The organism is Bacillus sp. FDAARGOS_527 (assembly GCF_003812125.1).
In the GTDB taxonomy this organism is placed as follows: domain Bacteria; phylum Bacillota; class Bacilli; order Bacillales; family Bacillaceae_G; genus Bacillus_A; species Bacillus_A paranthracis.
Window position 1 is genome coordinate 173,015 of the sequence record NZ_CP033789.1, and the last position, 57,671, is coordinate 230,685.

At 31.8% G+C, this 57,671-nt stretch carries 50 protein-coding genes and 3 pseudogenes (1 of these 53 cut by a window edge); 37 read left to right on the forward strand and 16 right to left on the reverse strand.

All coding sequences use genetic code 11. The features are described 5' to 3' along the window. Positions 1 to 633 precede the first annotated feature (633 nt). A complete protein-coding gene (locus tag EGX95_RS01025; protein WP_042512124.1) occupies positions 634 to 2,343 on the reverse strand; it encodes a hypothetical protein in 1,710 nt (569 codons plus the stop codon). Positions 2,344 to 3,414: 1,071 nt separating this feature from the next. On the opposite strand from EGX95_RS01025, the gene EGX95_RS01030 reads away from it, so the two are divergent. Continuing rightward, entirely contained in the window at positions 3,415 to 5,160 is a 1,746-nt protein-coding gene (locus EGX95_RS01030) for a helix-turn-helix domain-containing protein (protein ID WP_123805322.1), read from the forward strand. 97 nt (positions 5,161 to 5,257) lie between these two features. Here the strand turns inward: EGX95_RS01030 and EGX95_RS30085 are convergent, their stop codons facing one another. Next, positions 5,258 to 5,422, reverse strand: a complete 165-nt coding sequence (locus tag EGX95_RS30085; RefSeq protein ID WP_000912109.1) for a hypothetical protein — start codon at positions 5,420 to 5,422, stop codon at positions 5,258 to 5,260. A 414-nt stretch (positions 5,423 to 5,836) separates the two neighbouring features. Between EGX95_RS30085 and EGX95_RS01035 the strand changes: the two genes are divergently transcribed. From EGX95_RS01035 to EGX95_RS01065, 8 genes are all read left to right on the forward strand, one after another. Then, positions 5,837 to 6,250 carry a DUF6018 family natural product bioysynthesis protein gene (locus EGX95_RS01035; RefSeq protein ID WP_001030573.1) on the forward strand — a complete coding sequence of 138 codons (414 nt, stop codon included), beginning with the start codon at positions 5,837 to 5,839 and terminating at the stop codon, positions 6,248 to 6,250. A 15-nt stretch (positions 6,251 to 6,265) separates the two neighbouring features. Beyond that, a complete protein-coding gene (locus EGX95_RS30090) occupies positions 6,266 to 6,409 on the forward strand; it encodes a hypothetical protein (protein ID WP_014893881.1) in 144 nt (47 codons plus the stop codon). A 102-nt stretch (positions 6,410 to 6,511) separates the two neighbouring features. After that, on the forward strand, positions 6,512 to 7,603 hold the full coding sequence (locus tag EGX95_RS01040) for a DUF6094 domain-containing protein (RefSeq protein WP_042512122.1): 1,092 nt from the start codon (positions 6,512 to 6,514) through the stop codon (positions 7,601 to 7,603). 15 nt (positions 7,604 to 7,618) lie between these two features. Continuing rightward, positions 7,619 to 7,858, forward strand: coding sequence for a hypothetical protein (locus tag EGX95_RS01045; protein WP_042512121.1), 240 nt, complete (start codon positions 7,619 to 7,621; stop codon positions 7,856 to 7,858). A gap of 59 nt (positions 7,859 to 7,917) precedes the next feature. Next, complete coding sequence (locus EGX95_RS01050) at positions 7,918 to 11,208, forward strand: DEAD/DEAH box helicase (protein ID WP_048520062.1); 3,291 nt, start codon at positions 7,918 to 7,920, stop codon at positions 11,206 to 11,208. A gap of 16 nt (positions 11,209 to 11,224) precedes the next feature. Next, positions 11,225 to 11,938: a hypothetical protein gene (locus EGX95_RS01055; RefSeq protein WP_000494367.1), complete on the forward strand. Its 714-nt coding sequence runs from the start codon at positions 11,225 to 11,227 to the stop codon at positions 11,936 to 11,938. A gap of 335 nt (positions 11,939 to 12,273) precedes the next feature. Further along, positions 12,274 to 12,903 carry a hypothetical protein gene (locus EGX95_RS01060; protein WP_001024815.1) on the forward strand — a complete coding sequence of 210 codons (630 nt, stop codon included), beginning with the start codon at positions 12,274 to 12,276 and terminating at the stop codon, positions 12,901 to 12,903. Then, positions 12,903 to 13,538 carry a hypothetical protein gene (locus EGX95_RS01065; RefSeq protein ID WP_000817906.1) on the forward strand — a complete coding sequence of 212 codons (636 nt, stop codon included), beginning with the start codon at positions 12,903 to 12,905 and terminating at the stop codon, positions 13,536 to 13,538. The genes EGX95_RS01060 and EGX95_RS01065 overlap by 1 nt, the downstream gene beginning before the upstream one ends. A gap of 50 nt (positions 13,539 to 13,588) precedes the next feature. Here the strand turns inward: EGX95_RS01065 and EGX95_RS01070 are convergent, their stop codons facing one another. Both EGX95_RS01070 and EGX95_RS01075 read right to left on the reverse strand, forming a co-directional pair. Continuing rightward, complete coding sequence (locus tag EGX95_RS01070) at positions 13,589 to 14,167, reverse strand: hypothetical protein (protein ID WP_002073821.1); 579 nt, start codon at positions 14,165 to 14,167, stop codon at positions 13,589 to 13,591. Between the two features lie 19 nt (positions 14,168 to 14,186). Continuing rightward, positions 14,187 to 14,777 (reverse strand): hypothetical protein, encoded by a 591-nt coding sequence (locus EGX95_RS01075; RefSeq protein ID WP_000916407.1) that lies wholly within the window; start codon positions 14,775 to 14,777, stop codon positions 14,187 to 14,189. A gap of 125 nt (positions 14,778 to 14,902) precedes the next feature. On the opposite strand from EGX95_RS01075, the gene EGX95_RS01080 reads away from it, so the two are divergent. Both EGX95_RS01080 and EGX95_RS01085 read left to right on the forward strand, forming a co-directional pair. Beyond that, positions 14,903 to 15,286: a hypothetical protein gene (locus tag EGX95_RS01080; RefSeq protein ID WP_071713414.1), complete on the forward strand. Its 384-nt coding sequence runs from the start codon at positions 14,903 to 14,905 to the stop codon at positions 15,284 to 15,286. Positions 15,287 to 15,302: 16 nt separating this feature from the next. Then, complete coding sequence (locus tag EGX95_RS01085; protein WP_000866031.1) at positions 15,303 to 15,941, forward strand: nuclease-related domain-containing protein; 639 nt, start codon at positions 15,303 to 15,305, stop codon at positions 15,939 to 15,941. 356 nt (positions 15,942 to 16,297) lie between these two features. Here the strand turns inward: EGX95_RS01085 and EGX95_RS01090 are convergent, their stop codons facing one another. Continuing rightward, positions 16,298 to 18,127: a DUF4365 domain-containing protein gene (locus EGX95_RS01090; RefSeq protein ID WP_000735890.1), complete on the reverse strand. Its 1,830-nt coding sequence runs from the start codon at positions 18,125 to 18,127 to the stop codon at positions 16,298 to 16,300. Positions 18,128 to 18,252: 125 nt separating this feature from the next. Here EGX95_RS01090 and EGX95_RS01095 point away from each other — a divergent pair, with 125 nt between their 5' ends. From EGX95_RS01095 to EGX95_RS01130, 7 genes are all read left to right on the forward strand, one after another. After that, positions 18,253 to 19,614 (forward strand): RNA-guided endonuclease TnpB family protein, encoded by a 1,362-nt coding sequence (locus EGX95_RS01095; RefSeq protein WP_002073819.1) that lies wholly within the window; start codon positions 18,253 to 18,255, stop codon positions 19,612 to 19,614. A gap of 1,230 nt (positions 19,615 to 20,844) precedes the next feature. Beyond that, on the forward strand, positions 20,845 to 23,508 hold the full coding sequence (locus EGX95_RS01100) for a type IA DNA topoisomerase (protein ID WP_042512118.1): 2,664 nt from the start codon (positions 20,845 to 20,847) through the stop codon (positions 23,506 to 23,508). A 428-nt stretch (positions 23,509 to 23,936) separates the two neighbouring features. After that, positions 23,937 to 24,581: a thermonuclease family protein gene (locus tag EGX95_RS01110; RefSeq protein ID WP_042512116.1), complete on the forward strand. Its 645-nt coding sequence runs from the start codon at positions 23,937 to 23,939 to the stop codon at positions 24,579 to 24,581. A gap of 51 nt (positions 24,582 to 24,632) precedes the next feature. Continuing rightward, positions 24,633 to 24,836 (forward strand): hypothetical protein, encoded by a 204-nt coding sequence (locus EGX95_RS01115; RefSeq protein ID WP_042512115.1) that lies wholly within the window; start codon positions 24,633 to 24,635, stop codon positions 24,834 to 24,836. A gap of 73 nt (positions 24,837 to 24,909) precedes the next feature. Further along, positions 24,910 to 25,197 carry a hypothetical protein gene (locus EGX95_RS01120; RefSeq protein WP_000084559.1) on the forward strand — a complete coding sequence of 96 codons (288 nt, stop codon included), beginning with the start codon at positions 24,910 to 24,912 and terminating at the stop codon, positions 25,195 to 25,197. A 43-nt stretch (positions 25,198 to 25,240) separates the two neighbouring features. After that, on the forward strand, positions 25,241 to 25,678 hold the full coding sequence (locus tag EGX95_RS01125) for a disulfide oxidoreductase (RefSeq protein ID WP_042512114.1): 438 nt from the start codon (positions 25,241 to 25,243) through the stop codon (positions 25,676 to 25,678). 72 nt (positions 25,679 to 25,750) lie between these two features. Continuing rightward, entirely contained in the window at positions 25,751 to 26,044 is a 294-nt protein-coding gene (locus tag EGX95_RS01130; protein ID WP_000207868.1) for an ArsR/SmtB family transcription factor, read from the forward strand. A gap of 307 nt (positions 26,045 to 26,351) precedes the next feature. Here EGX95_RS01130 and hfq read toward each other — a convergent pair whose 3' ends face one another. The 3 genes from hfq to EGX95_RS01145 form a co-directional block, all read right to left on the reverse strand. Continuing rightward, positions 26,352 to 26,537, reverse strand: coding sequence for an RNA chaperone Hfq (hfq, locus tag EGX95_RS01135; RefSeq protein WP_042512113.1), 186 nt, complete (start codon positions 26,535 to 26,537; stop codon positions 26,352 to 26,354). Between the two features lie 191 nt (positions 26,538 to 26,728). Then, entirely contained in the window at positions 26,729 to 26,860 is a 132-nt protein-coding gene (locus EGX95_RS01140) for a hypothetical protein (protein WP_000751014.1), read from the reverse strand. Continuing rightward, entirely contained in the window at positions 26,857 to 27,951 is a 1,095-nt protein-coding gene (locus EGX95_RS01145) for a Rap family tetratricopeptide repeat protein (RefSeq protein ID WP_042512112.1), read from the reverse strand. Before EGX95_RS01145 ends, EGX95_RS01140 begins: the two co-directional genes overlap by 4 nt. A gap of 229 nt (positions 27,952 to 28,180) precedes the next feature. Here EGX95_RS01145 and EGX95_RS01150 point away from each other — a divergent pair. From EGX95_RS01150 to EGX95_RS01210, 13 genes and pseudogenes are all read left to right on the forward strand, one after another. Continuing rightward, positions 28,181 to 28,616, forward strand: a pseudogene (locus EGX95_RS01150) (helix-turn-helix domain-containing protein). Between the two features lie 30 nt (positions 28,617 to 28,646). After that, a pseudogene (locus EGX95_RS30985) lies at positions 28,647 to 28,965 on the forward strand (transposase). Further along, positions 28,962 to 29,339 carry a hypothetical protein gene (locus EGX95_RS01160; protein ID WP_042512111.1) on the forward strand — a complete coding sequence of 126 codons (378 nt, stop codon included), beginning with the start codon at positions 28,962 to 28,964 and terminating at the stop codon, positions 29,337 to 29,339. Before EGX95_RS30985 ends, EGX95_RS01160 begins: the two are co-directional and overlap by 4 nt. Positions 29,340 to 29,422: 83 nt before the next feature. Continuing rightward, positions 29,423 to 29,917, forward strand: a complete 495-nt coding sequence (locus EGX95_RS01165; protein ID WP_042512110.1) for a hypothetical protein — start codon at positions 29,423 to 29,425, stop codon at positions 29,915 to 29,917. 811 nt (positions 29,918 to 30,728) lie between these two features. Beyond that, positions 30,729 to 31,937 (forward strand): MFS transporter, encoded by a 1,209-nt coding sequence (locus EGX95_RS01175; protein WP_052494312.1) that lies wholly within the window; start codon positions 30,729 to 30,731, stop codon positions 31,935 to 31,937. A gap of 30 nt (positions 31,938 to 31,967) precedes the next feature. Then, complete coding sequence (locus EGX95_RS30095; protein ID WP_154696215.1) at positions 31,968 to 32,141, forward strand: hypothetical protein; 174 nt, start codon at positions 31,968 to 31,970, stop codon at positions 32,139 to 32,141. Between the two features lie 113 nt (positions 32,142 to 32,254). Beyond that, positions 32,255 to 33,400 (forward strand): radical SAM/SPASM domain-containing protein, encoded by a 1,146-nt coding sequence (locus EGX95_RS01180; protein WP_042512109.1) that lies wholly within the window; start codon positions 32,255 to 32,257, stop codon positions 33,398 to 33,400. Position 33,401: 1 nt separating this feature from the next. Continuing rightward, positions 33,402 to 33,707 (forward strand): hypothetical protein, encoded by a 306-nt coding sequence (locus EGX95_RS01185; protein WP_142995886.1) that lies wholly within the window; start codon positions 33,402 to 33,404, stop codon positions 33,705 to 33,707. Further along, a complete protein-coding gene (locus EGX95_RS01190; protein ID WP_061529248.1) occupies positions 33,682 to 35,205 on the forward strand; it encodes a B12-binding domain-containing radical SAM protein in 1,524 nt (507 codons plus the stop codon). Before EGX95_RS01185 ends, EGX95_RS01190 begins: the two co-directional genes overlap by 26 nt. Next, positions 35,202 to 37,310, forward strand: coding sequence for a carbamoyltransferase C-terminal domain-containing protein (locus EGX95_RS01195; RefSeq protein WP_042512105.1), 2,109 nt, complete (start codon positions 35,202 to 35,204; stop codon positions 37,308 to 37,310). The genes EGX95_RS01190 and EGX95_RS01195 overlap by 4 nt, the downstream gene beginning before the upstream one ends. A 21-nt stretch (positions 37,311 to 37,331) precedes the next feature. After that, entirely contained in the window at positions 37,332 to 38,387 is a 1,056-nt protein-coding gene (locus EGX95_RS01200) for a cytochrome P450 (protein ID WP_042512104.1), read from the forward strand. A 10-nt stretch (positions 38,388 to 38,397) separates the two neighbouring features. Further along, positions 38,398 to 39,543, forward strand: coding sequence for a hypothetical protein (locus tag EGX95_RS01205; RefSeq protein ID WP_042512103.1), 1,146 nt, complete (start codon positions 38,398 to 38,400; stop codon positions 39,541 to 39,543). Further along, the gene (locus tag EGX95_RS01210; RefSeq protein ID WP_123805324.1) at positions 39,540 to 40,532 is read left to right on the forward strand and encodes a metallopeptidase TldD-related protein; all 993 of its coding nucleotides are present in this window, start codon (positions 39,540 to 39,542) and stop codon (positions 40,530 to 40,532) included. The genes EGX95_RS01205 and EGX95_RS01210 overlap by 4 nt, the downstream gene beginning before the upstream one ends. A gap of 19 nt (positions 40,533 to 40,551) precedes the next feature. On the opposite strand, the gene istB is transcribed toward EGX95_RS01210, so the two are convergent. Continuing rightward, positions 40,552 to 41,316 (reverse strand): IS21-like element helper ATPase IstB, encoded by a 765-nt coding sequence (gene istB, locus EGX95_RS01215; RefSeq protein ID WP_000980839.1) that lies wholly within the window; start codon positions 41,314 to 41,316, stop codon positions 40,552 to 40,554. Then, positions 41,313 to 42,575 carry an IS21 family transposase gene (istA, locus tag EGX95_RS01220; protein ID WP_002073783.1) on the reverse strand — a complete coding sequence of 421 codons (1,263 nt, stop codon included), beginning with the start codon at positions 42,573 to 42,575 and terminating at the stop codon, positions 41,313 to 41,315. Before istA ends, istB begins: the two co-directional genes overlap by 4 nt. 272 nt (positions 42,576 to 42,847) lie before the next feature. On the opposite strand from istA, the gene EGX95_RS01225 reads away from it, so the two are divergent. From EGX95_RS01225 to EGX95_RS01245, 5 genes are all read left to right on the forward strand, one after another. Further along, positions 42,848 to 43,495: a pentapeptide repeat-containing protein gene (locus EGX95_RS01225; RefSeq protein ID WP_042512101.1), complete on the forward strand. Its 648-nt coding sequence runs from the start codon at positions 42,848 to 42,850 to the stop codon at positions 43,493 to 43,495. 205 nt (positions 43,496 to 43,700) lie between these two features. After that, positions 43,701 to 44,180 (forward strand): hypothetical protein, encoded by a 480-nt coding sequence (locus tag EGX95_RS01230; RefSeq protein ID WP_048520025.1) that lies wholly within the window; start codon positions 43,701 to 43,703, stop codon positions 44,178 to 44,180. Between the two features lie 69 nt (positions 44,181 to 44,249). After that, entirely contained in the window at positions 44,250 to 45,908 is a 1,659-nt protein-coding gene (locus tag EGX95_RS01235; protein WP_048520045.1) for a hypothetical protein, read from the forward strand. 105 nt (positions 45,909 to 46,013) lie between these two features. Then, positions 46,014 to 47,108, forward strand: coding sequence for a tyrosine recombinase XerS (xerS, locus tag EGX95_RS01240; protein ID WP_042512099.1), 1,095 nt, complete (start codon positions 46,014 to 46,016; stop codon positions 47,106 to 47,108). 370 nt (positions 47,109 to 47,478) lie between these two features. Then, positions 47,479 to 48,213 carry a hypothetical protein gene (locus EGX95_RS01245; protein WP_048520026.1) on the forward strand — a complete coding sequence of 245 codons (735 nt, stop codon included), beginning with the start codon at positions 47,479 to 47,481 and terminating at the stop codon, positions 48,211 to 48,213. Positions 48,214 to 48,644: 431 nt separating this feature from the next. Here EGX95_RS01245 and EGX95_RS30605 read toward each other — a convergent pair whose 3' ends face one another. The 6 genes and pseudogenes from EGX95_RS30605 to EGX95_RS01275 all read right to left on the reverse strand — a co-directional run bounded on the left by EGX95_RS30605 (position 48,645) and on the right by EGX95_RS01275 (position 55,110). Beyond that, entirely contained in the window at positions 48,645 to 48,854 is a 210-nt protein-coding gene (locus EGX95_RS30605) for a hypothetical protein (RefSeq protein ID WP_001021329.1), read from the reverse strand. Positions 48,855 to 49,336: 482 nt separating this feature from the next. Continuing rightward, complete coding sequence (locus tag EGX95_RS01255) at positions 49,337 to 50,347, reverse strand: zinc-ribbon domain-containing protein (protein WP_000609152.1); 1,011 nt, start codon at positions 50,345 to 50,347, stop codon at positions 49,337 to 49,339. A gap of 13 nt (positions 50,348 to 50,360) precedes the next feature. Continuing rightward, positions 50,361 to 50,663 carry a hypothetical protein gene (locus EGX95_RS01260; RefSeq protein WP_000263523.1) on the reverse strand — a complete coding sequence of 101 codons (303 nt, stop codon included), beginning with the start codon at positions 50,661 to 50,663 and terminating at the stop codon, positions 50,361 to 50,363. A 1,080-nt stretch (positions 50,664 to 51,743) separates the two neighbouring features. Then, a pseudogene (locus EGX95_RS30990) lies at positions 51,744 to 53,586 on the reverse strand (ATP-binding protein). Then, complete coding sequence (locus EGX95_RS01270) at positions 53,586 to 54,266, reverse strand: response regulator transcription factor (protein ID WP_000756749.1); 681 nt, start codon at positions 54,264 to 54,266, stop codon at positions 53,586 to 53,588. The pseudogene EGX95_RS30990 and the gene EGX95_RS01270 overlap by 1 nt, the downstream one beginning before the upstream one ends. A gap of 28 nt (positions 54,267 to 54,294) precedes the next feature. Then, entirely contained in the window at positions 54,295 to 55,110 is an 816-nt protein-coding gene (locus EGX95_RS01275) for a C39 family peptidase (protein ID WP_001997354.1), read from the reverse strand. A gap of 2,414 nt (positions 55,111 to 57,524) precedes the next feature. Between EGX95_RS01275 and EGX95_RS01285 the strand changes: the two genes are divergently transcribed. After that, on the forward strand, positions 57,525 to 57,671 hold the beginning of the coding sequence (locus EGX95_RS01285; protein WP_000589748.1) for a cysteine hydrolase family protein. Its footprint extends 384 nt past the window's final position; 147 of the gene's 531 nt are visible here — the first part of the coding sequence; the start codon lies at positions 57,525 to 57,527; its stop codon lies beyond the right edge, outside the window.

Sequence of the window (57,671 nt, forward strand, 5' to 3'; positions counted from 1 at the left end):
AATCATAAATTACATAAAATTTATCCATAGATTCAAGGATTATTAGACTTTTAATTCTACAAAAAAGCAGAAAGAAAATAATACATTTCTACATGAAATCAGAAAGAATTTGATACCAATCACATTATATATATTCAACCTTGTAAATAGAAGTTATTTTACTTATTTTGGTTGTTGAGTTGATATTTATCCTCTAATTATCCACATTTCATTCAGGTTAGGCAGCTATTTGTTAACATTACTCAGTATTTACACATAACTCACATTATTATTGATGATTTTTATTAGATATATACAACGACATTAGTAATTACAATGATTTTAGAAAGATTATATTCACATTGAATCATATTTGTCCGCATATCCACTATTTTTATAATTTTCCTTTTGATTTTTTGTAGGTATTATAAGATAGGTTTTAATACATTAGAAGAATACTCCCTAGTGTTATGTGGAGAGTTATATATTGCTAGAAGCGAATTTGTATAGAATTGCATAAAAAAAGACTCCATTTTACATGAAGTTCTTCTGATTTGGTATGTATAAGTAGAGTAGCAGAAATAGATTACTAATCAAACAAACACGAATAGCCCTCTACTTTCGATTTTTTCAAAAATAGAGAGCTCATTACTATTATTTTATTTCCATTGCGTTTAGCACCTGATCTGGAGCTGTTATTGTTACTCCAGCACGTACTAAACGTTCGAAGGTACGCATAAACTCTAGTAAATTAAACTGCTTTGGTAGTTCAATAACACGAAGTTTTTCTTGTGGCAGCTTATCAATTGCCTCGATAAACCATTCACGTACATCACTTGGAATCGTGCGTTCTTTATGGCCACGAACTTTTAGTTTTTCACGCATTTCAATTTCTAAAGCGATATATGCATGGAGATTAACCCCCTGATCATATGCATATTTTCTAAATAACGTTTCTTCCTGGTATTTTAGATAATTACGGTGATAAGACTCTTCCGTCACTGGTACCGCAAACTTCTGCTTCAGTAGTGCATGCACATTCTTAAACATCTTCTTAATGTTGTGAAGAGAGTACATAGAATAATGTAAACCGAAATTAAAGACAGCTTGCTCACGTTCGCTATCTCTCTCTTTTGGTATATGCTGCGCAATAAGAGGGTAGATACCTTCTTTTGCTGCTGTATCAAGGATTTGATATTGAGATGTTTGATGTAATAGCTTTTTCAATGTATATACAATTTTCGTTGGATATCCTTCTTTTCGATCAATCATGTCACGAAGTCCGCGAATGACGCTGCGGATTTGACGATGACAAGTATGCTTTAATACATGAATAAATTTATTCATGTCTGCAGAAAGTTCACCGATATTCATCTCTTGTAGGACTGATTCAATGAATTTCGCTTTACGCGCATACGTAGCCTTTGGTGTAAATGGATCCCTGTGTTGTTCTTCACCAGATTCTTTCGTACATAAGAAGTCCGAATGGATAGATAGATATAAGGTTGTATATCGTTTTGTATGTTTTACCCCTTTTTGCATTTTGCAAATTTTGAATAGGGGATTCCCCGTACATGGTAATGCAGTTGTTAACTCCTCGATAACCGCACGGATCTGATGCGGATATTTTTTATGTAAGAAACGATACATCCCACCGAAGTGAGTTTTGTTGCCTCTTTCGTCCTGCTTGTCTAAAGAACGCTTTAATGTTGTTTCTGTATGTTGTTGCATGGCGATATCTAAGAATAGTTTCTTAGCCGCTACAGATAGCTTAAAGAAAGCCTTTGTAAATACAACAGGACTAATATATACGTATGGATTTGCTTTTCCTGTTTCCTCATTCATAAAATGAGTCAGCTTGATAGTATATCGGCCATCTACTCCGTTTTCAATGGAGATAATGTTATGTAAGTTTAATTTCTTTAATGCAATATAGAATTGAGAGTGTTGGATATAAGCAAATTCTTCTTTGTATTGCTTGTAATCTTCCCACATCATATGTATTGTTACATTTGGAATAACACCATTAGTAAAGCATTTCTTATGTAGATATAAGAAAACTTCGAGATCAGCATTTGTAATGCCGTATAATTTATGTTTTCTTCCTGTTTTTTCTGCAAGTGCAGACATTGCGCGACGTGAAAAAGATGGTTTGGCTTTTTCGACAAAGCCTTCTACGTCAGCAATACGTTCTTCGTATGTCATGTGCTGCAGAATATCTTCTAAATATGTATCTTTATAGCTGTAGTATTTCTCCTCAAATGTTTCCACAAATTTTTGCCAAGCTTTTAATGTTACTAACACAGCATTGGTTGTTTCCCCATTTAAGCTACGTTGATTACGTATCACAAATGATTTTCCCATCTTTTTCACCTCCGTTCTACAAATTCAGAAATATATGCCAAAATACTATAAAATATACCAATTTTGATTATAGCAAAATGAAAAATGTTGAAAGGTGCCCCTTTAAGAGGAATTTTTAAAACATGAAACACGTTATAAACCCAATGATTATAAGGGATTAGAGAATCTATGGAAAAAAATTTGTGTTAAGGATATGGTAAAAAACGTTTCATGTCCTAATTGTCTAAACACAATAATGAAACACGGGAAGATTGTTGATATATAGAGGGTTAAGGAGAATTGTTTCTAATTTTTAGGTCAAGGATATGGCAAAAGTGTTTCATGTTTTAATCATAGGTCGTTCATTAGGGGAAAATACTGTAAATCCCTTTATATAAAGGGTTATAGGAGAAAATGTAATAGCTATAAGGTCAAGGATATGGTAAAAGGTGTTTCATGTTTTGATTTTTATAAGGTCAAGGATATGGCAAAAGTGTTTCATGTTTAATATAAAATGAAATTATTGGGGGAATAAGGTAAAACATTGGTACATAAGGGTTTATGGCCGTTTCATGTATGTATTTAGGTCAAGGATATGGCAAAAACAATTTGTTAAAATTCAAAGGTTTTATGCATTAAAATAAAGGTGAAATGTTGATATCAATGGGCTTATAAGGTATTGGAAAAAATTTTGTATTACGTATTTAAATTAATTGATGTTTTATGTTTTCGGGTTTAGGTTAAGGGTATGGCAAATTTCTTTCAAATAAATAGTAAAGAATTTAGTGTATATGCGGTATAAATTCTATTCAAATGAACATTTTATGAGAATATGGGACACGATTAGATAAAAATGTTTCATATTTGTAGTGAAGGTTCACTATATGGTAAAAAGTGTTTCATCTCTTAATTTATTAGATTGATTGAAGACCTATTGAAAACTAATGTATAATTAATGTTATTTTATGTTGTAAATAAAGAAAAATCGTGTCAGTACTGCTTGAATATAACTAAAGCTGGAAAAAATAATTGTTTACATATATGTATTAGATTAAATGTTTGTTTGAAAGAAAATACGGAAGGAGTGAAAATGTGGAGAGATTAACACAACTGTTTACGGATGCATTATTAATATCTGAGCCCTTATATGGAAATAATAAAGCTGTTTGGAACAAATGGACTGCCTATAGTTCAGATGTAGAAAAAGATAATACTAAGGTTGTGACGTCTCAATATGTTTCCCCATCTTTTTCGGCATTAGTATCATGGTTGAATAAAAAGAATGAAGAAGGAATTACTTCGTTACAAATTGGTATTAAGTTAAAAGAGTATAAAGATGAAATTCATGCAATTATTGAAAAGGTATTAGAAGACGAGTTTAAGAATGCTAATAAGTTTAATGATGGAACAATCATCCAGGGAGACGTAAATGAGGATGAACCAGATGAACCAGATGAACCAGATGAACCAGATGATAAAGAATATTTTGAAGTTAATAATTCCGCAGTTTATTTTAAATTACGTGATGGAATCTCTAAAAATCACTTTGAAGAAGACGCAGGTATGGGTGTAAAATCTTACCCTATTGAAACAAAGGAAAGTAATGCAATAGCTCAGCTCTCTTCTCACAGAGATGAAGATTTAAAGCTTATTAAAGATGACGAAGCATCTCGTTGGAATACTTTGGTGAATGATGTAATGAGCAATATGGATGATCTGACAGCTGATGTATTGGACTCCATTACCATCCAGTGGCTAGCACAAGCAAAATCCCCAGATGAATTTATAGAATTTTCATATGAGCAAGTATTGGATATGTGCAATGTACCAAAAAAGAAAGTAAGTAAAGGAGAGTACTACAGACCTGAAGATAAAATTAAGGTTGCTAAGCGTATTGCAGCACTAGCAAGTATCTTTATTTATTTAAATGATGATAATGAAGTAGTAGTCTTAAATGAAGAAAATGAACATGACGAAAAATATAAAGTAAAGAGAGAAGTTGTCAAACGGTTATTTGTCTTGGATTCAGTTGTATTATGGAGACACAATACAACAAATGAATATATGGGCATTGAATCTTGCCGTATCAAACCAGGGAGTTTTTTAACAAGTTATTTATATGGTTCAAATAATACCACAGCATTATTATCTAAAAAGGCACTTGAGTATAATAGTTATCGACATAAGTATCATAAACGTTTAATTCGTTATCTAACATGGCAATGGAGAATACGACAAATATATTCAACTTTGAAGCGACCATACTCCATTGGAGGAGATAAAGGCTTATTAGCTGTTATGGCAATCCCGCTTACTTGGAAGCCGAGTCGGATTAGAGAACATCTAGAGAATGTTCTTACTGACTTAGAAAAAGAGAACGTAATTTCTAAGTGGGAGTATACAGTAACATTAGATGAAGAACGTTTTAATAAGAAGAATTGGTTTAAAGATTATTGGGTGAATTTAAATATTACTATACTTCCACCGGAAGAATTAATTAAGTCAATGTATAATTTACCTAAGAAAAAAACACTAGAGTTAGAAAATAATACTGAAGAATCTATAGAATATTTTGAAAAGGCTACGGATGCCGTTAATATGCCTCCGAAAAAAAATAATGAAGAGCTTAATAGATTTGATGAAGAGGCTGTTCGAGAGAAAATCCTTAAACAACGCAAATTTGAAAATAAGTCTATACGAGAATTAGCAAAAGAAATAAGAATATCAGCACCTACATTATCTAGATTTTGTAACAGAGAAACCAAGCGGCTATCTGCAAATGCAGTTGAAAAAATGTCTAAGTGGTATGAGAGACAAGAAATATTAGAAAAAATGTAGTGGCTAACCAGATTATTAAAGAAGAAAAAACATTTTGTAGGATGTTTTTTCTTCTTTTTACTATGTCTGTTTCTAAATAATAATTTATAAATAGTTTTTATGCTCTCTGAGAGAAAAGATCCTTTGCAATAATATTAAATAAGCACGCAGATACGCTAAGTACAGCAGCCCCCTCATTATATAAAAGCATTATAAAAAATAGAGAAAATAGAATCGCCATAAGTAAGATTTCATTTTTAGCCTGTTTGATATGTTTCAACATAGTTAACATCTCCTTATTAATTAGTTAATAGAGTGCTAGGAACTAAAGCTAGACTCTCTATTTGCATATTTTACTTATCGAAGGCTCGTATTTTAATAGTAAAAGAGTAAGATTTTCATATTTTTAAAAAAATCTTGATATAAAAATTTAAATTGTGTAATATATGGGTATATTGTTAGTTTATTTGATTCCGTTTATTCCCACACCTTTTTTTGTGTTGTGGTTGAGTTGTAGAAGCAAGTTGCGTCTTGTTTCAATTGTGAAAGGGCTTCTTTGAGCCGATTAGTGTATATATAGCTTATTTTGCTATGCACATTTTTAATCGACTTGAAGAAGCCCTTTTTGTGTTGTTTTCAAGTTCGCCGGCGGGGTTATTTATAATTAATAAAATAACAAATTAGAGGAGATATGAAAATGAATAAAGATTGTAGACACTTAAAATTAGTACCAACAGTAGAGGAGCATAAAATACGAATGGAAAATAACCAGAAGTCATATGCTGCACCAGAAATGTCATCTGAATCCAGATCGAGAATTAATCAATTGCGAGGTTGTTTAGAGGCAGAAATCATATTACCTGATGGTAAAGTTCAATATTTTAAGCCACATGTTCGTAATGAAAAAGAAGCCATTCAAGAAATCGCATTATATATTGAAGGGATACAGGAAATGAAGGTAGGCTATGTCATCTTATGGCGCTTTGTTGGGCAACGAAGTTTTTATAGTGGTACTAAGATCGTAGCCGAACCGAAGTTTCATAAGATCCTACGTAAGCTGAAAGATTACTTTTTTGATTACGAGGAAGTTGTTTATGAACCTGAAAAATAAGAAGGATAGAGGAGTATGAACATGAAAAAGGATAACATTTGGACAATATTAGACGATCCCAAAGAGAAGGAAACAAACGAGCAATCCAAAGAGTCGGATGATATATTCGCTGGTTTGGATGAGCTATTGGAGATTACAGATGATTTACTACCGTTTTAATAAAGTCGAGGTAGTGTATAGAGGGTAAAAGGAAGAACTAAGTGATGTATTTACTTGGAGCTTCCTTTTTTTATTGTAAAAAAGAACTTGGAGGGAACGATTATGCGGTTAGGAAATGATTTAGCGGCGGGATTTTATCCAACACCACTAACAGAAGGGAAACACTTAGTACAATTATTACAAATGGAATCAGAGCGAGCTTATGCTTGCTTTGATCCATGCTGTGGAGAAGGGACAATTTTACGAAGTTTTGCAGATGAGGTGAGACAGGTTGGCATACAACTTGATACATATGGTGTGGAAGTAGATGCAAATCGATATGGCAAAGCAAAAGAGCAATTAGATGTAGTGGTACGCTCAAGCTTTGAAAGCATGATGATTAGTCATGACTACTTTCCGCTTATATTTTTAAATCCTCCATATAATACGGAGCTTCGTACAGAAAATACAAAATCAGAGAAAATGGAGTTCAGCTTCCTAAAGCGTGCTCACCTTTATTTACAAGAAGGTGGGATTATGGTGTATGTCATTCCATACGATAGATTTGCTAGAGACGACATCAGTTATTTCTTAGCAAAACATTATGAGGAAATAGGATTAATGCGTTTTGGCGATGAAAATGAAGAATTTGAGCAATTTAAGCAATGTGTTTTTATTGGCCGAAAGCGTGCAGCTATGAAGAATGATACATATTTCAATGATCGATTTGCTAATTTTTGTGAAAATATGTCCGATCTTGCTTTCGTAAGAAAACATGTGAATACATTAGCACAAATGGTGAATCGTAAGGACTGGACTATACCTGAATTGCGTCATCAAAACAAACTAATTTTTACATCACGAGTGGACTATAAAAGTGCTTATGAAGGAGTGGGAAAATCGGAAGGTATCTTGACATTCAAAAAGCGTTTAAATAGAGGGAATGGTTACTCACTTCAAGATGAGAAAACAGCAGCTGAAAGAGCAAAAATGCCGATTGCTTCCGGACAATTAGGACTATTGCTGATAACGGGTGTGGCAGATGGTTTGCTTGGTGAAGGTGATACACTCCATGCAGTTCGTGGATCTGAAAATGTGTATTATGAACATTCATTTGAGCAATTGGAAAAAACAACAAAAGAAGTTGTTTTACAAAAACGTCGCGCTAAATTTATCATTGCAACGCCAAAAGGTGAAGTCAAAGAACTTGTCTAGGAAAGGAAGAAGGCTATGTCTGTACTATTAGGAATAGGAGCATTATTTATTGTATGGGAATTTAGTAATCGTATGTTTCGTATTGCTATTGTACTTACAGTCATTTGTTTATGTGCTTCTCAATTAGGTGCAGGTACATATTTGGAAGTATTAGAGCAATTCTCTGTCTTTCAAGGTGCAGGTGATATGCTACATGCGGCTGAACAGTCATTACCAGAGTGGAAACAGTTTATAGATTTTCAGCCAATAAATTGAATGAGTAGGACATGAAACGTATCGAATAAGATGCGTTTTTTATTTTAGGAGGGAAACTTATGTTACAAGAAATGATTCAACAAGATACATTTGATCAGGAACAAACACCAGCGATGTTGCAATTGGAGACGGGAACTGCTTCACATTCAGCCTTCTGCTTTGCTATGGCAGTTAATCAAAACAACCAAATGCAATTTGCAGTGTTAGGTGCGAATGACAGTACATTAAAGTCATTCAGAGCAGCCATATCAATGGGGACTCGTCGTTTGTATTTTGGAGAGGGACAAAAAGAAGAATTACATTATGTATTAGGCAAAAAAATGAATGTAATCTCGACTGGACAATTTGAGTTTATAAATACACAAACAGTAAATAGAAAAAAGGCAATTATTGCGTTTTCTAAAGAATTAGAAGAAAAGTATATTGTTGCAATTGATGAAGCACCAGAAATGCAAGTAAGAGATTTCTTAATGGCTCCTCCATACGGTCTCCCAATCTTAGAAGAATGGGCGAAGCCAATATACGAAGAGATGCTGACTAGAAAGTTATTACAACCATTAGATGTGTATTTTGATAAGAATGAATTTACTTCTCTATCTATTGCGCAGGTAGTGCTAAAAGAAGAGGATTGTAAAGAGTTTTTATCAGAAATGATACGCACTGGAAAATGTAAATTCCCACAAGATGGTACAGGTGAAAAAATCAATGAAATTAATGATTTAAATGAATATCTATTGGAGTATTCACCTGTCATGCTTGATAAGGTAACGAAATTAGATGAGCCTTTACATCAACCGATGAAAGAACAGGCATTATCTCATTTTGATACGTACCAAAGACCATTATTCCCTGTACAGGCACATGTAGCAACAGGTGCAGCAAAAGCGTTACAAGTACAAAAAGGAATCATTATACAGGGGGAAATGTCGAGCGGAAAAAGCGCAATCATGACAGCGACAGTAGATGGATATTTCCATTTAACCGGAAAAAAAGGGTATCGTACCTGCGTATTTGTTCCACCGACTCTTACTGAGAAGTGGGCAAAAGAAGAAATACGACACTTAATACCAGACGCAGACGTACATCTGATTAAACGTACAGAGGATTTAATTCGCATTCATCAATCTTGGATTCAGGCAGGAAGACCAAAACCAGAAAAACCAACCTTCTTTGTCATTAGTTTTACAACGATGCGAGGGGACTCAATTAAACAAATGCCATTACCTTATAAACAAATTGCACTTTCCAAGAAATCGAAGGAAGATGTGCAAAGATATTATAAGAATGGCTACTACTGTCCAGATTGTGGTGCTAAGTTACGTAAAAAAACGTCTTCTATTATGGTTCAACAAGCTAATGGTGATCAGAAAGAAGTCTGCCAGTATAAAGATTTCACAGGAAGTGACTTAGATTCAAAAACAAATAAAAACAGTGTATGTGCTGATTGTAATTCAAACATTTGGAGTCCAAAAGTAAAAACGAAATATGCGAGTTTTAAAGATTGGACCAAATATGAAAATAAATTAGTGCAAGCAATAAAAGAGGGAAATAAACCGTTGCAAAAGCAACTAGAGCTAGAGAATCGTGTCAAGCCATATGAAGCGAAACAATCAGGACGAGCATATCGAAAGGTAGCTACCGTTGAGTATATTCGTCGAAAAATGAAACACTTCTTTGATGCTTTAATTTGTGACGAAGTCCACGAATTAAAAAGTGAAACAGCGCAAGGAACTGCACTAGGAAGTTTAGCAAAGGTTTGTAAGAAAGTTGTAGCTGGAACAGGTACATTATTCGGTGGGCGCGCGAGCGACGTATTCTATACTTTATGGCGTTTATTCCCACAAAAGATGGTGAAAAGGGGCTTTGAATATAGTTCTTTAATGGAGTGGAATGAAACCTACGGAAACATAGAGAGAACGTATTATCATGACGGTGAAGTGGTATCCAACGTTGCTTCACGTGGTGCACAAGGGATGTTAGATAAAACAAAAGTTGTTCCTGGTATTTCACCATATGTGTTTACTCAATTCTTAATGGATACAACCATTAATGTACGCTTAAAAGATGTTTGGCCAAATCCTGTAGAGTTAATTAATGTACCTACGATTCTTGTCGAGATGTCGGAAGAACAAAAAAAGGCTTATGAGCATATGAAAGGGTCTTTTGAGAAGGCGATTGAAGGGGCGAAAGGTACACCAGATGTTGGGAAACTATGGCTCTCTTATATTCGTACAGGAAATTCGTATCCAGATAATATGAACCACTATCCAAACTATCACTTAGATAACGCGGAAAAAGAATTGGTTTGGTCCAACGAGGAATTTAGATTTGATGAGGATTGTATACAGCCGAAGGAGAAGAAGTTACAAGAAATATTGCAAACTGAAATCTCTGAAGGTCGTCCAACCATCATTTATGTATCTGATACAGGATCTACAGTGAAAGAACGAGACATTCAGCCTCGTTTACAGAAGGTTGCAGAGCAAGTACCTGGTGCAAAAGTATCTATTCTTCGCACGAATACAGTTGCTCCGCCAAAGCGCAGTGCATGGTTAAAAGAGCAAGTAAGTAGCGGTGTGAATGTAATCATCTGTTCACAAGAATTAGTTAAGGTAGGATTGGACTTGCTGGCCACGCCAACAATAATTTTCTACCAACTATCATTTAGCTTATTTACGTTAAACCAAGCTGCAAGAAGACACTGGCGTATTGGACAAACTAAGCAATGTAGAACCTTCTATCTGGGCTACAAAGAAACATTCCAAGCTCAGATGGCTCAGTTAATTGCTCAGAAGAATAAAGCTGCTGAAGCAATGAATGGTGATGCAACAAGCGATGGACTGAATGCAATGCTTGGTGATACAGGAGATCTACAGACTCTATTAATTCAAAACATTAAGAGTGGAAATCAATTAAAAGGTTCTACAGAGGAATGGACAAAAGCAGCATCTGATGAATCGAAACGCGTCCTTGCGAACATCGGTAATGTCATTACACCTGTATTTGAATCAATTGAAATTCAATTTACGAATTGGGTGGAGAAATTACCAGAAACGATGGACGTAGCATTTATGAAAGAAGCTCAATTTGTACAAAGTGCCGTTGAATGTATTAAAAAAGAACAAGTACCTGGAGTTCGAGTGAAGCAGAATGTACTTGAAGTAGATGGAGAGATAGAGGATATCATTCGAGCTTTAACAACACTGAATACTGATAAGCGTATGCTTGTACAAAAACAAGATATCACATTCTGGGATTCAGTTATTGTTGAAGTGGATTCCTCAAAAAAGAAAGAAAAACGAAAAAACAAAGTAATCGATGGACAGTATGAGTTTGATTTATTTGGATGATCGAGAGGGGAATATTATGTTTACGAAGATTTTTATTGGTCTATTTTGTTATGTGTTTTTGGTAGTTCGTAATTCAAGGAAAAAATTTCTAATAGAAGAAGCCAAGAAAAAAGAAATGGAAAATAAACCGGTGGAAAGACCCGTTTATTGGTGCCCAAGAGAAAATAGACCTATTGGAAGGGAACAAGAGCGTGTTACTGTTCCAACAAAAGAAATCACCTTAGAAAAGGATGTAGCAAATATTTATGATTTAGTTGCTACATCTGTTCATAAAAATCTGGGTGAGGAAGAGAGTAACAGGTTAAAACATGAGGATATAGAAGAAGTGGAGTATGCTGATGCTTTTCATCATACTCCTACTCCTGAAGTTGTTTATGATATTCCTTTTCCAAGTGATGAGGATATACCAGAAGAATTATTAGAATATGAGGACATGTATTCACAACAAGAATATGTTTCAATTCCACCGGAAACGGAACACGTTTTTCCTGTTCAACAAGGAGTAGCTGATGTTGAAGATATGGATTTTGTGAGGTGGACTGCAAAAGTAATAGAACAAGAACAAGGACTAACACGTGTCATAAATATGTCTAATAAAAAGCGTTATTGGATTCATACAGAGGGAGAGATATTACCGAAAAATCAATTACTGTATATGAAATTAGAGGTCGATTCACCTTATTCTTATACACTAGTTGAATGGAGTAATAGACAACTAGGGAATATATAATTCTATTTCCTAGTTGTATTTTCTTAGTTAAATAGCATGAAACACAGCATTTTCTCACTCATTTGTACAAGAATAAAACATTTTTTTATTTTTGTACAAATGAGTGGGACAGAATGATTCACCATATAAGGATATTCGACTATAATGAGACATTGTACGTCATTGTAATATTGAAATGTTTTGAGATTCAAGTGATTAACAGTCTTAAAACAGGGGAATTGAGAACTCTTCGTAATATTACAATGCTTAAAATAGATTAAATCCATACATGAGGATTAAATGAAGTAAAAAATATTTTGAGTTGAAAAAATAACAATTTTGAAAGGTGAATGTAAATGAATATTAATTCCATAAGTAACAATGTAGTAGAAAAATTAGAACAAACGGTGCGCTATGAAAAGAAACAAGTCCAGGTATTACGTGTAAGTAAAAGTAGTTCTAATATACACGCTTACATGATTTTTCCGGAATTCTCAGAGGTTAAAATTTCAAATACCGAACTGGATGAATATATAGAAAACCTGTCAACAAGCGTGAAGTATGTCATTGATCGCAAGTTGAGTCAACAAGAAATTGAAAAACAAAATCATTCTTTCATTATGACGTGTGAAGTCGAGGAAGATGGTGTGATAGATGATGAAACGATTCATTTTAATACGACGTATGTAAAACCACCAACAATTGCAAATAAAGTATTTAAGTTGGTGTGTGGATTAGGGAATCGCTTAGATAGCTTAAAAGAATTACATATTACAGTATTAAATAATAATATTAATCGAATTGAAATTGAGTTTTACAATGAAAATGAAACATATGTGGCAGTAGAAAAAGAAGAAATTGCAAATGCAATTATGGGGGCATATACAAAAGCAAATATCTATTATGCAGCAGATCTTTTTTATGCTGCAGAAGGAAATGAAATCAAATTAAAGAGCATCAAACCAAAATTAGCGGGTGATGTGTGATGAAGCGAGAAAAAGGAATGATAGGAGTCTTATGCACGCTTGTTCTGATGATTTTATTACTTGTACCCTTACAAGCAGCTCAAGCTTCTGTAAAAATAGATTTTAATGAGTTAAAAGGAAATGATGTTTCATCTTCATTTACAGATGGACTAAATAATCGAACGAAAACAACAGAGAAAGATGATTCATTTGGATCATCAATCATACAAAAGATTGAAGGATTGTATGCGCCGGCTTTTAAAGTAGGAGTCAATATCTTTTCTATTTCATTCGTATTAGGCGTTATTGTCATGGTTATGGCATTAATTACAAAGAATGGTCAATGGATGAAGTGGGCAACCGGAAGTATGATTTTCTCATTTATCAGCATGATGTCGATGAGACTAAGTGTATACTTCCTGTTTAGTTCCGATGTATTTTCATTTATGAACATCTTTACGGATTTTTTAGACCTGTTTAAAGCAACAGCACTTATTTTCACACCATTTATGTTAATCGCAGGTATTCGTTTAAGAAGAATTCATGAGAGTACGAAACAGCCTGAATATTACCGTTGGGCCAACCGTGTCATAACAGGATCTTGTTTGCTGTGTATGTTAGCCGTACTCGCTCCATGGCTATTTGCTAATATGTAAAGAACTATATATAAAAGTAGAAGAGGTACTGAATTTACATTCAGTACCTTTTATCTACCCATTAGGTTCTTTCTTTCATATTCTTCAAATACTTCTTCTGAAATTGGCGATAGTATGCCACTCAAATACACAGCGGTATATAAAAAGTATTGCTCATCCCTTGTTTTAATTGTATGAGTACCGTGTTCCGCATTGTTTAGAATAATTCGTTCAATTTTGAGTTGTTTTTTATCACAAATGATCTCTTGTATTCTATATAAATTATGTATCGGTAAACGATCAATATACAAACAAAGGTACTCTAGTAGAAGTAGAATAACAGTCATTTGTAGAATGAAAGCAATTTTTAATAGAGTTGGTATCGATGCAAAAAACACTAGAAATATAGAGACTAAGAAGATATTTAACTTTGAAAACCATTTTTCGTGTTGATTTAAAGAAATAATACTTTTCTTATTCTGAAACACCTGGAACCTAGTTATAAGAAAAATAATTGTAAAGATTCCTTCATAACTAAACCAGGTTTTCCACTCCGTATCAGTAAGTTCTAGCAATATATATATGATACCAGTAGATAAGATCAATGGTACCAGCTGTACCAAACTAAATAGTATGGTATGTTCTAACATTCTTTTCTTGTAGATACGATTAGTAATTGAATCCAAGTTTCTTAACTCCTTCTGCAATTTTCATGATGACACCACCAATAAGAAGATGGTATTCGCCAATTCCTTTTTCATTTACGTACCAACACATATAGTGCCGGATACCTTCTTTTGCACCATGGTCATGTAAAGGAAAAGGAGATGCGTATTTTTTAGATGACATATTATTATCACCGAAAGGTACCTGTTCTGCAAGTGCAAAACGTTTCTTCGAATCATTTATAATCCAACAACCATAGTTTACTGACCCATACCATATTGCGTCTTTATGGATTGGATCGATAGCAGGTTGTGCTGGATAGCTTTCATCTAGTATTTGTGCTTTTTCTTCACGAAGTCGTTGATGAATATGTGAATTCAATGGATCTTCCGTTCCGATTTCATAGGTTTCCTCAAAATTCCCACACTCATAAGGAATAAGGGGACTATTTGAATCAGCTGCTAATTGTAGACTGCAAGAATCTGATTTTGAAAGATAATATACGCAGTCTTTGCAGGTGAAATAGTTTGAAAAAGCTGAATCTGTTTTTGGTTCTGGTTCTGTTACGGTATTATCTACTACAAGTTTTAACATATCTATCACAATCCTTTATAGGCTATTTCAAAATTTAATATAGACGTATCATATCATGCTTATTTTTAAATGTAAATATTTTCCATTTAAAAATACCCTAATTTATTCTGAAAGGAATGTTTGTTTTGAAAAGAAATCGAGAATATATTGCTTTGCGAAATTCTATATTAATAGGCTGGTTACTGACATGCATCGTAATAGGCCTATCTATCTATTTTTCTTCTGTTGTTTATTTATTAATCGGATGTTTCATTCTATCGTTAAAATACGGATTAATGGGTACCGTGAAAAATGTGGAAAAACGTTTGCCTACCTGGGCTAACTTTGGCGTCATTGAAAAACCAGTAAATAGAAGGGTGACCAGACCTTTTCAGTTTCGAGGTGGGCTCCTTGTTTCATTAGCATTAGGATTCGTAGAGATGGTGATAAAAGGCTTATGTATCTCATATTTTATTTTAGGATTAGAAACGCATGTATATCGTTTAATGCGCAGAAACGCAAGGGTGTAAAAAAGGGGGGGCTATTATGAAAGTATTAATATTTGAATTAGTTCTCATTGCGATTCTGATTCCATTAAATATAGTTGTGAAAAAACATGTACCAAAATGGAAGGGGAAAGCTGGAGAAAAATTAGTGAAACATATATTGAACAAATTGGATTCCGAAAGTTATTGCGTGTTACATGATGTTACGGTTCATACGGAGTATGGTGATACAACGCAAATTGATCATATTGTTATCGCGGAAACCGGTGTATTTGTTATAGAGACGAAGAACTACGAGGGATGGATCTATGGAAATGAGAAATCTGCAAGGTGGACACAGGGTATCTTTAGAAAGAAATCCTCTTTTCAAAATCCATTTCGCCAAAATTATAAACATATTAAGGCAATTGAATGGTTAATGGAACAACAGCTGCCGAGTATTTCGATTGCTGCGTTCCATCCAAAATGCAGTCTAAAAAGAGTAAATGTTCAATCTAAAGATAAACATGTCCTGTATTATAACGATCTACAAAAATGTATTGAATCATATACTGAAACGCAACTAACAAATGATGAGGTCCAGCACATCTACCAAACAATATTGCGAGCGAACATTATGGATAAGGATATTGAAAAGAAACATGTGAAGTATTTACATAATAAGTTCGCTAAACAATAAGAAATGGGGAAAGAGAGACATGTTATATGTAATAGGATTTATTATAATTTCTGTAGTAGCTATTCGTCTTAACATGAAGTATTACAAGTTAAAAGGAGATCAAAAAGATTTTGTGAAAAGAGTAAATAAATAGTTGTGAACATTTATCTTAACATATAAAAAAGGCCCAGTTGATGGAGCCTTTTTTATACCTAATCAAAATAGTTAGCTTAATGTTTTTTTAATGGTTAAGTAATGTAGTTAGCAATGATTCACTATTAATATCCTCGCCCTAGTAAAAGTACTTACCTTTCAGGAGACTCATACTTCAAGTGTTTGCTATGTGGTGAGTAGTTCACGAAGATGTTCGAGCAAATTTAAATTGAAATTAAATTTTTATATAAATGGTATATAGGATACATTTTAATTGTATCTTGTTCATCTTTTTTTAGAGATTCATATAATCTTTTGGATTTTAACCTATTTTGTAATAAAACTTCACAAGCATAGTCTAAAATTTTATCATTTTTATTTTGAGCGTTTTCTTGGATGGTCAAGATATCGTTAATTTCATCATCTGATAGCTCATTACCTAGTCTAAGATTAATTTGATACAGATTAATTTTTTGTATGATATCCTTAGGATTCTTTAATAGGTATCTTTGGATAAGATCTTGTGCAATTTTTAAATATTTTTCGTCAGAATATTCATCAAAATAGCTAATATATTTTAGATGGGTATCTATACTATTAAGTGAATCAATATCATGGTGTTCATCTTGAAAAGAAAGTTCTAGAATTTCATATTTAAAGTTTGCAGCTCTTTCCATATTCTCAATACTCTGATTAAGATATAGACTTACTTTCCAAATTTTCTCCCTCCAATTAGCATCATCATAATCAATAACATGCCCATCTTTAGGAAGGAATGCACCCATTGTTTTAATTGCTTTAACACTGAAAAAGTCGATAGCAGTATAGCCATCAAATAACAATGTTACCATCACGTAATCAGAGAGTTCAATGTTACAAAATACCATACTGTTTTTATCTAAAGGAGGAGTAAAATTAATTAAATCATATTGCTTATTTTTAAATATATTAATAATTTTATTAAAAAGGATGAATAGATTTTCCTTCTCATCAAAAATATAGTCCTCACTAATTCCTATCTGTTTGCATATTTGAATAAGTTCTTCATGGATCTTTATATTTTCATCAATATCTTTAAAAGTTTCCTTCTCATTTAATGTAGTGTCAATTTCGAAAGAGGATAAAGGAATTTTATTATATGTTAATAGATATTTAAGTAACTTTAAGCTTTTTACATAGGATCCGAGAGTTTTTAATTTACTTAAATGCACCTTACCGTTTATTAATCTTAATTTGCCATCAACAAATTTTTTACTAAATTCAAATGTTAAAGAATTTTCAATTGTAAGACAAATAATTTCTTTACTTATTTTTAATACAGATTTTATACGGAGTGTTTCATTACCTATTGTTACTATTTCATCTGTTTCTTTGCGCATTTCTTGTAGTTGAAATATATCTATTGGAAAGTCTACATCATTTAATACACCATATACATATGCTTGTTCTTCAAATAAATCTACTAAAACATTATTTTGAACATGTCCATATTCAATTTTGTATTGTGAGAATGCTATGTTTTTAGCATCTTCTATAAATCTTTTTGACTGTTTTTCCAATGAGTTCAGAAAAGATTTACAGATATTCTCTAACTCTCCATATTCTAGTTTTTTAAAATTAACTGTTATAGATTTTTGTCCAGTTAATTCTATCTCATCTAATAGTTTCTTTAAATCTAATGGAGCTAGAGTTTTATAATACGCTTGACTTACATATGTTTCAGGGTGAATAGTAACTACAAAAAATAGTACCCCATTATCATTCTTGTAGTATACATCTAAATCTTCTTTACTTATTGAATGAGCAATTTTCTGCTGCTTTTTGATCTTCTTAAATTTAGTTGTACCTTTTATTTGTATTGGTACGGTGCCTATAAAATCTGTTTTCTTAATTTTATTTGTATAAATGTTAATATCTCCATCAAAGGAAAGTCCTTTGTCATTCCACTGTACATTACTTTGTAAATGAAAAGGGGGTTGTAGTATGCATTTATTTATTTCCAAACAAGCTAAGTGTTCAATAATTGTATTATCTAAAGGGTTTAATTTTTTCATACTTCTTTTTCTCCTCGTTAATTTATAAGTAAATCAATTATAGCAAGTATTGATACATCTTTCTTATCTAGTATAAATTTGAAACTAAACGGTTATATTGCGATAATGAGCAATATAACAGTGAGGTGACCTATTTGAGTACAGTTGTAAAAGTCATGAAATACCAAATAGTCTGTCCTGTAAATATAGAATGGAAGACGTTTGAAATATATTTACGTACACTTTCATATCATTTTAGAACTATTGGGAATAGAACTATACAAAAATTGTGGGAATATGATAATCAATCATTGAAGCACTTTAAGGATACTGGCCAATATCCAAGTGCCCAACAATTATATGGGTGTACTCAAAAAACCATAAGTGGATATATTTATGATCAGTTAAAAGAAGAATATCAAGATATTAATAAAGCCAATATGTCCACTACTCTACAGAAGACAATTAAGACCTGGAATAGTAGAAAAAAAGAAATTTGGAGTGGTGAGATGTCCATTCCTTCATTCCGAAACAATTTACCAATTGATATTCATGGAAACTCTATTCAGATAATAAAAGAAAAGAGTGGTGATTATATCGCAAGCGTATCTCTTTTTTCATCAAAATTTATAAAAGAAAACGATTTACCCAATGGTAAAATTTTAGTGAAATTATCGACAAGAAAACAAAATAGTATGAAGGTAATTTTAGATAGAATAATTGATAGTACATATGCCAAAGGCGCTTGCATGCTCCATAAACATAAAAAGAAATGGTATTTATCTATTACTTATAAGTCAAATATAAAAGAAGAACTTAAATTTGATGAAGATTTAATTATGGGCATAGATATGGGGAAAATAAATGTTCTCTATTTTGCGTTTAATAAAGGTTTGGTAAGAGGGGGAATTAGTGGTGAAGAAATTGAGGCTTTTCGAAAAAAAATTGAGCATAGACGTATAAGTTTATTACGCCAAGGTAAGTATTGTAGTGGAAATAGGATAGGGAAAGGCCGTAAAAAACGAATTAAACCAATTGAAGTACTAAATGATAAAATAGCCAAGTTTAGAAATGCTACGAATCATAAGTATGCCAATTATATAGTGCAACAGTGCTTAAAATATAATTGTGGCACTATACAATTAGAGGATTTACAAGGAATAAGTAAAGAACAAACATTCCTAAAAAATTGGACGTATTTTGATTTGCAGGAAAAAATCAAGAATCAGGCAAATCAATATGGGATTAAAGTGGTGAAAATTGACCCATCCTATACAAGTCAACGATGTAGTGAATGTGGGTATATCCATAAAAATAATCGGCAAAATCAATCTACCTTTGAATGTCAGCAATGTAGTTTTAAAGTTCATGCAGACTACAATGCTGCCAAAAACATTTCTGTGTACAATATTGAGAAGGTAATACAAAAACAATTGAAGTTACAAGAAAAATTAAATTTAACAAAATATAAAGAACAGTATATAGAGCAGATGGAAAATATTAATTAAATAAGGTAGTAGGTAGTAGTTTGGCGGATTTCCACGCCATAAATGGAGAAGTGATACACGGTAAATTTACCAGGTGTATACGCTCCATAAGGTAGTATCGAATGTTAAAAAACATTGATACATAGGCATCTTGAATGCTTTGAAGGGTGTAACACAAAGACCGTTACATAATACATTAATTTGCTGGTAAAAAAGCAGGATGTTGTTGATATACAAGGGATTGTCACAATATTCGTTATTAATCATCTATCTATTATCGGGGTTAAAACATAACAATAGATGTATTGAAATTGATCCACCTCTACAATGTGATAACGGCCATTATCCGTTAAAACATAACAATAGATGTATTGAAATTTAAGTCATTATATGACACCGTATGCTATGTGGATTGTTAAAACAGAACAATAGATGTATTGAAATCAAACAAGATTACAACTATTGAACAATGTCGTCAATCGTTAAAACAGAACAATAGATGTATTTAAAAAGATAACAAATCATTAAGAAACCCTGGTTGCAAGAGTGTAAATTATTAAATTTTTGGTGAATTTCCACGCCATAAATGGAGAAGTAATACAAGGTGAATTTACCAAGTGTCAACACTCCATAAGGTAGTATCGAATGTTAAAAAAACATTGATACATAAGCATTTTGGATGCTTTGAAGGGTGTAACACAAAGACCGTTACATAATACATTAATTTGCTGGTAAAAAAGCAGAATATTGTTGATATACAAGGGGTCATCGCAAAATTCATTGTTAATCATCCATATATTATTGGGGTTAAAACATAACAATAGATGTATTGAAATTGTATAGCGACAGATAATTCATTCGTCTCAGTATTTCGTTAAAACATAACAATAGATGTATTGAAATATGTATTGTTTTTATAAGGCGATAAGAGAAACTGGTTAAAACATAACAATAGATGTATTGAAATTATTACCCACAATATATTTTGCTCCTTTCTATTCCTTGTTAAAACAAAACAATAGATGTATTGAAATTGGGGAGACGCTCGGCACTTCACAAAATCATTGCGAAGTTTAAACAACACGATAGATATATAGGAGTCTCATTGAACTTTGATTCGATTTGTATATAAATAGAGTAAATGTTATTATATAAGTAATCCAATACTGAAAAAATCATATTGCAAAAGGACACACCTACGCATAACCATAGCGTAGGTGTGTCCTTTTTTTGTTTAAGGAGGAAAAAGTTATGGGGAAAACATTATTTATTGCAGAAAAACCAAAAGTGGCCAATGAAATTATGAAATCACCGCGATTCCGTCACTCACAAAAGTATACTGGTAGCAAACCTTATTATGGTTATTATGAAAATGATCATTATATTGTTAGTTGGTGCCGTGGGCATCTTCTGGAATTAAAAAATCCAGAAGAGATGGATCCAAAGTACAAAGTGTTTAGTTTAGAACACCTACCTTTAATTTATGAGCCAGCTTATAAGGTGAAACAAGAAAATGCTGAACAATTACAAATCCTTGTTAAACTGCTGCAACGCCCTGATGTTGACCATGCCGTGAACATTTGTGACGCGGACCGCGAGGGAGAGTTAATCTATAGGGAAGTATATGAATTTGCAGGTGTGAATAAAAAGCAATCTCGTGTATATAAATCCTCTTTTGAAGCGGCAGAATTAGAGAGAGCTCTCAATCGATTAGAAAGTGCGTCTAAATACGATGGACTCGCGTATTCTGCTAAAGCAAGGCAGTATCTGGATTATCTATTAGGAATGAATATAACCAGGGGATGTACCACAAAATTAGCACAAAATAAGTTCTTATTGTCATCCGGCCGTGTACAAATGTGTTTATTAAATGAGATACGCCAACGCGAATTAGCAATTGAAAACTATAGAGAACAATCTTATTATCATCTGCAGTTAATAACAGATTTAGGACTTAAACCGGTTATGAAAACAGAAGACCCAGTGTTAAACCCATCGCCATTAAGAAGTTTGGGAGAAGATTTAAAAGGGCAATATCTTGTAGTAGAAGAGTTTAAAGAGGGAACCAGGAAGAAGAATCCTAAATTGCTATATAACTTAACAGACCTGTATAAAGATGCCCATGCGCAATTACAAATTAATGCTGAAACTTCCAGAAAACACATTCAAACTTTGTATGAAGAAGGTTTCATAACCTACCCACGCTCATCTTCTAGGCATTTACCTACAGAACAAGTGGATCGTGTAAAAGGTGTTATGCAGGCACTAGCTAAGAGTCAGTATTCTTTCCTGGTACAATCCGTTGACATTGAAGCAATTGATGTGAAACATAAAACGTTCAATGATGAGCTTGTATCAAGCCATTTTGCTATTATACCGACGACTAAACAATATCAAGAGGAAGGTCGTCCAGAGATTGAAAAACAACTATATAGCCTCGTGGTAAAACGTTTTGTGGGTAATTTCATGCGTCCTGCAGTATACCTGGTAAGAGAAGTATCGCTTATTGACGCGATGGGAAATATCTATCAAACAAAAGAAAGTGTACTTCGAGAAAAAGGGTTTCTAGAAGTGTTTCAAGAGGAAGTAGAGGAAGAAAGTGTGGAAGTATTTAAAATTCCTATCATGCAAAAAGGACAGGAACTTCAAATCTGCGATTTTGAGTTACAGGAATCCAAAACAAAGAAACCAGCTCTACACACAGAAAGCTCAATTCTGACTTTCATGGAAACAGCAGGACGGAAAATTGACGATGAACATTTAAAAGAATTAATGAAAGGGAAAAGAATTGGAACCGTTGCGACCGAAGCGACCTTTATTCCAGCTCTACACGAGAAAAACTATATAGCCATTGAAAAAGGGAAAATTACAACGACTCCAATTGGCCGTTCCTTTATTGAGCAATTTCCTGTCTCGCAAGTCAAAGATCCATTATACACAGCTGAAATGGAAGGGATGATATATCGCATTGAAAAGAATGAGATGAGTTATAAAGAATTCATTGTACAAACCAATGAATTTATACAAAAAATAACGCAAGAAATTATAAAAATCCCTGACGCGGTTTCGTACAATTTAATAGAGAACTGGAAGCAACAAATAGAAGTATGCAAATGCCCTTGTGGAAATGGAATAATTTTAGATAGAGGGAAATTTTTCGGGTGTAGTAACCATCCAAACTGTAACGTTGGATTCCCCAAAAGAATAAAGGAAAAAACAATTCCTGCAGCACAAGTTAAAAAACTGTTTGAAGAGAATAAAACGGATGTTATAAAAGGATTTAAATCAAATGGCAAAGAGTTTTCTGCTTATCTAGCATTTATAAATGGTGAAGTAAGCTTTAATTTGCCTACAGTTGAAGAATTATCACTCGGACGTTGTCCAAAATGTCAAAATGGACACATTTTAAAACGTGATACGTTTTTTGGGTGTTCAGATTATCAAAGTGGATGTAATTTTGCAATATTCGCTAAAATTAAAGGAAAGAAATTATCTGATAGCCAGATTAAGAAATTATTGAAGAATCGTGTTACAGACTTTATTCATGGTTTTAAAGGAGATTACGGAGAATTCACTGCAGCTATCCGATTAAAGGAGGACCTTAGAATTTGTTTTGAACGTCCAACAACGGCTGATCGTACAGTAGGTAAATGTCCATTATGCCAGAGTAGGGTTATAATAGGGAAAACAAACTATCTATGTGAACAATACAAGAAGGACTGTGATTTCATCATTTCAGGAATGATACTCGAAAAAAAAATTACAGCTAATCAAATTAAGAAATTACTAGAAAAGAATATGACTGATACAATTCAAGGATTTAAATCAAAAAAAACGGGGGAATTATTCGGTGCAAAATTAACATATGACTCCGCACAGAAGAGACTTACGTTTATAAATGAGAAGAAGAAATAATATCGCAAAATCTTAAATTTCATATATAAAATTAATAAGAACTATGATATGATGAAAGTAACAAAATACTTCTAAAACTATCTTGCAAAAGGACACACCTACGCATACATATGCCATAGGTGTGTCCTTTTTTATGTATTTTTAAGATTTCAAGACTCAAAAGGGGGATATATATTGTGTACCAGTAATATAACATCTACTAATGTATCTTTTGAAAAATTGAAAAGTCAGGAAGAGAATGAAAAAAGCATGGCGTCGATATGCCCGAATTGTAAGAAACGTTCATTTAGAGAACTATATAATGATTATCCAAAATGGATACAGTTTTGCCTATGTTGTAATTATCGAGAAGTAAATACATTGGAAAGTCCGTTTGTTTATTAGACACAGCTATTTTCGTATTTTAAGTAGGAGGAAGAAATTTCGATATGAAAATATGGATTAAAGCTATTTGTATAACATCATTCGTAATTCAAATGTCAGCATGCAGCAGTTCCGCGCAAACAAAAATTGATTCGAGACCTGCCCAAGCAGTACAAAACGGAATACAACGGCACGTAGAAGGGAAAGGTATTGTTGATATTCCAGAAGCTTATAAGGGGAAATTAAAAGGCTTAGAGACCGTTAAAGGGAAGGTATTACATATAAAAGACGGAGATACGATAGACGTAAACGTAAAGGGGCAGAAACAGACGGTAAGGTTACTGTTATTAGATACCCCTGAGTCTGTATCTCAAAAAATCCCACCACAAAAAATGGGAAAAGAAGCTTCTTCCTTTTTAAAGAAACAGCTAGATGGGAAAAGTGTAACCTTGGTTTATGATCAAGGACCAAAAGAAGACAAGTACGGTAGGAAATTGGCTTATATATTTTGTAATGGTATACACATCAATGAATTAATGGCCAAGTCGGGTTATGGGATTGTAGCCTATATTTCTAAACCTAATACTACATTACTACCCGAAATGCTTGAGGCAGAAAAAGAAGCAAAAGAAGCAATGGCAGGAGTGTGGAGCATTAAAGGGTTTGTAAATGAAAAGAAACGGCATTATAACCGTAATGATGCAGCTTAGCACCCTAATCCATTGCAATACAAATATTTTTGTAAAATGGAGGTTTTTTGAATGGATGAAAACAAAAGAAATATGCTCTTATCCTTTATCATTTCAATTTTATTTATTTTCGCGAGCCTATTACCATTTAGTAATAATGAATATGTGTATGTTATCTCCAAAATCGGTGCTGCAGCTGGTGTAATAAATATTGTGACGATGAGCGTTTTCTTGTATTTTCAAAGCAAAAAAACGGGACATTTATTAAATCAGTAAATTAAAACTCAATAGTTTTCCTTACTCATATCTTTTTAAGCTAGGTAAGGAAAACCAAAAAGGAGTGTGAAAGGTGAGTCAAGTACCTGGATTTTTGAAGTTTGTTTTAGCGAAAGAAAGACGGTATGTATATTTAGTTGTAGCAGAAAAGAAAAACAAAAAAATACATACACACATGGTATATAGATTTGGTCCGCTAGAAAAAGCATTAGAAACAATGTACGAAATGCGTGGTGATTTTGAAAATCTTTTCCCTCTAGAATTAAAAGAGAGGGGATACGACTGGGAAGATATCAACGATTGGATACTTTCTATTGAAACAGGGTACTCGAAACACGGAAATAAACTAGTCATATATTAGCAAATGTTTTGCATTTTAAAAAAACACGTGAGGCGAAAATAAGATGTCGATCATTCAAAAGTATCACATTGCAATTGCTTGGACGATAGCTACTAGCGCAATGCTTATAAGTTTAATTTTTAGTGAATGGATGAAGCTGCCTCCATGTAATTTGTGCTGGTATCAAAGGATGGCCATGTATCCATTAGTATTAATATTGGGTATAGGAATGTATAGGAAAGATCCTAATGTAAGTATATATGCATTTCCATTTGCATGTATTGGATTAATAATATCTGTCTATCAAATTACGATTCAGGCTTTTCCAACAAGTGAAATGAAGATATGTTCAGTAGGTGTTTCTTGTACAGAAGATTATTTGAATTTGTTTGGTTTCATCTCGATTCCTATGCTATCTTTTGTTGGATTTTTAGCCATCATAATACTTTTATATATTAAACCAGATAAAGAGACAAAAGAACAAATAACACAGCGATTATAATCGATATACTCATACAAACACAAAATACTTATAACTGAAAATAAAAAAAGAAACTAAAAAGGAGAATTTAAAATGACAACTATTCAAGCAAGTAATGAAATGCACAAAATCCCAGAGGCGGATGTAGAATTATTAAAGATTATGGCCCATCCAGTTAGGTTACAAATCGTGAAGGAGCTAGAACACCGCAAGATTTGTAATGTAACACAATTAACGGAGCTATTAGATATTCCTCAATCTACCGTATCTCAGCATTTATCTAAAATGCGTGGGAAGATTCTTCGTTCGGAAAGAAGGGGATTAGAGATGTATTATCATATTGTAAATTCAAAAGCATGTCAGATTGTTAGTGTACTAGGTTTATAATTAGCTCAAACTAAATAGCAGATTATGAGATTAAAAATAAAATAAGGGCAGCCTGATATGGCTGCCCTTATTTTATTTGTGATTTTGCATATATTTTTGCACATTTAGTTTAGCAAATATTATTCTTTTCTATCAAACTTCAATCTTATTTTTTCTCAATATGTTTCGTTTACTTTTATATTATAATAAACTTAATTCTTTTTATTTATGCATATTTCCTGGGGTGAATCCTTGTACTGAGGATTCCTTTTTTATTTTACACTACTGCAAAAATAAACGTAATTCAAATTGGATTTTAAACTGGTATTCATAAAGAAACTGTTGAAATAGCCTGTTTGTAAATGAACTGTTGCTTTCCATGACTGGAAACTAGCACTGAAAATTTATCAACAGCGATAATTATCCCTGGCACCCTTATTCCGTTTAATAAAAATATCGTTACTAATCTTTTTTCCTCTATTAATTTTGTGTAAAAATCTTCTTGTGTATGCATTAATAGTTTCCGCCTCTCTTTAAATGTTCTAATCTTTTTAAATCCTTCTTATGGATGCAAAAGGAATAGTTTAATAGTATCATTTTTGTATTATATAAAGATTTTTAAATGATGTTTTTATGATTCTTATTCGGAGCAATTTCGTATAAAACAAAAGCCTTCACCATAAAGTGAAGACTTTTGTTTATTTATTATCCACCATGATTTCCGTGTGCATATTGAATAACATCAATAGCTTTTTGTGTTTCTGTAGGGGATTGGGCACCAAACATTAAAGTAAAAATAGTAATTACACCAGCTAAACCGAGAATTGTCTTTTTCATTTTAATGCCTCCTTCTCAAAAGCTTTTTTTCCTGCTTGAGAACATGAATAGAAATAACAGCTTGCTTTAACATGGTTATTTTCTTTATAAAATGCAGTAGCAAGATATTCTTCATACTCTTTGATGTATTCAAAAAGTTCTTGCTCTTTAAAATATGATACGCCTTCTAACACTGTCCTTTCAAGTGCTTCGGCAGGAAAATCTCCATTCATTGCATCTAATATTTTAAAATGGTGCAGATACTCTATATTTGCAACCTCTTCACAAATGGAATGTCCTTTTACTATGAGATCTTTTGCAACGGAGTGATTTCCTTCTTTCATATGTTCTCTTGCCTCAATAAATAGTGCTTTATAATTGTTAGGCATTTTTTGATTTACTTCTGAAAGATATCTAATAGCTAATGGCGAAAGGTTTTGAGTAGCATACATTAACCCTAAATTTTGACGAACCATTAAAATAAATTGCTCTTCGTTTATTTTTTGGAACATATCCATTGCTTTCGTGAAATATTCTTCAGCGAGTTCCCATTCTCTCAAATGAGTACAAGCTAAGCCTATAAGGTTATCACAAAAAGCGACATTAATTTCATACCCAGCATGTTGAGCAAAGATTTCCCTTGCCTCTGATACTTTTTTATAAGATAAAAGCCCTTGATATATATCATAATGGAAAGCTCCAACTTTATAATAAAATTCCGCTTTTTCCAATTCATCAGGAATGCAGTCTAAAAGTTTTTCTGCATTTTCATAACTCTCTTTTGCGATTTGATATTCTCCAATAGTAGAGGCATGAATTCCTTTGAAAAAGTGATAATAATAAGCTAAGAAATTATCTGTAGGCATATCAAAAGCCTCAACTTTGTCAAAACTGCTTTTTGAAACGCTTAAATTATCAATTACAAATTGATATCTAAAATCTAGTAGTGAGTAGTAGAGCAATAAATTCTGATCCTCTTCAATACTATGAATCTTAGTATCAATTATTTCTTTTAATTGATGAGCATTACCTATACGTCTTGAGCGGATTTCAAGATACCAATCGTTTAGTAGCTTTGTAATTTCATTGTTTCCCTTAGTTGAAACAATCATTATTTATTCCCCCATCCTATAGAAGTCTACTAATGTTATATATTACCATTATAGCGAAATCTATATTTTATTTAACAGTTTTAAATTTATTTTTCAATAGAATTCAGAAAAAACAGTTAATTTAAAATAACTGACTTACATTTAATTCACAAAAACGTAATATAGTTGAAGTGAGTTTAATTATCACATTTGCGTAATAGAAGAATTAATAAATATATAAGCAGAAAGAATTTTTGAGGGTACTAATGCAGATGGTGTATGGAGTAAGGCTATATTCAAAGTAAAAGAAGGTAACTATTATTATATATCTGAGAATAGTACGTTCGAGGTAACTGACAATGAGTATCTAAATGTAGAAGTGTTAGAAGAAATCCAGCGGGGGGGGGGATCATAATTTGTTTGCGGTAAAAGGGGACGAAAGAGACATGCTGCAGCAGTTAGAGATGGACGGATTTAATTTTGAAGATGTAGAATGGGGAGAGCTTAATCTATTGGATAACGAAATTATGAGTAGTACGGATGCAATAGAAGAGTGGGGAATTAAATCATCAACATTACGTAAAAGAATAAATGATTTCCCAAAAGGCTCAATCCGTAAAATTGGCACGACATATGCTGTGACTCGATTTGGAATGCGCTGTGTTTGCGGTTCAAATAAAAAGTGAGTAAAAATAAATTAGGGGAGGTAGCGTTCGATGAAGAATCACACAAGGAATTCTAAGGGACAATTACTACAAACTAATAAGGAAATGGTCTGACCTAAAGCAAAAACAGCGTGAAACCATATCAAATTGGCTGAGAGAGGCTTATATAGAGAAGATTAAGGTTCATAACCGTAGATTGAAACCGAGAGAACATGAGGATGTTTTAGAAAGTGTTATGAGTAAAATCTATAATCGTGAAATTTGGATTCCGGATTACGAAGTCGAAAAGTATTACAAAGGAAAAATAAATAAATGGTATAACAAACATATTTCATTGAAAGAAAAAAATGAAAAGGAGGAGAACAAATGAAACATAGTATCGGAAATGTGAGTACTTCCTATATAATTCGTCTAATTTTAAATGATTTAGACACATTTATCACAGGAGGAAAAAGGCAGTTTAATTTCTGCTCAGAATCTGGAATATCCCCTGTGGAGGAGCTAATTGCGGATTGGTTGGAGTGGTTTAATGATTACCCGCAAGGTATATCGCCCGATGAATTAAAAGGAATTAAAAGGGAGATAGGCGAATTGATGGGGAGTATGTCTATATGGTGTCATCATATTGAAGAAAGAGAAGGATTTATAAAGCAATTTAGCGATTATTTCGGGGAATATATAGGTTTCTGTAAATTAGTTAGGGATGTATATCTCGAAGAGCTAAAAGATGAGTCGTCATATTAGTATCATCTATTCCTAATATTTTTATAAAAGGAAATTCATATAAACGTTCTTCAGATGATGAAAAAGTTAAAGGAGAAAAGAAAGTGAAATTAGAGATTGAAAAGTTTATTAGTGAAATAGAATTTCCGGAAGCTGCTATGAGTCTTATTGAAGAGGGAATATTATGTTATAAAGCAGGAGCTTATAGATCAGCGTATATCATGTCATATTTATTTTTTTTAAGTATAGTGAAGTACAGAGCATTAGAAAGTTCATATGTTCCCATTGGGTATGGTAGGGAATTGAAGAAGAAAACAGATGAAATTTCATACGATGAATTCTGGGAAAGAAAAGTATTCGACTTAATTACTACAGGAAAATTACATAGTGGTTATTTTGAATTTAGCGAATCGATAATTAATCAAATGGAATATTGGAGGACTTTGAGAAACGATTGTGTACATTCTAAAGGTAATCAAATTGTAGCAGCGCATGTTGAATCATTTTGGTTATTTATACAATCAACTCTTCCTGAGTTAGTAAATAACTATAGGAAGAATGTCTTATCTAGAGAGCTCGAGGAATTCTTCGAAAATTAGTGATTTTATAATCCTAATGTGGATTTGCCATATTTTAAAGAAGTTAAGGAACGAGTTAATGAAAATACAGAATGGCATGTTTATTATTACAGTGAGAATGATATTGAAAATTTTAGAGATAAATTGACTCAAATAGGCATAATTGAACAATATATAAAATTTATACACTGTGACACATTTTATGATTTACCTTTAGTAAAGCAAACAATAGAAAATTAAACCCACGCTTTTTGATTAATCTTTATTCCAAACCAACACCTAATATCGGAAAATGATAAAATAAAATATAAGAAAACCATCGTGATTTTCTCTACGATGGTTTTCTAAATATATAAAAGCCCTAGTTAATTAGTGATGAAGAAGATATTGTAACATACGTTTCGTATTACGTAAAATATATGAATTGAATATATATTGCATAATATCATTTATAAAATGTCCTTTTTAATTTACTCAATCAATTGTTGAATTTTAGAGGAAATATATATTTTAAGATATTAGCATAGCAAATTCTGTATAAATAAATTCTACTTCTTTCATTATAATTTCTAAAATTCAGTACTGCGTTAATATGCTTATTATGATGTGTATCGCAAGCAGGGCATTTCCACTTAAAAGATATTAGTGTTGGGATAAGATCTAAACGCTTTATTATTTTAAAAAAATAATCAGATAATTTAGATAATTCATTGACATATTTTTGGGAATTGCATACAATATTTACTATATTATAGATTGATTACCACTAAAGATTTGCTAGAGTTCATAAAACATCCTTAGTAATATCATTCGGCTTAAAGGAGCTAATTAAATGAGAAATAATAAAAATTTGTGGATACTTATGTTTGGAGTACTTGGTGCAGAGCTTGGGATGTGGCTGGGACTTATAGGGAATTTAGAATTTCTTCAGAAGAATGTAGAATCCAGTTTCAATCAGTCACTCATATTAATAATAGGTATAGCAACTGGTTTCATTTTTGGCCCGTGGGCAGGTACCCTTATTGACTCGTTAAATAAAAAGTTTGTACTTATTCTATCAGGAGTAGTTCGAATTTTTGCGGTCTTATTTATGTTAATGGCTGTAAATTTAAATTCTGTAATTTGGATGCTGGTATCTATGTTTTTAATAGGCATAGCTTCATCATTTTATTTTCCAGGAGTTCAATCAATAATCCCCTTAATCGCAAAAGAGGAAAAATCCTTAATAGAAGCAAATGCCATTCAAATGAATGTAATGACCTTTGCAAGAATTATAGGTACTGCACTAGCAGGTGTTTTACTTTTATTAATCTCTTTAAAAGAAATATATACATATAGTTTAATAGCCTATTCAATACTGCTAATAAGTACATTCTTTTTAAAATTTGAAGAACCAAAAAAAGTAGTTAGTAAAAGTGGAAAAAAGAAATTTGCATTCAAAGAAGTATTCCCAATTATTAAATCAAATCCTCTAGTGTTTAAATCGTTAGTTTTATCGATTATACCTTTTAGTTTCATTTCAGGATTTAACCTAATAGTAATAGAAGTCAGCAATATTCAAAGTGATCCCTCAATTAAAGGTTTATTATATACAGTTGAAGGTTTAAGTATGATATTAACAGGGTTTTTAGTGAAGTCTTTAGTGAAAAAAAAGGATATTATAAATTTTATAATCCTATCTTGTGTGCTAATGTTTATCTCTGAATTTTTATTGATTTTTTCATCTGCAATAATTATACCTTTTATCTCATTCTTCCTATTTGGTTTATCTTGTGGGATATTTATGCCATTAACAGCTACTTTATATCAACGACAAATTGAGAGTGAATTTCACGGGAGATTTTTTTCTTTTAAAAGAATTGTAGAAACAGGTATTGGACAAATTGCATTGTTAACCCTAGGTGCGGGTTTAGATATATTTGACTTAACTGAATTAATGATTTTTGTAACTGTAATTTCTTTAATAATAATTATTTATACTATTGCAGCCCCTTCATTAAGAGATGAAAAAGAAAAAGATGTTGATGAAGTTTCTTGGTAGTAAATCTGAATTGAAAGGAGGTGAAATATTATGAAAAAATTCAAGCCAGCTTTTGAGGTAACACAAGTAGGATCCATGCAATGGAATCGTACGAACCCAGGTTCAATTGTTGAAGCAACAAATCAAGGGAAAGCGGTAGATATTCCTCAGGATGTTCTAGAACAAGTGAAAAATGCAATTAAAGCTGAAATTAGTAAAAGATAATGAAAATGAATAAGATTTATACTTAGTTAATAATAAAAATTCTTAAATATAAAGGTAGGTACTTTATTAATTTTATAAAGCCTGCCTTTATATTTTAAAGAAGGAGAAATATTATGAAATTTAGAGGACCTGTTCATGTAGATTTCAATTTGACTAATGGGTGTAATTTAGCTTGTTCTCACTGTCACAGTTCTTCAGGACCAAAATTAGATAATGAACTTAAGACAGAAGAAATTTTAGATGTTATAACTGAAATTTATTCTATGGGTGTTCTAAGGATTGCTTTTGCTGGTGGAGAGCCTTTTATTAGAAGAGATATTATTGATATTCTTTCACATGCATGTTCATTTCCAGGATGGCAGGTATCTGTTATATCAAATGGATTGTTTTTTACGGAACGAAACATTAAATTATTAAAGGAAAAATGTCCGAACTTAAACGTTAATATTAGCTTAGACGGATCCACTGCTGAAAATTATAGTATATTAAGAAAGCAGGTTAACAATCCTAATTTCAATCCTGTTCCCTTATTTGAAAAAGTTGTGAAAAGTATCAAGGATATGGTGAAAGCCGGATTTAATACATCTGTTAACTTCACTTTAACTAAAGCCACAATTGAAGATTGGATACCAACATATGAGTTAGTAAACGATTTAGGTGCACATGCTTTGGTTGGAATTAAATTTTTCCCAGGAGGGTATGGTAAAGAGCACTTAGAAAAGTTTGAGTTACCTTATGATCTTTGGAGTAGTTATTTCACAGCAGTAACCAGAGAAAAGTTAAAAGGTAAGTATAATAAAATGCAGATTTCAGTTCCTGCTGCCTGGGAGTTTTATTTACCATTTATTCAAGGGAATATAGATATTAAATCAGGCGAAGATGTTTGGAATTACCGAAGTCCATTACAGGAGAAAGAGTATCGAAAAGATAGAAGTGTTGGGGATATCGCGGGAGTAGCAGAGTTATCTATTTCATCAAATGGCGATGTATATCCATCAATACTTTTGATTGGGGAAGATGAATTATTGTGTGGGAATTTGAGGGAAGAAAATATTCGAAATATTTGGAATGGTAGCGAGGTATTAAGAAGCTTTAAAGATTTGGATATAGAACTAATACGAGGAATGTGTAATAAATGTGGAATTAAAGAAATGTGTGGTGGAGGTTCTAGATCTAGAGCCTTTGCAGGTATTGGTAACATTTTGGCTGAGGATTATACATGTCCACTGGTTAAGGGGAGAGAAGTAATAAATGTATAACATGAAGATAATTGGAAATAGTTGCAATGCCATTAGGATTTATAGGGATCAGTTTGGTTGTGAGATTCGATTTGGAAGCGCATTAATTACTTGTAATGAAGATGCTGCAAGGATATTAGATATTGTTACAACTAGCAGCCCTAACGAGGGTTTAAAAATACTTGCTACATTAACTGGTGAAAATGAGATTTTACAAAACTATAAAATGGTTAAGGAAGTCTTATTAAATTTAAACAAAGCAGGTGTTTCACTTGAAATTTGGAATGAGGAGTGGTTAAACTTTGATAAACAAAATTCCGGAGTATAGAGATGTATTAGTATTGGCACCATTCCGAAGAGCTGTTTTCAGAAACGCTGTATCCTCACTATACCCTTTTATAGAACCTATTGATTCTCCCCCGTTACTTGTTGCTGGAGCAATACAAAGTAAAGGTCTGGGAGTAAATTATTTTCCATTAATTAATCTTTTTAATGGTTACAACGAGGAAACTGACTACCCGAAATTATACGAATTATTAAAAAACAACCCTTCTAAAATGGTTGTTTTTAGTGCAGATAATTTTATACCAAGTAGAAGCACAGCTTCTGTGTATGGAATTAGAACTATATCTCGTATTCTACGAGATATTAATCCTAGAGTAATTGTTGGGGTTACTGGAAGAATGGCCACAGTTCTTAAGGAAAAATTATATAAAATAGTTCCAGAACTTGATTTTTCAATAATTGGTGAGCCGGAAGAAGTGATAGGGGATATTGCTGCAGAAATATTAATTAACGGATTAGGAGCAGCTGATAAAAAATTTAATTCTTTATTAACTAAAAATAATGTAAATAAAGTTCCAGTTCCTGCAATGGTAATGGATTTAGAAAATATGGCTTTACCAGCATATGAATTGTTGGAACATACATTTGAAATATATGAGGATTTAACAGGTATTAAGCCTAAAAACATCCCATTTAGTATCAGAACAACTTTAGGTTGCAAATTCAGGTGTAGATTCTGCAGTGGGGTTCCCAACTGGTTAAATTATAGAAAGAAATCACCTGAAAGGATAGATAAAGAAATTAAAAGATTGAAAAGATCTTTAGGAGAAATAGCTACAATCTCATTTTTAGAAGATGAAATCTTTACAAAAGATATTGAACATGTGAAAAAAGTAACAAATATATTCAAAGAGAATGGAATTTTCTTAGAAGGATTGTATACACACTCCTCTTTAATGAGTTCTGAGATAGCTCAATTATTATTACCCATAACAAATAGAGTATATTTTGGTTTAGACAATGCAAATGATAATATTTTAAAAAAAATGGGGAAGGGGCAAAAGTTAGATACAGTTTTACATGCCATTGAATTAGCTAGGGATAAAGGGTTAAAAGTTCACTTAGAATGGATTATTGGTACGCCAGAAGAAGATATTGATTCCTTATTAACTTCTTTGACTACAATTTTTAATTTGTTAAGTACAGGAATAGTGGATAATATAAATACTTATGTATACTGTCCACATCCGGGAACAGAGTATGCCATGAATCCAGAGAAATATAATTTAAATATTGTTGAAGATTATGATTATATGCAGGAGTCAGGAGGATATCCCACATACTCTACCGATAAACTGAATAGGAATCAAATATTTACGGCTTATTTAATGAGCCAACTAATCATTATAGAGGCTAAGCAAGCAAGAGAACACTCTGGAATCAAAACTTCTGTAAGGTTTCAAAATAAAAAAGAGCTTAGATATCTTTTTAATTCAATTAGTGGCACCCAAATGGTAGATGGTATAGGAGGAAGACGATGAAAAGTAATCATGTATATATTCTCGGAGTAAATATGTCAAATCATGATAGGTCCGCTTGTTTATTGAAAAACGGAGAGGTTTTAGTTGCAATTTCAGAAGAGAGACTAGATAGAAGGAAGAAGTCCGAAGGATTCTATGAGAACAATCCTAGAAGTATAGTTATTCCTCCGTTGGCTTCAATTACATATGTACTGCAAGAAGCTAATATATCTTTGGATGAACTAGATTTAGTTGTATGTGGAAGATCAATAAATTCTTGTAAAAATGATTTCCTATCTTATTTCCCTATAGACTCTACAAAAGTAGTTGAAATTCCTTTGCCTGGTCATCATCTAGCTCATGCATATAGTGCTATCGGGACAGCACCTTTCAAAGAGGCCGCAATACTTGTCATAGATGAGCAAGGTCATCATTTAAATGGAAATTTCGAAAAATGTTCCTTATATCATTATACCTCAGGAGAAATCCAAGAAGTAAGAAAATATTTCGGTAATAAAGAAGATATTTCTTTAGGAATGTTTTATGATATTTTTGCCTCACTGATTGGTTTAAGTGAAGCAGGGACCCCTGCTGCTGGTAAACTTATGGGATTAGCTCCTTATGGGAATAAACGTGAAGAATGGCCAGAATTAATAACTCTCATAAATGGAGACACTTATATTTCGCTAACAAGAATTGATAATTTTTTGTCAAATATTCTTCCTATTAGAAAAGGTATGGAAGATTATTTGGTAACTCATATAGATGGACTGCTAAAAAAATATATTGCAATTCATTGGGATACAACCCTAGCATATGATTTAGCATATAAAGCTCAGGAAGAACTTGAAAGGGCTATCTTATATTTATCTACTGATTTATTAGAGCGTACTAGTGCAAAATGTTTATGCTATGCTGGTGGAGTAGCTTTGAATTGTACTGCTAATGGAAAATTATTAGATATCGGGTGGGAGGACATCTTTGTGCACCCTGCGGCAACTGATGATGGTAATGCAATTGGACTGGCTTTATATGGTTGGCATAAAGTACTCAAAAATCAATTAGATGTACCCATGGAATTTAATCCATTTCTAGGAAAAAAATATAAAATTGATGATATTATGCTGAGTTTAAAAAATTACAATCTAGATGGATATGTTGAAAAAACTAATCCCATAACTATAGCTGTAGACTTATTATTAAATAATAAAATTATTTGCTGGTTTCAAGGACAAAGTGAGTGGGGACCTCGGGCATTAGGTGCGAGGAGTATATTAGCAAACCCTTTGATGAATGGAATAACCAAAATACTAAATTCTAAAATTAAGCTTAGAGAGCATTTTAGGCCGTTTGGTATTAGTGGAACTGAAAAAGGTATTGAAAAATTACTTTATACTGATAATGTTGCTACTTCCTTAAAGCCATATATGCTGGCTGTGGGTAAAGTGAAAAATAATAGTTTAGATGAGATTAAACATAAAGATGATACAGTCAGATTTCAAGTGGTTAATCCAAATCTACAACCTAACTATTATAAGCTTATAAGAGAATTTGGGGAAATAACAGGTATTGAAGCAGTAATTAATACATCTTTTAATGTATTGGGTGAACCGTTAGTAGAGAGCCCAAATGATGCAGTAAGGCAATTTCTGTTAACCGAGGCTGACGTATTAATTATTGATAATTATGTGATAAACAGAGAGAATATACCAACATCGCTCTATAAAGAAATGCAAAAGGAAGCTTTTAATCAAACTTATGTGGATAAGTTAAAGTTATTACTTAATTTAGAGTATTTAGGGTACGAAGAAAAAGCAGATAATATTCTATCGAATTTTGGTTTGTGCGAAAAAGATTATCTTTCATTAGGTGCTAGTGATTTTCGTTCATATTGTGAATATATGCTAAAACTAGCTGTAAGACAAAAAAATTTCAATATGGCTGAAAACTATGCGAAAAATATATTAGAATGGAGTGCTTATTCGAAAGAATCAGCAACTGCGATAGAGTTTTTAGTAAATTATAAAAATGATGAGTATAGAGATATTGCGTACTTAATTAATCAGATAGCACCCCAAGGGGAGGCAAGTAATTTCTTTAGAAAACTACTTAGTGAGCAAATATAATTTAGAAAGGAGAGAATATTTTTGGAAGAAAAACAAAATGGATGCCCATTTTCTAATAAAATTTATTTTTCTATTCAAAAAAACAAATGGATAGTAGATGACTTGAATATAGCGAAAAATATACTAAATTCTAATTCTGTAAGAACTCCTCACTTAAGTGAATTTGATGAAGAAACCGCTAGTTTTTTTCTAGCCTTAACACTGTCGAATGATGAAAGTTTACCAAGATTAAAAAAAGTATTTTCCCGCTTTTTTACTTATAAAAATATAATATACCTATCAGACTTATACTTTATTCCTATAGCCTCTAATATCCTAGATATGCTTGAGGATGGGGAAATACATGATGTTAAAGAAACATATATTTCGCCTTATATAAAACAGGCTATCTTTTCGTTATTAGGAATCTCGGATCGTAAAGGATTTGAGCTAATGGCAGGTGTGAACTTTACTAGAAAGCAAGATGTGAGCGAAGAGTATTCAAAAGCAGCGTATCATATTGTTTTTGAACAAATTAGAAATTTAATTATTTCAGAACCTGTTAGTTCAGACGGTTTTGTATTCTTTTTAAGAAATTCAGAAACTTTGACGCTAGAAGAAAAAGTAACATTTGTTTACCCGTTTATTGAAATGCTTTGTGCAGAGATGACAATGGAGCTTCCTGTGGTTTTTTTGAAGAATTTATTGGAAATGAAGGAAGGTATAAATAAAGTAAATTTAGATAATTCTTTGTTTGAGAAGGTATTTGAAGAATCAGCAAGGTTATTAAATAATATATGCCTTACTAGGGTAGCAATACAAGATATTGAAATTAATAATCATGAAACCATAAAGAAAGGAGATAAAATAAATATTTTAGTTTCAGAAGCAAATAGAGATGAGAGCTATTTTAAAAAGGCTAGTAAATTTATATGGAATAGAGAAAATATGTATCAAAGTCTTTCTTTTGGACATGGAAGTCATTTTTGTTTAGGGAAAGATACAATTAAAGCAATGTCTCTGATTGCAGCCGAACAAATTCTTTTAAGAAATATAGAGTACTTTGCAGATTCTAACTCTTTTCGAACTATTACTTAGGGGGGAGAATGTGGATTTTTATAAAGAATACAGAAAAGATTTTACCCTTGAGTTTAAAATGGAGTTAAATCAAAGTGCATATTCTATTTCTAATTATTATTTTGATGCTTCTTCCTTTTGTAGAATATATAAATTTGGAAAGTGGTTTAGCAAACTAGAAGTAGATCAAATGAATATAAGTGAACATATGACTAATTACTTTAAAATTGATTTTAAAGAAGTTGAAAAATGGAACGAGTTCTTAAGTAAACAAAAAGAACAAGACTTTGAAATAAATATACATGTGACTCATTTAAGAAGGAATTATGCTAATAGTGAAGATATCCAATTTGAAATTGTGAAATCTTGGTTTGATTTATATTTTTCATTTAATTTAAATGGAAAATTAATAAAACTTACTGATGGCACAGATTCCATATATAAAATACTAGATATGATAAAAAAGAATTTTTCTTTTTATTATACAAATTATATTTTAGATTATCCTAAAATCAATGAAGACTTAGATTTAAATCAAAGTGCGAATTTGTTGTTACCACCAACCCCTGCATCAATTCTAATTCATGAAATGATAGGACATTTCTTAGAATCAAATTCAAGTTACAATCTTGATAGAATTGGAATTAAAGAGCTTAATGTAAAAAATTTGTGTACTAGATTTTATGATGATGAAGGTATTAAAGTAAGAAATAATTTCTTTATAAAACAAGGATACATAGCAAATAAAATATACGAAAGAAAAAATAATGTTAACAAACCTTCTGGACTTGTTAAAGCCGCACCGCATTCTGGTCTAGGCCTCATCAGGTGTACAGAATTAATGACGCTTTCAGGTGGAGTGGAGGTTGGAGATTTTTACAACTTTGATAGAGAAATCATTAAATGCATTAAATTGAGTGGTGCAGAATATACTAATGGCTTTGGAATATTTCATGTTGAACATGCAGTTAAATATATTAAAGGGAAACCAGAGAAGAGTATATATCCATTTTACTTTTATATTCCTATTACTCAATTATTAAACAGAATTAGTGGAATAGGGAATGATGTAATGCTTGCTAATTCAGCACGTTGTACTAAAAATGGAATTTCAATACCAACTATCAATTATTCACCTTCAATTCTATTAAATCAAGTTACTTTATTAAGGAGATGATACAAATTCAATGGGAGTTTTTAACTGTACAAACTAACATTAGCAAAGAAGGTAATAATTATCTCGAAGAAAAAAACGAGAGTTATCGACGAATGCGAATTATATACAATAATATGATTGGGACTTTTATAACGAATCAATGTGTAGACGAAGATTTTTTAATAAAAAAAGCTTTTGAAAATTTATATCCTCTTGATGGCTTGGAAATTTCTTTCTCAAGCCATCAGTTTAATAGCGATAATCTCCATAGAAAACATATAGATGGCCCAAACAATCGCTTAAGTGTTTTGTCTAGTACAAAAGAAGAAATTAGGTATTCATTAGTTACAAGTTTTGATGGTAATATACGAGAAAAAATTATCAATAATTGGTATGAATACGATTATTTGAACCCTAAGGTAATTGCTGAGGAATTAAAATTGACTGTTACAGCTTGTATCAATAGTGTTGCTAATTTACCATGGTTGTTTACTCCTTATGCGGCATCTAAACTACTACATAGTCTGCTATTAAATATTATTATTGGAAATACGAATCTCGATTTTTCTCTAGGAAATTTAATAATTAAAGATCCAGGAACATATTCTAATTTTGATTTTGAAGGGACTAAGGTTAAAGCTATCACTTTTGTTGAAAATGGGAAGTTAATTACACCTGCATTTGATTTATTTACAGCAAAGAAAAGAAAAGTAGAGGCAACAGGTCATGGTGGGTTAAATGGTACTAGTATTCAAAATTTAATTGTAGATTCAGAGGAATTAGATATGGATAGGGTATTAGAAGATAATAACCATGTACATTTAATTTATGATGTTAACATTATTAATAATGATCTTAAGACAAAATATGTTATTTTAACTTTTTATGAATTAGGAAGTTATATGTATAAAATAGTAGACATTGAAAAGCTATTTAATAAGGGAAAGTGGATTGGTACCATTAGTATGGTGTCAACAACGATTCAAATTTCCCCAATTTCAACGAAATGAAATTCCCCATTATGAACGGCTAAATCGTTGTTTGGGCAGGATAAATTCCTGCTTTTTTCTTTTCTCGCAAACGGTAGGAGTCACCCTTGATGTTAAATGTAATCGCATGATGTAAGAGGCGATCCAAGATAGCCGTTGCCAATACATCGTCACCAAAAACTTTTCCCCATTCAAGGTACGATTTATTAGATGTTAAAATCATTGCTCCTTGTTCGTATCGCTTTGAAACAACCTGGAAGAAAACATTGGCGGTTAGTTCATCAAAAGGAAAATAACCTACTTCATCTACAATTAACACGTCTGGACGACTCCAACGATTTACGAGTCGCTGGAGTGTCCCTTTATCATTGGCCTTGCGGCACTGAGCCACTAAGTCGTCGGCCGACAAAAATAGGGCTGTATATCCTTGGGTAATCGCTTCAATCGCAAAGGAGACGGCTAAATGAGTTTTTCCTACACCCGGAGGACCCAGTAATATGCGATTTTCCCCATTGGCAATAAAGCGACATGTTAAGGTTTCCTTGACCCTTTTCTCGCTCAGACTTGGTTGAAATGTAAAGTCAAAATCATGAATCGTTTTGGTGTAAGGCAGCTTTGCCCGTTTCATTCGCTTTTCTAGTTGATCAGAATCTTGTTGCTCCGTTTCATGCAAAACGATAGTGTGAAGAAACTCAGAATATGATACATTATCCTTAGAAGCGTCTTCTAGTAAACTATCAAGTTGGTTGGCTGTATGATGCCAGCCGAGCTTCTTTAAACGCTCCAATAAGAGTTCGTTCATCATACAGACTCACCTTCTTCCAGTGCTGCGTAAGCAGCGAGAGGGCGTTTTTCCACATTTGGAGATGGGGTATGAGAGTGAAGACCGTCGGTCGCCAAATCTTCAACGTTCTTCGCTTTCTGCCCTTTTTCTTTTGTATGTAGCCCATCATAGTGTTCCATTCGGATATGAGTAGTTGCTTTTCCTGTAAGAACCGGATGTTTTGCGATACATTCACGTTCATCGTAAATCTCTAAATGATGATCGAGTGTTTCTTTAATCTTAACCATTTGTCCAGCGTAACGGTAAGGAACTGAATACCTTTTTCCGCGGTACGACACCACACAGTCCCGACTGACTTCTCTGGTTTCCCAATGTGAAGTGGGAAACAGAGGCTTCACTCCCCATATCTGCAGGAACTTCTGTTCCTGCTCAAATCGTTGAAATGGTGACTCATTAGTAGTCTGATTGGTTTTCTTGTTAGCTATCTGATCCAACCATGTACGTACGGCTTCATTTAATGCATGTAAAGTTGGTTCGTGTTTTCGCTGAAAGAAGTTATCTTTCAAATACTTAATGGTTCTTTCTACTTTCCCCTTTGTTTGCGGACGTTTAGGACGACAGGCTTTTGGCACAATCCCATAGTAGGCTAAGAAATCCTCAAACTTGCGATTGAAACGAATCTCTACAGGACTATGCTTGATTACAACGGTTTTCATATTATCATAGAGAATTTGTTCTGGTACCCCATTAAAGTAAGAAAAAGCATTCATATGACACTTCATGAGGGTTTCGAGATTCATGTTGGTTGTAAACTCTACGTACTTCATTCGGGAATAACCTAATATCATCACAAATGCATAAATGTCTTGCAGATTGCCATTCACTAAGTATTTTCCCACGTACGCCCAATCCATTTGGGCTTGTTTCCCTGGTGGTGTTTCAAACCGTAAGGTTGCCTGTTTCTTTGGCTGTTGACGAAGAGGACGAACAAAGTCTCTTAAAATTGTCATCTTCCCCTCGTAACCCATCGTTTGAATTTCCTCTAACAGTACGACACAGTTGGTTGTTCCTTCTTTGACTCGTTGAAGGATGTAGGACTTATAGGGTTCGAGCTTACTCTCTTTCTGCTGCTCGCTTGCCTTACGTTCCGGCAACTGATTGCTTTTTAGATATTTGCTGATCGTTTTACGATCGAAGCCTGTTGCTTCTGCAATGGCTGTTTTCGTCCACCCTTTCTGAAATAACTCTCTAATCATAAAAAACTCCCCAATCTTCAGCACCGTTTCTTCACTCCATCTTTGATGTTTGTTTCGAAACGATTATCTGTTATTTTTGGGGAATTTAAAACCGTTGTTATTGGGTATTTTACAATCGTTGATTACAGTATGGGGATAAAACCTTTTAAAATTAAATGGCTTTTATTAACTAAACCATTATTTATATTTGATTATTTCCAATAATAAGTTTGGATATTTGTATGTTTAAATTTAAAGAAAATGAAAAATCAGTTATATTTAAGGGGGAATAGTAAATTTAGTAAAGGGGATTATTTATGGCTGTGGAAGCAAAAATTTTATCACCCAAAATACCTAGACAATTAGATGAGATTAAAATTAGTGATAGTCACAAAGAAGAAAGACATGTTAGTACAGGAATTGTAACTAACAGTGAAATTTCTGGAGAATCTATTGACAAAATGTGTTTTGAAAAAATATTTTTTCAAAACGTTACTTTTCAAGATGTTGCATTTAGATTTGTTGAGTTGACAGACGTTATTTTTGAGAAATGTGATTTATCAAATGTTGATTTTAGTAACGCTATTATTCATAGGGTAAAATTTAAAGGGTGCAAACTATTAGGGATAAATTTATCAGAGTCTACTCTAAGAAATGTATTTTTCGATGAATGCTTTGCAGATTATGCTTCTTTTGGTTACTCTAATATAAAGAATGTTAAATTTCAGAAATGTTCGCTTAGTAATGCTGATCTTTATGAATCTAAATTTAAAAATGTAAACTTCAATGAGTGTAAAATGCATCAAGCCAATCTTGCTGGTGTAGTTCTTAAAGGTGTTGATTTAAGCACTTGTCTATTTGATAATATCACTATTTCTTTAGGGAAATTGCAAGGGTGTATAATCTCTACTGAACAGGCTATTGGATTTTCAAAACTTTTAGGGGTAATTGTTAAAGATTCTTAATAATTCCAATGGAATTAATATCTTAATACTATTAATTCCATTGGAATATATAAATCAAAAAGAGGAGGATAATTAACAATTAATTTTACATTAAATCCGTGTTTAACTTACAATTGATAAAAGAATTATTTTCCAGTATAATATATTAAGAGATTTAGTAATCGTTCATTTACCAAAAGTATATCTAAGCTAGGAGGAACATATTTTGAGTGAAAGTAAAGAAAATAAAATAATGAAAGCTAGTAATATGTTATTTTGGGGATCATCAGGAGTTTATATACTTTTAACCGCGTTTATGTATATCCTATGGGATCAGCAAGGTTTATTCTTAGAAGCAGATGCTTATAAAACTATACAAGATTACACTAAAACGGTTGCCCAAACAAATCTTTCTGTTTCCTTAGGAATAGCAGCTTTGTTAGTAGGAGTAGCAGCATTAAATTCTAAATCTATTAAAGAAGTAATACCAAATAAGGATGCATTTTTAAGTACTTTAAAAGCTATGATATTATTTGTTTTTTCTAACTTTTGTATATTAATATTAAGTTATAGTAAAGATTTTGTGATGAATCATTATCTACACGCAGGGATAATGATTTACACCTCCTTTTCATTTAGTTATTTAATGCATACAGTTATTAATTTATTCCAAGTAACGTTAGGTAAAATTAAATTCCCGAAATAATTATGAATTAAATTTGTTTTATTTGGAGATGATAGATTGTTTTATAGAGTAGTAAACATGTATAGTATTATGACTTATGATAAAGACTCATTTAAAGTTATTCAAAAAAACATACAAAATTCCAAGGGGTATATTTCCCATATTGATTCTAAAACAAATATAAGAAATATAAATTCTAGATATAGGGAATATTTAACATATAAACAAGCTGTATATACAAAGTATAAAGCATTTGATCCCATAAAGAAAAAGGAAGATGCGACCTATTCCTATATACCCCTAGTACCAAAACACGTTGATATGAAAAAATTAGATAATCTATACCAGAAATTTGGTGTGCAAGATGATTACATAAACGAATATGAAATTATTCATGAGGATCAGTCAGGTAATTATACTGCGGTTCATATACCATCTCCTATAGAATATTTAGCATATGAAAACTTGCTTAATATGGATAAAAAGTTAGCAATAGTTGATAGCGAAAGTTTGAGTAATAATTTTGTAATGCAGAATTACAAAAGGATTATCTTACTTCCTTTTGTAATAAAAAATAATGAAAAATATTCTGAAGGTTACGTTATAGCAAATATTTATGATGTTGGTATTATAACATTGCAAGTGACTGTTACTTTTGAAGATAAAAACGTTATATCAGTGCCTACTGATACTCCTAGAAGTTTTAATATACCAGAGGTTCATTTTTATGAAGTGAAAAAAAAATATACTTCTATAGATTTTTGGGAAAAATCTATTCAAAGAAATACTAATATCGATGAAATTATGTCTTACTATGTTAATCAACTTTCTACATTAAGTAAGGTAAATTTACAAGAAAATCGTATTGATCGAAGAATCAATTGGGTATTTGGTGATTATCAAATTAATAAATTTAATAATCATGAAGAATTCATTAATAGTAATGAAAGATTATATTATAGTTATTTATTTAATGGCACTAAAGAACATGTTAAAAGAAGTTTGGATAGCGAAATAACACAAACTTTAGCAGAAGCACAAATTGTAAAAAGTAAAGATAATACCTATATGTGTAGTCCTACATTTTCTATTCTTAGTTTTGGTTATACAGCTTTCCATGATTATGCTAAAAAGGTTTTAGAAAAAGATGAAAAACAACTCAAACGATTAAAAGTATATAATGAACAAATTATGCAAATATACAAAAATCAAACTTTAATCCAAATGTATGAGTATTTACGATTCTATGAATTAAGTTTTATAAAAAAACATTTTGTGCGTAATTTGTTGAATGGTATTTCTAATAATGTTTATACTGCACCAAAAGAATACAATTCTTTAAGGAGAGATTTTAATTTCTTAAAATTACGATATAATGAAGAGATTTTATTTAGTCTTGAGGGTACTGCTAAAAAATTATACAAAGATATCTTAGAAAAAACAAATACTACTCCTTTATTGAAAAATGCAGAGGATTTATTTAAAAATATTCGTGAAGATGTGATTGCTCAAAAAGAATTTAAAGTAAAATCGAATGAAACCCTAATACTTATTTTATCTTCTATTTTGACAATTGTATTAGGATATAATGGAATAAAGTTAATGGTGAATGACATACTAGTCAAAATCCCTTATATTAAGTGGTATGTAAATATGCACCCTTTACGTACCACTTTAGGGATATGGTGTTTTTTAATTTTAATTATGACATGGTTAAACTTAAAAAGGTGGAAAATGAATAGAAAGTAATTTGTGAATTAAAATTGTATTTAATGTAAAATTAGGCGAATTTAGACAAAACAGTACATTGATTATAAAATCCAATGTACTGTTTTGAAGTTTGAGGTGAAAAAATTGAGCAATCGAGAAAAACAAGTGTATCAAGCACGTGTAGAACGTCATAAAGAAAAAATGCCTTGGTATATTATTGAATATATTGAAGAGAAAACGAACCTCTCCCCTGCTACTTTGTATGGGTACTTAATTGAATATGAAATATTTTTACAATGGTTAATCTCCTCTCGTCTTGTTACAACAGATGGTGAAGTTGTAACGAAAATGCATGAAGTTCCAATTGAAACGCTGGAACACCTTCCTCTTAAACAAGTAAAAAGGTTTAAAAGTTATTTAGAGAGACAAGGTAATAAAACAAAGGCGGTTATACGAACATTTTCAGCTCTAAAGTCATTATTTAACTACCTAACAAGCAATACTGAAGATGATAATGGAGAATGTTACTTTTATAGAAATGTTATGGCCAAAATGGAAATTCATAAAGAAAAAATTGATGCTGCAGCAAGAGCAAAAGAAATTTCTGAAGTTATTTTCCACAATAATGATGACATTAAATTTATGCGCTTTTTATCCAATGAATATGAGCAAATGCTACAAGAAAATGCTCCTGGTAAGTTAAGATTCTTCAAACGCGATAGAGAACGTGATATTGCTATTCTAAGCTTAATCTTAGGTACAGGCCTTCGGGTATCTGAAGCAGCTAGTTTAACTATTTCTAGTATTAATTTTCGTACTCGTTACATTAAAGTTGTGCGAAAAGGAGATAAAAAATCATCTATTTTGGCTACACAAACAGCTCTAGATGATGTTCAAGAGTATCTTAAAGTACGTACTGCGCGTTATAAGTGCCCTGATGATGAAGATATTCTATTTGTTACGAATTATAAAGGTTCATATGCGCAAATTTCTGTTAATGCTATACAAAAACTCACAGAGAAATATACTAGAGCATTTGATGAAAAAAAGAGTCCACATAAGTTGCGTCATACATACGCAACCAATCATTATAATGAAAATAAAGATCTTGTTTTGTTGGCAAACCAAATGGGACATAATTCAATGGAAACAACATCCTTGTACACAAATATTGATGATTCTAAACGACGTGAAGCAATTGAGCGTTTAGAAAAACGGCAATTAGAAGAGAGTGATTAACGATATAATTTATTCCACTAACAAATATAAATCTAAAATTTTAGTCTATTTAATATAAAGAGTATGGTGCCATTCTAATTCTCTTTGTCTATCTTTTTCTAGTCCTTATATGTTTTTGCTGTGGCAATCCCTGCAGCTATTCCACAGCCAACGAAAGGTCTAATGATGGCTAAATTACCTGTCATACATATTGAATTTCATCCATTAACATTTATATGATAATATAAAGATATCAATGATATATAGGAGGAAGGTTTTGTTTACAAAATCAGTCATTTTAGCATAATTATTAATCTTATGATGGTTGATCTAAATCTCTCTTCCATTCTTAAATCATTTATTAAAATAAAGAAAGGATTGAAGATGTGAAATGTTTAGTGGTTTATCTATTGATACACTTGGAAAATGTTCAGCGATTATAATCGCATTTGTAGGAGCTTTGGTTTATGGAAGTAATCAATTTATAAGTATAGTGACGACTAAACCTCTCGATAAGCAACTTAAAGATCCATTCACTCAAGCTAGACTAAATTTATGGTTTTACGTTATTGGCATAATTTTGGGTACAATAGTATATTTACTTTATGCAATAATCCTTTACCAGGCCATAGGTAAATATTATAAACATAGTTTCTTTATTTGGAATGCTTTTGTTTGGTTTATACTTTTTATATATTTCACTATTACCTCAATAAGTGCAAAAAAATTACAAAATATAAGAAACAAAAGTTTACATTTTAAAATTTTAGTTTTCAATGTAATTACTAGTATTATCTTTTTCTTCTCCAGTTCGTCAGAATACCTTAATAAAGGGGAATACTTTAGCTACCTTTGGAATGGGATTCCTTTGGCATTTTTGCTTAGCTGTTTGTATTTTTTCATGCTGAACAAGATAAAGGTTGCAACAACTCAACAGATTAGCTACGATATTCAACCGATTACTGAGGATGACTTTAAAAAAGTTAAAAATTTAAAATATGAATACTCAATGGATGAAAAGAGATTAGTTTTTATTCCAAGAAAACAATCAGAAAAACAAATTCGATACGTGTGTGATTTTTCATCTAAAGTCTATTTGAAATGTACAGAAAAAATTAATCCCTAATTATATCTCGAAATTTCCCAATTAACTAAAGTCGCTAAAAGTTAACTCTTAGTGGCTTTAGTTAATTTAAGGGTCCTTTAAACTTTCACGCTACTCATTGGTGAAATAACAATTTAAAAAAAGGCGGATGTATCAATATATTCCTGATTCGCTCTAATATATTTAAATCCTACGAAAAGTCCTGAACAGTTCGTTAAATCGGAATTTAACGAACAGTTGAGGAAATGTGAGTTAAACTCCCCTCCTATCTTAATGTACTGTACAAAGGCATGAAACTCTAAACTCTCATTTTTGGGACTAGCTTGGGCCAAGAAAATCCAAACTAAAGTTTTATAGATTTACAGAACTAAATACATGTGATCTTGTGTGAACGTATATGTTTAAATACTACGTTACTTTTATTTATAAAAAAGGCATCCTAAGATGCCTATCTATTCTGTAACAAATTTAAATACATAGTACATAAAAAATAGACAAGATAGATAGGCTAGCCTGCCAGCAACGGATTCTCTCATAAATTTCATAAGTATGACTTTGACAAGCAATGCTAAGAATAACGGTATAAATAGTACCATAGCAAGTTTGATCGCTATGTCATTCATTATTGGATTAAATGGTTCGAAATTAATTATAATATTCACTTACCTTTCTCTTATCGTTCTATTTAAAGAATAAAATTATACAAATAAACTCGCTAAAAAGATACCATAAGGTTCCTTCCTCCAACTGAACAATCTTAATTTTAACCGGTTCTTTTGCAAATATAAGACGCATTTCAGGGAACAATCAGGATTCCTACCGAAATTGTTCTTTTTTGTCATATGCATGGCTTCTACTCCTATATAATATTATCCTTTATAACAAAAAAGCACTGCTATGATTTCTAGGAGTATTGAAAATGTTCTATCGTACTAAATTCACTTTATAAATAGAACATATAATAAAAGACCTTGCTACACAAAATAGCAAGGTCTAGATATAGTAAAATAAGCACCTTAGAGATTTATAGGTGCTTTTATTTAAATTCATTTCCACAAAATAAAATGTAAAAAACTAAAAAAGCAAAAAGGACACTTTTTTAGTTTTTTAGCTTCCCAGCACAAATTTGAAAAAAGATTTCAAGCTATCCTTCACTATCTTTAAATTTTCCTCTTAAATTCTTCTCAAAGATAACCCTATTATCTTCCATCTTATTATAAGTTTGAAATAAAGCTTCTCTTTTCTTTTTTCTTACCCTTGGTTCTGGAGGATAACATGACGGACATTTTGCAGCCCCTTCATGTCTAGCTTTGACCATTGCTTTATATTCATGTCCACACTTACCACAAATCCACCATGCTCTTTCGTTACATCTGGTAGATGTCTCCTCTGGTGTTGTTACACCATATACTTCTTTATTCTTTGTAGGATGCCATTCTTTTGCTATTTCTGGGTTATGAAGAGCAATTGACTGTTGATACTTTTCACAAGTTCTACATCCCTTACCATTTTTCACTCTTAAATTTATTTTTTCTCTCCACATATGACCTTCTTTACAAACCCACATTACTTCTTCATTTGAAGTATAAATTGCCTCATATGGATTTCGGAATTTCTGCCGATAACATGTGTCAAAGATACAAAACTCCTTTGCTATCTCTGGATACATTGTTGCTAATGAGTTGTCTTTGCAAACTTTCTTATTTGAACAGTATGGACACACAGTTTTATCATGAAGTCTACTTCTAACAGACTCCTTCCACTCATGACCCTTACCACATATCCACCATCTAACATTCCAATTCTCTTCATCAATCATCTCATTATCAGGTGTTACATCTGCATTTCTTTTGAAATTCCATTGCTTAGATAAATCTGGATCAATACATCTAAGTGATTTAGCTTCTATTTTATTAACATTGTTTAATTTATCTAGCTGCTGCTTTTTCTTCATACACTTTGGACAAAGCTCATCTTCAACTTTCAGCCTATCATTAGGAGTTGATCCCCAAACATGTCCCTCAGAGCACTCCCACCAAATATATTCGTAACTTCCATATGTAATATCTTCAGGATTCAAGTGACCATTCTTGATAGGATGCCATTCACTTAACAGCTTTTTAGAAAGACCTGTATTTATAAGTAAATTAATCATAGTATTCTCACCTCTATTTTTCTGATTCAATCCACCATTTGTCTGCGTTCAATTCTTCTGTAGTCATCTCATACTCATCTAATTTAACAATTTCATTTTCCCTATTAAAAAAGCAAGGCTTTACAAATATAGAAGCATTTCTATAACTATAACTTTCACCTTTATACGCTTCAATTTTAGAAATTTCTAGCTTATAAACATATAATGGATGTGAATATATTTGTCCAACTTTAAAAGTTTTATCACTATTGTTTTCCGAAGAAATCTCTTCAACTATCACTTTACTTGGAGTACCATGGAAATGACTATCCCACATTACGTTTCACCCTAACTTTAAATTTATTTAATTCTATTGTATCAGAATATTCACACGTGCAATTAGGAAAAAGGTATAATTTTATCATTATTTTCATCTATTATAATAAAATAAGTTAAAGATATTACTGGCTAAGTAGTTAAGAGTTTTTTGTCCTATGTTCAAAAGGTTTAGACTTTCATGTCCTGTTATTAAGACATGAAAGTACCTACAAAATTTATAATAATGGCTATTTATCAAAGATTCTTTATAAGTTTTTAGTTTAGAGTTTTTTGGAACTTGATTGGATAAGAAAATCAAGTTCCAAAACTTTATTGATATACAGAACTAAATACATGTAATCTTGTGTGAACGTATAGGCTTAAATACTACATTACTGTTATTTATAAAGAAAAGACATCCTAAGATGTCTTTCTACTCTGTAACAAATTTAAATACATAGTACATAAAAAATAGACAAGATAGATATGCTAGTCTGCCAGCAATCGATTCTCTCATAAATTTCATAAGTATGACTTTGATAAGCAAGGCTAAGAATAACGGTATAAAAAGTACCATAGTAAGTTTGATCGCTATGTCATTTATTGTTGGATTAAATGGTTCAAAATCAATTATAATATTTACTTACCTTTATGCAACTTCTTATTTATATAGTTTAATATAAATAAACTCGCTAAAATGATACCATAAAGTTCCTTTCTCTAACTGAACCACCTTAATTTTAACCGGTTCTGGTGCAAATATGCATGGCCTCTACTCCTATATGATATTACCCTTATATAACCAAAAAAAGCAACGCTATGGACGCTTTAGCCTACATATTCTTCAACTTTACTAAAGATACCATTAATAAATGGAGGGGTATAATTATAATCGTTATCAGTGAACATTAAAAAAGATGATTCCGATTGAATATCGGAACCATCTTTTCCGGGCTTGATTTTTCAGTTTTTTTTTATTAAACTGTCCATTTTAAAGGGTACATTTCAGTTGACTCCGCACCTTTTTAAAAATAATTTATATGAATGTAAATCGCCTTTAACACCACAGTAAAATCTATAATATCAATGTTACATCTTACTACTTTGTATCCCATTTTTCTAAATGGAAGTAGAACAATACCCCATCTTTTGTATTAGTTACACCGTACTTTACATTATGTAAATCTAATATATTTTTTACAATTGAAAGTCCAAGACCCGTTCCACCATATACTCTTTTTCTTGATTTATCCACTCTATAGAATTGATCCCATATTTTATCTATGTTTTCTTCTGCTATATGTGCCCCTTTATTTTCAAACCCTATATATACGTCATGTTGTTTCTCGTTTACATCTATCACAATGGTTCGATTCGCATCTGTATAGCGAATCGCGTTGGTAAACAAGTTTGTTATGACCTGTTCTAACAGATGTGTTTTACCTTTAACACAAACATTATCTATATTTAATTTGATGTGTAGTGATTTTTCTTTAATTTGAACTTGTAAATCTTTTGCTGCCTTTTGAATTAAATTCCCTATATTAACCTGCTCCATCTGTATTTGGTACGTTCCGGATTCATATTTAGCCAAATTCAACATTTCATCTATTAACACATTCATTTTCTCTATTTCTTTTTCTAATGCTTCCCAATAATATTGATTCATTTCAGGCGCGATTCCATCTTGCAGCATAGATGCAGATATTTGCATGACACTGAGTGGCGTTTTTAATTCATGCGAAACGCCTGCAATGAAATCTTTTCGTGTCTGTTCTAATTTTTTCTCTTTTTCTAAGTCTGTTTTTAACTGATTGATATATCCTTCCATTCTTTCTGAGAGTTGATTAATATTAGAGGAAAGCTCACCAATTTCATTTTTTGATTTGATAGAAAGCTTATCTTGAAATTGAAATTGCATTATTTTTTTCGTTGCTTCATTAATTTTTAGTAATGGTTTGGTAATAATTCTTGAATAATATAAACATACAACCAGCGATAGAATCAGCACAAATGCTATAATATATATAATAATCACTCATTACATCTGTCACTTTTGTAATCGGTTGTAACGAAGACAATGTATAAATGAATTCATTTACTTGTCCATTTTGCATGAGTGGTTTTATCGTTTCTAGATACTTGATTCCATCTATACTGATTTCATTCTGAACCCATTCGTCTCCTTGTAATTTCACTTTATCGCTGATCCATTCCGATTGAAATTGCAAAATACGATTTGCAAACACCTCATTACTATACAATGTATTATTCATTTTTGAATTGAAGTAAACTGGGGAATTTATCTCTGTTACAATTCCCTCTAAGAAATAATATTTCTCACTTTCTTCTTTTGAAAAAACCTTCATACCATTTTTAGCACCAGACATCATATATTTATCAATCTGATAATAAGTAGGTGCAACAAAATTTCCATCATAACCTTTTATTCTCAATGTTGTAGGAATCACTATGTCTTTATTCGATCTTTTACTTACTGTATCCATGATAGCTAGTTTAGTCGTTTTATTGAGTAAACTTGTAATTAATATACTGAAATTAGGATCCATATCTTTCTTTGCATTGATTAAATTATTAAACACAACCTTAGAGGATCGACTCGAATCATTTTTATCAACTGTTTTTATATAATGATCTCCTGATGGTAATTTCTTGATATTGGCTTCTTTATCGAGCCTAGCAATCATAATACCCTGCTGATTAGCATACGAGAGTTCCTTCCTCTGGAGTGTATTTTCATCCTGTTTATGAGCTTCATAAAATGTATAGTACCGTTGTAATTGCTTCTGAACATTTTCTTTTTCTTTATCTATATATAAGTATTTCATCACATACATTTGTCCGAAAAAGATAGCTGCGATAATCATGCAACATAGTAAAAAGGTAAGAGAAAATAACTGAAACACAATCTTCTTTCTCATCATTTTTCTACCTCAAATTTATAACCCGTACGAACAACTGTAATAATGTGTTTTGCTTTCTCACCAAGTTTTAATCGTACATTACGCATATGTGCAGTTAGTGTTTTATCATCTCCATCATAATCGTATCCCCAAATATTTGTGATTAACTGCTCTCTTGATAGTACTTGTTCCTTGTGTTGCATTAAAGAGTGTAAAATTTCATATTCTGTATGTGTAAAATCTATTTTTTGTCCATCTATTGAAACAGAACGTGCTGATTTATCTAAGCGAATACCACATAAATTAATACAGTCCTGATATTGTACTTGTTGATTTGTATCTTTGAACAAACGTTTTGCTCTCGCTAATAAAATAGACGGTTTAAATGGTTTTGTTACATAATCGTCTGCCCCAAGTTCAAATCCAAGTAACGTATCATCTTCATCACTTCGTGCCGTTAATAGGATAATAGGAACATTAGAATTCTTTCGAATACGTCTACACACTGACCATCCATCCATTAATGGGAGCATAATATCCAAAATAACTAAACTGATATTATGCTCTTGTTCAGCAAACAAATCTAGCCCAATTTGACCATCTTCCGCTGTAATTACTTCATATCCATCATGCGAGAAATAATGGGCTACAGTCTCTCGGATAATCTGTTCATCTTCAACTATTAAAACTTTTTTCATCTCTATTCTCATCCAATCTACGTTCGTTTTACATTGAAACTGTCATCGCTTGTCTTCCCATTTGAATCCAGGCTTGTTCAAAACTATTCCGATCAATTGCTCTGTGTTTGTCCTTCTTTAGTGGATCGTTAATATATACATATTGTTCATCATAATCGGTCACAACGACACTATGCTGGTGATATGTCACTTTCATTTCTCCTGCATCTGTACGCCATGTATAAAATTCATCATCAGGTAACCGTTTAAAACGGGCATTTGTTAATACCCATACAGGTTGCCCTCTGTCTATCGCCTCATATATTTGCTGAGGTTCTTTGTGACTTAGATCCTTCACTTTCTCTTCTGAAACATACTCCTTTGCCAATTCTAAAATCGGCTCTACATAAACACCTAGTCCAGGTTTATCAAATGTAGCTATATCCCCAATAAACCCTTTGTGCATATTCCCCTTTATACCCTTTCCCTGAAATGGTACAGACTTTATCTTTGCAGCGAGTTCCATCTTATCGACTTGTACACCTGAAAATTGCAACACCATAGCAAGGCTCGTTACTTCACAACCTCTCATCAATTCTGGTTTTTGTAGAATCAGCGGCACATCCAATGGCCTTACTATCACTTTTTCTTGCTCTATGGGCCTATTTTCTTTTTCAAGTACCTTTTCTGATTCTACTGATTCATTTCTCATATATTCTACTTCTGATTTTGCATTCTCCTCTTGTGGTATTGCAGGTTGTATTTTAGTAAATATAGGAATATCACCATGTGACATACCAATGTTTGTATTTAATACTGATAGTGTAAATACAAACAGGGTTGTTTTTCTAAATGGATTCATCATTATCTCTCCTCGATGCTTTATAAGGAGAGTGTAATTTGTTTATATTTAGATAAAATCATATTTATAGAAAGACAAAGTAAAATTCATATCAAGATTATATAAAGATAATTGCTTTACGTATTAATCTTATGTGCTACAAATATTGCTTTCAACAAGCAATATTTAACTTCTTTAAGTTCACGTTCTAATTTTTCGTACTTTGCAAAAAGTCCTCGAATTCTTTTCATTAAAGTATAATCTTCGAGATTTTAGGTATGTGGTTTGATTATTATTTACAAATCCTATTGCTATATGGTAATTACTATTTATCAACAATTATTTGTGAGATTTTAGTTTAGACTTTTATGTCTTTCTACACTTGTACATGGACATAAAATAGATACTTTTTAGAAGAGAAAGTATCCATTTTCATGAATATCTTTTGTTACTTATGTAGAATTAAATTTTAGTTGAATTTCACATTTAATTAGGTTTTACTATTTAGTTTTGTTTCAAATGCAGTTAAATTAGTTGAAGCCTTACTAAAATTTGGTTCAGAAAGTTGTTTAGGTCTTCGTACTTCTGTCTTCTATTGGAGCTACACCTTGTATCTCTTGTAATATAGAATTTGCTACATTTTCTCTATAAAATTCTTCAACTATATTTTTCAAATAAATACAATTTCTTTATTCCTTGAATAAAATCAATAACTCGGCATACAATACCTCTGCATCGAGCAGTTAGACTGGGCTAACTGCTCTTTTATTGAATAAATTTTTAGGGCATGTTAACAATATAGGTAATCCAAGTTTGAATACGAATAAACATTGTATTCATAGTATTTACTAGAGCAGTTAGTTTTTTCTAGCTGCCTTTTTGAGTTTTTCCGAATAAAATTCTAAATTATGTGTTCACGAGTAATAATGGTAGATAAAGAAATAGGAATTCATCATTTATTTAGTTGAGTGGATATGCAGGGGAATTTACTCCGTTATTGGATAAGGACGGAAAGTCAATGTTAAAACTATATATTCGAATAAAACAATTTATATTATTCAACTATATGGTAGCTTTAGTTTCACAAGGAAATAAACAACTTTATTATCTGTTTTGATTTCAGAAGTAAAGCTGAACTTAACTTTTTTAAAAGGAGATACTACAATTTAAGCAGTGCCTCCTTTACGTTTTTATAAGTGAGTTTTAATGACCTTATTGTTTCTATTCATTATGTCCAATGCTATAGATGGGCTGATGCAGCTTGAATTCACAGTGACTTCTTTAATTTTGTTTTTCCTTTTCTTCTAGGAATGAGCAGTTAGTTTTCTGCTGAATGCTCTTTTATATTAACTTGTTTGTCATCATATATTACGGATATGTAGCTATTAACTCATAGGGTCTTCTTTTAAAGAGCACTTGTACCTAGTGCTCTTTTTAGTTTCCTTATTTAGCTCACTTTTAATTTTACATAATATTTTTAATTCCGTTTATACTATAGTTGTAACTTTAAGTTACAACGTATTGTGGGTATCGTTATTGTTGGACAATAAAGCAGTTAGTTCATTGAGCTAGCTGCTTTATTATTTAAATAATAACAACATTAAACCTCTCCCTATAAATTGTTATTCATAACATCATTAGTTACTATATTTTAGTTTTATTTCCCACTTTTCCAGCATATTCTTTAAGAAGGGTGTTTAGCTAAAAAAGTTACCTCCTTATCGATGAGCACTCACTTATGTAGTGCTCCTTTTCATGCTGTACAATTCTGTTTTACTTGTATAATTATATATAGTTTCTTTTTTGAACCTCCCACATTCTTTTTTACAAGTTGCAATGAAACAGTTAGCTTTTTTCTAACTATCCTGTTTTTATTTTTCACTTTTTAGTTAAACGTACATATATTAACTTTGAACAATGGCCAATAGGATACTTAACCTACCTCTCTAAGAGCACATTTATATCTGTGCTCTTTTTTGAGTCACTTTAAAATAACGATTTTGTTTAGTTATCATTTGATTAATCATATTTAAAATTTTTTAACATATCTTAATTTTAATCAGGAATTACACTACCCCCCAGTAGATCTGTAGTTCCTGTAATTGAGCCTATAACTCTGATTAGAACCTGTTATAAACAACAGGTTCTATTTATGGTCATTCTTCATCCCCATCGTTGCGATAGGTAAGACTTTGAAGTTATCTCCATCTTTTGCGCCACTTAACACTGTACGTGCGAAATTCACTACATTCAAACACCTCTAGGCTACATTAAGCAATACAAACTTTATTAATGTATTCATTTCTAGCTTGAAGATAAAAAAATTCATGATTCCACATATTTATATTCTCTATCCATTTTGGATACTTTAAAAATGGATACTTATTTTATACATATTTTACTTGTATGATTTTAATCAAAATGTGAGGTGGTCGTTTATGATAAAAGGCTATGCAGCATTGCTTATTATAGATGTACAAGTGGGTTCATTTAAAGAAGAAAGAATGCTATATAAAGGAATTGAATTATTAAAAAACATTCAATTGTTAATCCATAAAGCTCGTACTGTCCAAGCGCCTATTTTT

Bases quoted from the DNA above. Each gene is read 5' to 3' on its own strand.
- EGX95_RS01025 (WP_042512124.1), bottom strand. From the start codon at position 2,343: ATGGGAAAATCATTTGTGATACGTAATCAACGTAGCTTAAATGGGGAA.
- EGX95_RS30085 (WP_000912109.1), bottom strand. From the start codon at position 5,422: ATGTTGAAACATATCAAACAGGCTAAAAATGAAATCTTACTTATGGCG.
- EGX95_RS01035 (WP_001030573.1), top strand. From the start codon at position 5,837: ATGAATAAAGATTGTAGACACTTAAAATTAGTACCAACAGTAGAGGAG.
- EGX95_RS30090 (WP_014893881.1), top strand. From the start codon at position 6,266: ATGAACATGAAAAAGGATAACATTTGGACAATATTAGACGATCCCAAA.
- EGX95_RS01040 (WP_042512122.1), top strand. From the start codon at position 6,512: ATGCGGTTAGGAAATGATTTAGCGGCGGGATTTTATCCAACACCACTA.
- EGX95_RS01045 (WP_042512121.1), top strand. From the start codon at position 7,619: ATGTCTGTACTATTAGGAATAGGAGCATTATTTATTGTATGGGAATTT.
- EGX95_RS01050 (WP_048520062.1), top strand. From the start codon at position 7,918: ATGTTACAAGAAATGATTCAACAAGATACATTTGATCAGGAACAAACA.
- EGX95_RS01055 (WP_000494367.1), top strand. From the start codon at position 11,225: ATGTTTACGAAGATTTTTATTGGTCTATTTTGTTATGTGTTTTTGGTA.
- EGX95_RS01060 (WP_001024815.1), top strand. From the start codon at position 12,274: ATGAATATTAATTCCATAAGTAACAATGTAGTAGAAAAATTAGAACAA.
- EGX95_RS01065 (WP_000817906.1), top strand. From the start codon at position 12,903: ATGAAGCGAGAAAAAGGAATGATAGGAGTCTTATGCACGCTTGTTCTG.
- EGX95_RS01070 (WP_002073821.1), bottom strand. From the start codon at position 14,167: ATGTTAGAACATACCATACTATTTAGTTTGGTACAGCTGGTACCATTG.
- EGX95_RS01075 (WP_000916407.1), bottom strand. From the start codon at position 14,777: ATGTTAAAACTTGTAGTAGATAATACCGTAACAGAACCAGAACCAAAA.
- EGX95_RS01085 (WP_000866031.1), top strand. From the start codon at position 15,303: ATGAAAGTATTAATATTTGAATTAGTTCTCATTGCGATTCTGATTCCA.
- EGX95_RS01090 (WP_000735890.1), bottom strand. From the start codon at position 18,127: ATGAAAAAATTAAACCCTTTAGATAATACAATTATTGAACACTTAGCT.
- EGX95_RS01100 (WP_042512118.1), top strand. From the start codon at position 20,845: ATGGGGAAAACATTATTTATTGCAGAAAAACCAAAAGTGGCCAATGAA.
- EGX95_RS01110 (WP_042512116.1), top strand. From the start codon at position 23,937: ATGAAAATATGGATTAAAGCTATTTGTATAACATCATTCGTAATTCAA.
- EGX95_RS01115 (WP_042512115.1), top strand. From the start codon at position 24,633: ATGGATGAAAACAAAAGAAATATGCTCTTATCCTTTATCATTTCAATT.
- EGX95_RS01125 (WP_042512114.1), top strand. From the start codon at position 25,241: ATGTCGATCATTCAAAAGTATCACATTGCAATTGCTTGGACGATAGCT.
- EGX95_RS01130 (WP_000207868.1), top strand. From the start codon at position 25,751: ATGACAACTATTCAAGCAAGTAATGAAATGCACAAAATCCCAGAGGCG.
- hfq (WP_042512113.1), bottom strand. From the start codon at position 26,537: ATGCATACACAAGAAGATTTTTACACAAAATTAATAGAGGAAAAAAGA.
- EGX95_RS01140 (WP_000751014.1), bottom strand. From the start codon at position 26,860: ATGAAAAAGACAATTCTCGGTTTAGCTGGTGTAATTACTATTTTTACT.
- EGX95_RS01145 (WP_042512112.1), bottom strand. From the start codon at position 27,951: ATGATTGTTTCAACTAAGGGAAACAATGAAATTACAAAGCTACTAAAC.
- EGX95_RS01160 (WP_042512111.1), top strand. From the start codon at position 28,962: ATGAAACATAGTATCGGAAATGTGAGTACTTCCTATATAATTCGTCTA.
- EGX95_RS01175 (WP_052494312.1), top strand. From the start codon at position 30,729: ATGAGAAATAATAAAAATTTGTGGATACTTATGTTTGGAGTACTTGGT.
- EGX95_RS30095 (WP_154696215.1), top strand. From the start codon at position 31,968: ATGAAAAAATTCAAGCCAGCTTTTGAGGTAACACAAGTAGGATCCATG.
- EGX95_RS01180 (WP_042512109.1), top strand. From the start codon at position 32,255: ATGAAATTTAGAGGACCTGTTCATGTAGATTTCAATTTGACTAATGGG.
- EGX95_RS01185 (WP_142995886.1), top strand. From the start codon at position 33,402: ATGAAGATAATTGGAAATAGTTGCAATGCCATTAGGATTTATAGGGAT.
- EGX95_RS01195 (WP_042512105.1), top strand. From the start codon at position 35,202: ATGAAAAGTAATCATGTATATATTCTCGGAGTAAATATGTCAAATCAT.
- EGX95_RS01210 (WP_123805324.1), top strand. From the start codon at position 39,540: ATGATACAAATTCAATGGGAGTTTTTAACTGTACAAACTAACATTAGC.
- istB (WP_000980839.1), bottom strand. From the start codon at position 41,316: ATGATGAACGAACTCTTATTGGAGCGTTTAAAGAAGCTCGGCTGGCAT.
- EGX95_RS01225 (WP_042512101.1), top strand. From the start codon at position 42,848: ATGGCTGTGGAAGCAAAAATTTTATCACCCAAAATACCTAGACAATTA.
- EGX95_RS01235 (WP_048520045.1), top strand. From the start codon at position 44,250: ATGACTTATGATAAAGACTCATTTAAAGTTATTCAAAAAAACATACAA.
- EGX95_RS01245 (WP_048520026.1), top strand. From the start codon at position 47,479: ATGTTTAGTGGTTTATCTATTGATACACTTGGAAAATGTTCAGCGATT.
- EGX95_RS01255 (WP_000609152.1), bottom strand. From the start codon at position 50,347: ATGATTAATTTACTTATAAATACAGGTCTTTCTAAAAAGCTGTTAAGT.
- EGX95_RS01260 (WP_000263523.1), bottom strand. From the start codon at position 50,663: ATGTGGGATAGTCATTTCCATGGTACTCCAAGTAAAGTGATAGTTGAA.
- EGX95_RS01270 (WP_000756749.1), bottom strand. From the start codon at position 54,266: ATGAAAAAAGTTTTAATAGTTGAAGATGAACAGATTATCCGAGAGACT.
- EGX95_RS01275 (WP_001997354.1), bottom strand. From the start codon at position 55,110: ATGATGAATCCATTTAGAAAAACAACCCTGTTTGTATTTACACTATCA.